52 protein-coding genes and 1 riboswitch (1 of these 53 running past the window's edge) are annotated in these 57,671 nt (G+C 47.9%); of the genes, 33 read left to right on the plus strand and 19 right to left on the minus strand.

Going from position 1 to position 57,671, the window contains the following annotated elements:
- Positions 1-47 precede the first annotated feature (47 nt).
- The 4 genes from V6668_RS03490 to V6668_RS03505 all read left to right on the plus strand — a co-directional run bounded on the left by V6668_RS03490 (position 48) and on the right by V6668_RS03505 (position 2,301).
- Positions 48-311, plus strand: a complete 264-nt coding sequence (locus V6668_RS03490; protein WP_017690778.1) for a YneF family protein — start codon at positions 48-50, stop codon at positions 309-311.
- A gap of 57 nt (positions 312-368) precedes the next feature.
- Positions 369-962, plus strand: coding sequence for a GTP cyclohydrolase I FolE (gene folE, locus V6668_RS03495; RefSeq protein ID WP_338707715.1), 594 nt, complete (start codon positions 369-371; stop codon positions 960-962).
- 189 nt (positions 963-1,151) lie between these two features.
- On the plus strand, positions 1,152-2,006 hold the full coding sequence (locus V6668_RS03500) for a lipoate--protein ligase family protein (RefSeq protein WP_338707716.1): 855 nt from the start codon (positions 1,152-1,154) through the stop codon (positions 2,004-2,006).
- 70 nt (positions 2,007-2,076) lie between these two features.
- The gene (locus tag V6668_RS03505) at positions 2,077-2,301 is read left to right on the plus strand and encodes a hypothetical protein (protein WP_036614132.1); all 225 of its coding nucleotides are present in this window, start codon (positions 2,077-2,079) and stop codon (positions 2,299-2,301) included.
- 147 nt (positions 2,302-2,448) lie between these two features.
- On the opposite strand, the gene V6668_RS03510 is transcribed toward V6668_RS03505, so the two are convergent.
- Together V6668_RS03510 and V6668_RS03515 are read right to left on the minus strand one after the other, a co-directional pair.
- Positions 2,449-3,729, minus strand: a complete 1,281-nt coding sequence (locus V6668_RS03510; protein WP_338707717.1) for a Fe-Mn family superoxide dismutase — start codon at positions 3,727-3,729, stop codon at positions 2,449-2,451.
- Between the two features lie 156 nt (positions 3,730-3,885).
- Complete coding sequence (locus tag V6668_RS03515) at positions 3,886-4,911, minus strand: alpha/beta hydrolase (protein WP_036614129.1); 1,026 nt, start codon at positions 4,909-4,911, stop codon at positions 3,886-3,888.
- 359 nt (positions 4,912-5,270) lie between these two features.
- Here V6668_RS03515 and V6668_RS03520 point away from each other — a divergent pair, with 359 nt between their 5' ends.
- Together V6668_RS03520 and thiC are read left to right on the plus strand one after the other, a co-directional pair.
- Positions 5,271-6,014, plus strand: a complete 744-nt coding sequence (locus V6668_RS03520) for an IclR family transcriptional regulator (RefSeq protein WP_017690772.1) — start codon at positions 5,271-5,273, stop codon at positions 6,012-6,014.
- A 149-nt stretch (positions 6,015-6,163) separates the two neighbouring features.
- Positions 6,164-6,277: riboswitch (TPP riboswitch) on the plus strand.
- A gap of 388 nt (positions 6,278-6,665) precedes the next feature.
- Positions 6,666-8,483, plus strand: a complete 1,818-nt coding sequence (gene thiC, locus V6668_RS03525) for a phosphomethylpyrimidine synthase ThiC (protein ID WP_338707718.1) — start codon at positions 6,666-6,668, stop codon at positions 8,481-8,483.
- A 381-nt stretch (positions 8,484-8,864) separates the two neighbouring features.
- On the opposite strand, the gene V6668_RS03530 is transcribed toward thiC, so the two are convergent.
- The 4 genes from V6668_RS03530 to V6668_RS03545 form a co-directional block, all read right to left on the minus strand.
- Positions 8,865-9,554: a hypothetical protein gene (locus tag V6668_RS03530; protein WP_036614127.1), complete on the minus strand. Its 690-nt coding sequence runs from the start codon at positions 9,552-9,554 to the stop codon at positions 8,865-8,867.
- Positions 9,555-9,736: 182 nt separating this feature from the next.
- Positions 9,737-9,904: a hypothetical protein gene (locus tag V6668_RS03535; RefSeq protein ID WP_155985120.1), complete on the minus strand. Its 168-nt coding sequence runs from the start codon at positions 9,902-9,904 to the stop codon at positions 9,737-9,739.
- Positions 9,905-10,369: 465 nt separating this feature from the next.
- Positions 10,370-11,188 (minus strand): zinc ribbon domain-containing protein, encoded by an 819-nt coding sequence (locus tag V6668_RS03540; RefSeq protein ID WP_036614125.1) that lies wholly within the window; start codon positions 11,186-11,188, stop codon positions 10,370-10,372.
- Between the two features lie 73 nt (positions 11,189-11,261).
- Positions 11,262-12,212, minus strand: a complete 951-nt coding sequence (locus V6668_RS03545; protein ID WP_036614123.1) for a helix-turn-helix transcriptional regulator — start codon at positions 12,210-12,212, stop codon at positions 11,262-11,264.
- An 84-nt stretch (positions 12,213-12,296) separates the two neighbouring features.
- On the opposite strand from V6668_RS03545, the gene V6668_RS03550 reads away from it, so the two are divergent.
- The 5 genes from V6668_RS03550 to V6668_RS03570 all read left to right on the plus strand — a co-directional run bounded on the left by V6668_RS03550 (position 12,297) and on the right by V6668_RS03570 (position 15,847).
- Positions 12,297-12,992 (plus strand): response regulator transcription factor, encoded by a 696-nt coding sequence (locus tag V6668_RS03550; protein ID WP_036614121.1) that lies wholly within the window; start codon positions 12,297-12,299, stop codon positions 12,990-12,992.
- Positions 12,985-14,073, plus strand: coding sequence for a HAMP domain-containing sensor histidine kinase (locus tag V6668_RS03555; protein WP_036614119.1), 1,089 nt, complete (start codon positions 12,985-12,987; stop codon positions 14,071-14,073). Before V6668_RS03550 ends, V6668_RS03555 begins: the two co-directional genes overlap by 8 nt.
- Before the next feature lie 98 nt (positions 14,074-14,171).
- Positions 14,172-15,035 (plus strand): D-Ala-D-Ala carboxypeptidase VanY, encoded by an 864-nt coding sequence (locus tag V6668_RS03560; protein ID WP_036614118.1) that lies wholly within the window; start codon positions 14,172-14,174, stop codon positions 15,033-15,035.
- A 28-nt stretch (positions 15,036-15,063) separates the two neighbouring features.
- Positions 15,064-15,624 carry a VanZ family protein gene (locus V6668_RS03565; protein WP_338707719.1) on the plus strand — a complete coding sequence of 187 codons (561 nt, stop codon included), beginning with the start codon at positions 15,064-15,066 and terminating at the stop codon, positions 15,622-15,624.
- A 13-nt stretch (positions 15,625-15,637) separates the two neighbouring features.
- Positions 15,638-15,847, plus strand: a complete 210-nt coding sequence (locus V6668_RS03570; RefSeq protein ID WP_338707720.1) for a hypothetical protein — start codon at positions 15,638-15,640, stop codon at positions 15,845-15,847.
- Positions 15,848-15,985: 138 nt separating this feature from the next.
- Here the strand turns inward: V6668_RS03570 and acnA are convergent, their stop codons facing one another.
- Positions 15,986-18,700 carry an aconitate hydratase AcnA gene (gene acnA, locus V6668_RS03575; RefSeq protein WP_338707721.1) on the minus strand — a complete coding sequence of 905 codons (2,715 nt, stop codon included), beginning with the start codon at positions 18,698-18,700 and terminating at the stop codon, positions 15,986-15,988.
- 362 nt (positions 18,701-19,062) lie between these two features.
- Between acnA and V6668_RS03580 the strand changes: the two genes are divergently transcribed.
- The 14 genes from V6668_RS03580 (at position 19,063) to V6668_RS03645 (ending at position 35,224) form a co-directional block, all read left to right on the plus strand.
- Positions 19,063-20,082, plus strand: coding sequence for an amidase domain-containing protein (locus V6668_RS03580; protein ID WP_197997991.1), 1,020 nt, complete (start codon positions 19,063-19,065; stop codon positions 20,080-20,082).
- Between the two features lie 137 nt (positions 20,083-20,219).
- Complete coding sequence (locus tag V6668_RS03585; RefSeq protein WP_338707722.1) at positions 20,220-21,320, plus strand: D-alanine--D-alanine ligase; 1,101 nt, start codon at positions 20,220-20,222, stop codon at positions 21,318-21,320.
- A gap of 30 nt (positions 21,321-21,350) precedes the next feature.
- Positions 21,351-21,674: a hypothetical protein gene (locus V6668_RS03590; protein ID WP_036614107.1), complete on the plus strand. Its 324-nt coding sequence runs from the start codon at positions 21,351-21,353 to the stop codon at positions 21,672-21,674.
- Between the two features lie 155 nt (positions 21,675-21,829).
- Entirely contained in the window at positions 21,830-22,831 is a 1,002-nt protein-coding gene (uvsE, locus tag V6668_RS03595; protein ID WP_036614105.1) for a UV DNA damage repair endonuclease UvsE, read from the plus strand.
- Between the two features lie 107 nt (positions 22,832-22,938).
- Positions 22,939-23,802: an inositol monophosphatase family protein gene (locus tag V6668_RS03600; protein WP_197997992.1), complete on the plus strand. Its 864-nt coding sequence runs from the start codon at positions 22,939-22,941 to the stop codon at positions 23,800-23,802.
- A gap of 230 nt (positions 23,803-24,032) precedes the next feature.
- On the plus strand, positions 24,033-24,323 hold the full coding sequence (locus tag V6668_RS03605) for a hypothetical protein (RefSeq protein ID WP_076216730.1): 291 nt from the start codon (positions 24,033-24,035) through the stop codon (positions 24,321-24,323).
- 336 nt (positions 24,324-24,659) lie between these two features.
- Positions 24,660-25,982, plus strand: a complete 1,323-nt coding sequence (locus tag V6668_RS03610; protein ID WP_076320200.1) for a stalk domain-containing protein — start codon at positions 24,660-24,662, stop codon at positions 25,980-25,982.
- A 250-nt stretch (positions 25,983-26,232) separates the two neighbouring features.
- The gene (locus V6668_RS03615) at positions 26,233-28,020 is read left to right on the plus strand and encodes a sensor histidine kinase (protein ID WP_338707723.1); all 1,788 of its coding nucleotides are present in this window, start codon (positions 26,233-26,235) and stop codon (positions 28,018-28,020) included.
- Positions 27,995-29,548, plus strand: a complete 1,554-nt coding sequence (locus V6668_RS03620) for a response regulator (protein ID WP_338707724.1) — start codon at positions 27,995-27,997, stop codon at positions 29,546-29,548. The genes V6668_RS03615 and V6668_RS03620 overlap by 26 nt, the downstream gene beginning before the upstream one ends.
- Positions 29,549-29,769: 221 nt before the next feature.
- Positions 29,770-31,053 carry a sugar ABC transporter substrate-binding protein gene (locus tag V6668_RS03625; RefSeq protein WP_338707725.1) on the plus strand — a complete coding sequence of 428 codons (1,284 nt, stop codon included), beginning with the start codon at positions 29,770-29,772 and terminating at the stop codon, positions 31,051-31,053.
- Between the two features lie 139 nt (positions 31,054-31,192).
- Positions 31,193-32,095, plus strand: coding sequence for a carbohydrate ABC transporter permease (locus V6668_RS03630; protein WP_036614094.1), 903 nt, complete (start codon positions 31,193-31,195; stop codon positions 32,093-32,095).
- Positions 32,096-32,097: 2 nt separating this feature from the next.
- Positions 32,098-32,937: a carbohydrate ABC transporter permease gene (locus V6668_RS03635; protein ID WP_017690747.1), complete on the plus strand. Its 840-nt coding sequence runs from the start codon at positions 32,098-32,100 to the stop codon at positions 32,935-32,937.
- 105 nt (positions 32,938-33,042) lie between these two features.
- A complete protein-coding gene (locus V6668_RS03640; protein ID WP_422395266.1) occupies positions 33,043-34,251 on the plus strand; it encodes a rhamnogalacturonan acetylesterase in 1,209 nt (402 codons plus the stop codon).
- Positions 34,252-34,807: 556 nt separating this feature from the next.
- Positions 34,808-35,224 (plus strand): sensory rhodopsin transducer, encoded by a 417-nt coding sequence (locus tag V6668_RS03645; protein WP_105602362.1) that lies wholly within the window; start codon positions 34,808-34,810, stop codon positions 35,222-35,224.
- A gap of 84 nt (positions 35,225-35,308) precedes the next feature.
- On the opposite strand, the gene V6668_RS03650 is transcribed toward V6668_RS03645, so the two are convergent.
- From V6668_RS03650 to V6668_RS03665, 4 genes are all read right to left on the minus strand, one after another.
- Positions 35,309-36,466, minus strand: coding sequence for a Ger(x)C family spore germination protein (locus V6668_RS03650; RefSeq protein WP_338707727.1), 1,158 nt, complete (start codon positions 36,464-36,466; stop codon positions 35,309-35,311).
- Positions 36,463-37,932 (minus strand): spore germination protein, encoded by a 1,470-nt coding sequence (locus V6668_RS03655; RefSeq protein ID WP_091018712.1) that lies wholly within the window; start codon positions 37,930-37,932, stop codon positions 36,463-36,465. Before V6668_RS03655 ends, V6668_RS03650 begins: the two co-directional genes overlap by 4 nt.
- Entirely contained in the window at positions 37,913-39,019 is a 1,107-nt protein-coding gene (locus V6668_RS03660) for an endospore germination permease (protein ID WP_338707728.1), read from the minus strand. The genes V6668_RS03655 and V6668_RS03660 overlap by 20 nt, the downstream gene beginning before the upstream one ends.
- Before the next feature lie 220 nt (positions 39,020-39,239).
- On the minus strand, positions 39,240-40,175 hold the full coding sequence (locus tag V6668_RS03665; protein WP_338707729.1) for a DMT family transporter: 936 nt from the start codon (positions 40,173-40,175) through the stop codon (positions 39,240-39,242).
- A 158-nt stretch (positions 40,176-40,333) separates the two neighbouring features.
- Between V6668_RS03665 and V6668_RS03670 the strand changes: the two genes are divergently transcribed.
- Positions 40,334-41,728 carry a PLP-dependent aminotransferase family protein gene (locus V6668_RS03670; RefSeq protein ID WP_338707730.1) on the plus strand — a complete coding sequence of 465 codons (1,395 nt, stop codon included), beginning with the start codon at positions 40,334-40,336 and terminating at the stop codon, positions 41,726-41,728.
- Between the two features lie 212 nt (positions 41,729-41,940).
- On the opposite strand, the gene V6668_RS03675 is transcribed toward V6668_RS03670, so the two are convergent.
- A complete protein-coding gene (locus tag V6668_RS03675; RefSeq protein WP_074093436.1) occupies positions 41,941-43,260 on the minus strand; it encodes a glutamate-1-semialdehyde 2,1-aminomutase in 1,320 nt (439 codons plus the stop codon).
- Positions 43,261-43,353: 93 nt separating this feature from the next.
- Positions 43,354-44,397: an LCP family protein gene (locus V6668_RS03680; protein ID WP_047841428.1), complete on the minus strand. Its 1,044-nt coding sequence runs from the start codon at positions 44,395-44,397 to the stop codon at positions 43,354-43,356.
- Between the two features lie 212 nt (positions 44,398-44,609).
- On the opposite strand from V6668_RS03680, the gene V6668_RS03685 reads away from it, so the two are divergent.
- The 4 genes from V6668_RS03685 to bcp are packed head-to-tail and all read left to right on the plus strand — an operon-like array spanning position 44,610 to position 47,753.
- Positions 44,610-45,656 (plus strand): ABC transporter ATP-binding protein, encoded by a 1,047-nt coding sequence (locus V6668_RS03685; RefSeq protein ID WP_127550908.1) that lies wholly within the window; start codon positions 44,610-44,612, stop codon positions 45,654-45,656.
- Between the two features lies 1 nt (position 45,657).
- Positions 45,658-46,452: an ABC transporter permease gene (locus V6668_RS03690; protein WP_036614077.1), complete on the plus strand. Its 795-nt coding sequence runs from the start codon at positions 45,658-45,660 to the stop codon at positions 46,450-46,452.
- A gap of 5 nt (positions 46,453-46,457) precedes the next feature.
- The gene (locus tag V6668_RS03695) at positions 46,458-47,243 is read left to right on the plus strand and encodes an ABC transporter permease (protein WP_036614076.1); all 786 of its coding nucleotides are present in this window, start codon (positions 46,458-46,460) and stop codon (positions 47,241-47,243) included.
- Positions 47,244-47,288: 45 nt separating this feature from the next.
- On the plus strand, positions 47,289-47,753 hold the full coding sequence (gene bcp, locus V6668_RS03700; protein ID WP_338707731.1) for a thioredoxin-dependent thiol peroxidase: 465 nt from the start codon (positions 47,289-47,291) through the stop codon (positions 47,751-47,753).
- Between the two features lie 91 nt (positions 47,754-47,844).
- Here bcp and V6668_RS03705 read toward each other — a convergent pair whose 3' ends face one another.
- The 6 genes from V6668_RS03705 to V6668_RS03730 all read right to left on the minus strand — a co-directional run bounded on the left by V6668_RS03705 (position 47,845) and on the right by V6668_RS03730 (position 53,974).
- The gene (locus tag V6668_RS03705) at positions 47,845-48,972 is read right to left on the minus strand and encodes a GerAB/ArcD/ProY family transporter (protein ID WP_036668207.1); all 1,128 of its coding nucleotides are present in this window, start codon (positions 48,970-48,972) and stop codon (positions 47,845-47,847) included.
- A gap of 97 nt (positions 48,973-49,069) precedes the next feature.
- Positions 49,070-50,194, minus strand: coding sequence for an endospore germination permease (locus V6668_RS03710; protein WP_338707732.1), 1,125 nt, complete (start codon positions 50,192-50,194; stop codon positions 49,070-49,072).
- Between the two features lie 18 nt (positions 50,195-50,212).
- Positions 50,213-50,449, minus strand: coding sequence for a hypothetical protein (locus V6668_RS03715; RefSeq protein ID WP_338707733.1), 237 nt, complete (start codon positions 50,447-50,449; stop codon positions 50,213-50,215).
- Between the two features lie 6 nt (positions 50,450-50,455).
- Positions 50,456-51,658 carry a Ger(x)C family spore germination protein gene (locus V6668_RS03720; protein WP_338707734.1) on the minus strand — a complete coding sequence of 401 codons (1,203 nt, stop codon included), beginning with the start codon at positions 51,656-51,658 and terminating at the stop codon, positions 50,456-50,458.
- 20 nt (positions 51,659-51,678) lie between these two features.
- On the minus strand, positions 51,679-53,193 hold the full coding sequence (locus tag V6668_RS03725) for a spore germination protein (RefSeq protein ID WP_051447346.1): 1,515 nt from the start codon (positions 53,191-53,193) through the stop codon (positions 51,679-51,681).
- A gap of 133 nt (positions 53,194-53,326) precedes the next feature.
- Positions 53,327-53,974, minus strand: coding sequence for a DedA family protein (locus tag V6668_RS03730; RefSeq protein WP_017690726.1), 648 nt, complete (start codon positions 53,972-53,974; stop codon positions 53,327-53,329).
- Between the two features lie 240 nt (positions 53,975-54,214).
- Here V6668_RS03730 and V6668_RS03735 point away from each other — a divergent pair, with 240 nt between their 5' ends.
- From V6668_RS03735 to V6668_RS03745, 3 genes are all read left to right on the plus strand, one after another.
- Positions 54,215-55,516: a polysaccharide deacetylase gene (locus tag V6668_RS03735; RefSeq protein ID WP_338707735.1), complete on the plus strand. Its 1,302-nt coding sequence runs from the start codon at positions 54,215-54,217 to the stop codon at positions 55,514-55,516.
- A 102-nt stretch (positions 55,517-55,618) separates the two neighbouring features.
- Positions 55,619-56,608, plus strand: coding sequence for a MoxR family ATPase (locus tag V6668_RS03740; protein ID WP_338707736.1), 990 nt, complete (start codon positions 55,619-55,621; stop codon positions 56,606-56,608).
- Positions 56,605-57,671: the 5' portion of a DUF58 domain-containing protein gene (locus V6668_RS03745; protein WP_338707737.1), read on the plus strand. It continues 205 nt past the right edge of the window; only the first 1,067 of its 1,272 coding nucleotides appear in the window; it begins with the start codon at positions 56,605-56,607; its stop codon lies off the right edge, out of view. Before V6668_RS03740 ends, V6668_RS03745 begins: the two co-directional genes overlap by 4 nt.

The following is a 57,671-nucleotide window of genomic DNA, read 5'->3' on the forward strand; positions in this document are numbered from 1 at the left end:
ACACGGATTATCAGGCTTTTTAGAATGCATACAGAGGTGTCTAAGAGATGGATATTGTTATACCGATTATTACATTGATTGTTGGTCTGGTCGGGGGATTTTTCATCGGGGTGTTCTACTTGCGTAAACAACTTGAGAAAATGCAAAGCAATCCGGACATGCTTCAGAAAATGGCGAAGCAAATGGGCTACAACCTGAATGGCAAGCAAATGCAGCGTGCCCAGCAGATGATGAAGAATCAGCAGCCAGGAGCGAAAATGCCTCAGCCGCAACAGCATCCTGCGCGTAAAAGTTCGGGCCGCCGAAAATAATAGCAGTGAAGTGAATAACTGCTTACCTTATTGTGGTTCGAAAGGAGGCGTTTGGCAGTGGCTGGCGTTAAAGATTATTTGAATTCAAAAGTATCCGACAATCGGGAGAAGATCGAGTATCATGTAGAGCAGATCCTGAAATTGATCGGAGAAGATAGTACACGTGAAGGGCTGCTTGAAACGCCTGCACGTGTGACCCGAATGTATGAAGAAATTTTTGGTGGATATGAAGTAGACCCGCGCGATGTGCTCGGTGTCACGTTTGACGAGAATCATGAAGAACTGGTTATCGTCAAGGATATTGTCTACTACAGTCAGTGTGAGCACCATATGGCGCCGTTCTTCGGCAAGGTACACATTGGGTATATACCAAGCGGCAAGATCGTTGGTTTGAGCAAGATGGCTCGTCTGGTCGAAGCGGTAACACGTCGCCTGCAGGTTCAGGAGCGTATTACTTCACAGATCGCTGATATTCTGACAGAGGCCGTTGAGCCTCATGGAGTTATGGTCGTTGTGGAAGGCGAGCACTTGTGCATGTGTTCCCGCGGCGTGAAGAAACCGGGAAGCAAGACGGTAACGTCTGCTGTACGTGGTTCTTTCCGTGAGAATCCGGCACAACGTGCAGAGTTCTTGTCTTTGGTGAAAGATTAAGATCAGGTATGTCCACTCATTGGACAAGCCGGATGAGTAAGTTCCTTTGGTTTTGGAAGCAGCAGTTTCTAAGCCATAGGATGTGATATAAATAAGCCGTGTTCCCTGGGAACCGGCTTATTTATATATGCGTTGTCATTCCTATATACTGGATACACATGAATTCGTTAAGCCGGAGGTAATGGAACGATGAGTGTACCTTCTCATTCAGATCAACCGGTTCAGCCGGAAAAGGGACTACAGGCAGATCAACAGGCTTCATTGCGTCTGCAAATCTGGGAGACACCACTCATGCGACAAGGTAGTAGTGTACTCGAAGCTTTTGCTTGGGAAGAAGTTATGTGCAGGCGGGTTGGGGCAGGGCATCTACCTGTTGCACATATATGGAGACACCCAGATGCCTTTGTAGCGGGTCTGCGTGACCGCAGGTTGCCACAGGCTGTAGAAGCGATGGAACAGATTAGAAGCCAAGGGACAGCGGTCTGTGTTCGGCCTTCCGGTGGAGCGGCAGTACCCTTGAACCCAGGGGTAGTTAATGTGTCGCTGATTCTGCCTAATCCCGGACATGCCATCAATATTCATGATGATTTCCGGGAGATGGCTTCGATTATTGCCGAGTCGCTAACGCCGTGGTCGAATCAGGCGCAGACAGGTGAGGTTCAGGGTGCTTTTTGCCCGGGAGATTATGATGTCAGTGTAGGTGGCCTAAAATTCTGTGGTATTGCCCAGCGCAGGCAGGCAAAGGCGTATATTATTACTGCTTTTATCATCGTGGACGGTCAGGGAGATCAACTGGCAGCGGACGTGCGACAATTCTATCAGCATGCAGCAGGCGGAGCGAGTGAAGGATATCCCGATGTTCAACCTGGCACGATGGCAAGTCTGAACGAATTGGCAGGTGTACCTTCAGCTGCGGCATATACTGGGGCTTTGGTTCGGACACTGCGCGATCGCTATCCGCAGGCGGAGACCAGCAGGGTGCTTAGCGTTGGCTCTGAAGAAGTACGCCTGACAGCTGAGCAGATGAAGCTGCGCTACGATTAACACTTTTTACTAGGGCTTGGAATTGGTTAATAGAGATGATATGATGTGATTTCGGAAGGAGAGTGTTAGGATGGACACATTGAGATATACGTATTTATATGAGGTTGTATCAACAGGCGAAAAATCCGAGTTCAGCCAAATGGCAACAAGCAAGGAAGAGGCTGCTGCACTGATCGTTGCACGTATAGCCGATCTGGAGTTTACAGATGAGTCTGATATCAAGCTGGGCGATCTGATCTCCATTAGCAAACAGGTTGGCGACAACTATGTGGCTTGCGAGGGCTGTGCTTCTTAAGTGAACATTTAGAAATAGGAAGTCTCTCAAAATACAAGCAAGTCTCTTTTTACAGGAGACTTGCTTTTTTGTATACACCAAAAGAGATATCGTTCAGTCATTCGGCTGGAGATATCTCTTTTTTCTCTAATCCATCTAACCCCAATATTAATAAGGCGGCCACAACAACTTGCGTGCTGTTTCGTAACGTTCGGCAACAGCGGGCCAGTAGACCACATTCCACCAATCCTCGATATACTTTTTGCGTTCGTTTTGATGTTTCAGATAGTAAGCGTGTTCCCACACATCCAGTGGCAGGAGCGGTACGATATCGGACTGGGACAGGTTCTGGTGTTTTTCCGCCTGCAAAATCTCCAAACGATGTGCTCTCGGGCTCCAGACAAGCATCGCCCAGCCACTGCCTTCCACCTTGTTCGCAGCTTCCGTGAATTGATTCTTAAACGCTTCATAACTTCCGAAATCTCGCTTGATCTGCTCTGCCAGCATACCGGAAGGTTTGCCGCCGCCAGCAGGGTTCATAATTGTCCAGAATATCGTATGCAGGTAGTGGCCTGCCCCGTTGAAGGCAAGTTCACGTTCCCAATGTTTGATGAGTTCAAAGTTATTCTTTTTTCGCGATTCCGCCAGCTTCTTCTCTGCTACATTTAGTCCGTCCACATAAGATTGATGGTGTTTGTCATGATGGATACGCATCGTCAGCTCATCAATATGTGGCTCCAGCGCATTGTACGCATAGGGGAGAGGCGGCAGTGTGTGTCCTCCAATGGGAACCGGCTTTTCTTTTACAGGAGGTGCTGTAGAGCTGGGTGTGGCTTGTGTTGTTCCGGTAGAAGGCGTTTGAATGGTTGCGGATTGGATCTGAGCTGAAGCCGCAGGTGCATTTATATTTCCCTCTGGAGAAGTTGGAGCTTCTGAAGCTTGGCGATGGACGCTTCCTGACTCTGACGTATGCAACGCATTTTTCAGAAAAAGTGATGGCTCCGAATCCGTTTCACGCAAGATGCCCGGTTGGCCAAGCGTATCCAAAACGCCCAGAAAATACTCCGATTCGCGGATAAAATGCAGAATGAGTACTTTGGCAAGCGGAACAGCTTGCACAGCAGCACTTTGCTCCAGAAGAACATACAGCTGTTTGATGAACTCCCTCGATTGCTTACGAGCTGCCGCCACAAGTTGATCGATACAACGAACGATGTAGGGGGCTGGTGGATGGGTTGCGGGCAATAGCTGTTTTAAAAGCTGATTGGCTACTCGCTCACTGTTTGCAAAGGTAACCTCCCATTCCTCCAGTAGCTTGACGTATGGGGGCTCCAGATCAGGAACCAGGGCACGAATGACGAGTGTATGTTCTTTCTCCTGCTCTTTCCAGAAACGGATTTCCTCCAATGTCCGCAGAGGCAGAAGGTGACCATATTCATACCAGTTCATCTATGTTGAACCTCCTTCAGATGAAATTCATTGCATGCAGACCCTCTGTTCATGCGTCCCAAGAGTATATTCTCCGAGCTTGTTGTCCTATGAGTGAAAAAAAAAGAGCCCCTGAGGGCTCTGGAATCAACGAAAAGTTCGGTGATTGAAATTTGGTTATTCTCCATTATTCGTGTTTTGCACATCGTCACTGCTTGTTTTCGTTACATGACTCAGGAAAGTTGAGACACGGCGCAGATATTCCTTTGGATGCTCCCGGAAGATCAACTCATGATGCGCATCCTGGACAATCCATACATCCGAGTACGGATTGGTCTGGTTGGCGGCGAGTTGCTCCGCAATTGGATAAGGCGCCTTCTCGTCCTCTGTACCATGGATGAAGAAAATCGGGAACGGATAATCTTCCTTTTTCACTTCCTGGTATGGAATCTGTTGTAATCCGGTACCATTCAGAACAGGGAACAACAGTTTCATGATCTCCAGTGTAGGCTGACGTGGCAGATCGATCTGGTTGTGAATGTTGTGGTACAGCGTATCTGGCTCCAGCAGGAACGCACTGTCCAGAATCATTGCATCCACTTCCTTCGTAATCAGTCCGGTTTGTAACGCTGTACCGGCACCCATCGAGAAGCCCCAGACAACCAGTTCCTGCGCACCACGTTGCTTGGCGAACTGGATCGCACCGAGCAGTTGCTGTGACTCAGCTTTGCCACCTGTGGCTACAGCTTTGTTCACCTGTGAGGCGAAGCCATAATCGAACATGACCACGTTAAACCCAAGTTGATGGGCATAATGTGCCAGGTCATACATGGGTACCCATGTTTCTTCACGATTAGCACCATAGCCGTGACTGAAAATAATCGTTTTGCTTGCAGCATTGTCAGCAGGTATATACCATCCCTGCATCGTGCGGCTGCCATCCGCTGCCGGGAACGTGATGTCTTCATACTTCATGTTCTTGGCTTGCATCGGATTGGAGAAGACAGGCGCTACCGTTGGATTGGATAATACCCATGCGATATAACCATGCAGTGCAATAAAACAAAACAGTAGAAAAAATACAACGGAGAGCAGCAACGCTACGATAATATGTTTGAACCGAATCAGCCTCGGTGATAGGGAAGAGGGCAGATCGGACACTTTTGTTTGCAGCGGGGCTTCGCTCTGGGATGATTGATACATGAATGCCCCTCCTTTGAAGTTCAGTTGAAGATAACAACGACATGTAAAGAGAATTGCGTCGATTTCAGAGCCTGCTTCAGAGCGATATCTTAATGTAATATATCATTATCGTATGTTCCAATATAGTCAAAGTCAATTGATTGAGGGCATTTGTTACGCAATTGTTATATAGTTCTTAAGATATATGGGTAACATTACCTTAGTGTGTAAATTACAGGGGATTAAGTCTTATAAAAAGGAAAAATTTTCAGGTTGGCCTATTTTGATTTTGGCTCTTTTTGGTTTACAGATGAGACCGTTTCTCATATAATTTATGTAACCAAGTTTCATGTGATGAAACATGAGGAGGGCATTATGCCATGGAAGATCGCAAGTTAACCGTCCGGGCTGTGGAACGGGCGCTGGATATATTATTATGTTTTACCACACGCAGTGATCTGGGACTCACCGAAATTGCCAGCCAGATCGGCCTGCACAAAAGTACAGTCCACCGTTTGATGGCTACGCTGGAGGATCGAGGGTTCGTGATCCGCGATGCAGCAACAGAGAAGTACCGACTTGGCATCCGAATCTGGGAGCTGTCAGCTCATATGTCCCGCAGTGATGATCCCGCTATTCTGCTGTTGCCTGCGATGGAGCGACTGAGAGATCGATTGGGGGAGACCGTGAGTCTGTACCTGCGTGATGGGAGTGAACGGATTCGTATTCAGGCGGTGCAAAGTGATCAGGCGATCCGCCGAGTTGCTCCCGTTGGTGTTAGACTCCCGCTATCTGTGGGGGCTTCCAGCAAAGTCCTGATGGCGTTTGCCACGGACGAGGATCGTGAAGAACTGATGAACGGGCCGGAATGGCCGGTGTTTATTGATCCCGCGGTGTATTTAGCGCAGATGGGAGATATCCGGGATAACGGATATGCCACAAGTTACGAGGAACGTGAGCCGGGAGCTGCCGCGGTATCTGTACCGATTATGGATCGCAGAGGCAATATTGCAGCTGCCCTCTCGGTCTCAGGACCTGTCAGCCGACTTTCGCAGGAGACATTGCATGAATACGCACCTGTGTTGAAGGATGCTGCTACGCAAATGGGGCTCATGTTATCCTGATGTTGATGTAAGTTTTTTCTCCAATAGAGTTTGATCATTTGGAATATAAAGGTTGTTTTTATGTTCCGGTTGCGCTACTCTGTAATGGACGGCCCAGCGGGGCCAGCTTCATTGAATATGAACGGCGGCTTATGTAAGCTGCAACTAATTAACGTTACTGGGGGAGTCCGAATTGTCCGGACTGAGACGGAATCGCATGAGATTCCGGACCCTTTGCACCTGATCTGGATCATACCAGCGTAGGGAAGTAATCGGCGATATGACCACAAACCACCACATGATGTGACCCTTGTAGGGCTCTGTTAAGGAGCTGCGTAAAGGTGCATTATTGGTGATGGACATAAAAGTCGGTTCCTTCGGGGGCCGGCTTTTTTATATACAGGGAACGGGCGATATAGTGCGGACTCTATGGGCTTCTTTTTCACTAACCTGCAAAAGTGGGCTTGGATGATGAGAGAGAAGTCACCATAGATCCATGATCTGTGGCAGCCTCCGTCTGTTGTTAACTGTACATGAAAAGTGTCTCCCCTGGTCTGGTGTAGGATCGCTCTTTCTTCTCTGCATTGCGCATGATTTGGGACAGGTACGTAAGCGAGCTAATGATCAAACCAACCAAACAAGCGACGAACACTGAGGAGGAGACAAGCGAACATGAGTACAGGAAATCAAACGGGACAACAAGCGACGGAGCAGGGACATAACGATCAGCAGGTGGAAAAAGAAACAGGAGCGGCCGGACGGGTCCAGCCCTTTCCGGGCAGCCGCAAAGTCTACATTCAGGGCTCACGGCCGGACATTGCTGTACCGGAGCGTGAGATAGCCCTTCATGACACGAATACTCCCCAAGGGGTGGAGCATAACGAACCGCTGCGTGTCTACGATACGAGCGGCCCGATGACCGATCCCGAATTTCATGCGGATATCCGCGCAGGTCTGCCATCCCTGCGCACACGTTGGATCACAGAGCGCGGCGATGTTGAAGCTTATCAGGGCCGTACAGTTAAACCGGAGGATAACGGACTGAAACCCGGAGGGAAGAGAGCCGGCGCTGAAGAGTACCCCGGATTACGTGGCAAACCGCTGCGGGCACAGCCAGAACGCTGCGTGACTCAGATGCACTACGCGAGACAGGGAGTCATTACGGCTGAGATGGAATTCGCCGCCATTCGTGAAGGCGTGGAGCCGGAATTTGTGAGACAGGAGCTGGCGAGTGGACGGGCCATTCTGCCATCCAACATCAATCACCCGGAGAGTGAGCCGATGTTGATCGGTCGTCATTTTCACGTGAAGATCAATGCCAACATAGGTAACTCTGCTGTATCTTCTTCCATTGAGGAAGAGGTGGAGAAGATGACCTGGGCGGTACGATGGGGATCGGATACGGTGATGGATCTGTCCACAGGCAAAAACATTCATACCACCCGGGAATGGATTATCCGCAATTCACCTGTGCCGATTGGTACGGTGCCGCTGTATCAGGCGCTGGAGAAGGTGAATGGCGAAGCGGAAGCGCTGACCTGGGAGTTGTACCGTGACACACTCATTGAGCAGGCAGAGCAGGGCGTGGACTACTTTACGATTCATGCAGGTGTACTGCTGCGTTATATCCCCATGACCGCCAAGCGAATGACAGGTATTGTGTCTAGGGGTGGTTCCATTATGGCAGCATGGTGCCTTGCGCATCATCAGGAGAATTTTTTGTACACCCATTTTGAAGAAATCTGCGAGATTATGAAAAGGTATGATGTGGCGTTCTCACTGGGAGATGGACTTCGTCCAGGCAGTATCTACGATGCGAATGACGAAGCTCAGATGGCGGAACTGGCCACGCTTGGGGAACTGACGCAGATCGCATGGAAGCATGATGTGCAGGTGATGATCGAAGGCCCGGGTCATGTGCCGATGCATAAGATCAAGGAGAATGTGGACTTGCAGATGGAGATCTGTAAAGAAGCACCGTTCTACACACTTGGGCCGCTAACGACCGACATTGCGCCAGGATATGATCACATCACATCCGCCATTGGGGCAGCCATGATTGGCTGGTTCGGCACGTCCATGCTCTGTTATGTTACGCCAAAAGAACATTTGGGCCTGCCCAACAAGGATGATGTGCGGGAAGGGGTCATCGCCTACAAGATCGCAGCTCATGCCGCCGATCTGGCGAAAGGCCATCCGCGTGCTCAACGCCGCGATGACGCATTGTCCAAGGCACGTTTTGAGTTCCGCTGGCGGGACCAGTTCAACCTGTCACTGGACCCGGAACGGGCATTATCCTACCATGACGAGACGCTGCCAGCAGAAGGGGCCAAGGAAGCTCATTTCTGCTCCATGTGCGGACCAAAGTTCTGTAGCATGCGCATTACGCAGGACATTCGTGCCTTTGCCGCAGACAAAGGGTTGTCCGAGAATGGGGCTGTAGCTGCCGGGATGCAGGAAAAGGCCGAGGAATATCGGACACGCTCCTAGGCGCCGGTACAGCGCAAGCTGGGCAGTCTGAAATAGAGATAAAGCCGTTTCTCTCTGTCATTGCAGAGAAGAACGGCTTTTTTTAGTTTTATGTCATGTATGTATTCTTAACCATACTCAGCCTTTATCAGAATTAGCTTTGTGATTAAGTGTGGTCCATATCTTATACAGAATTCCTGCGATAACGAATAAAAGAGCATCACTGAGTTTTGGTGCTCCTCCGTATAGAAATGCGGAACAGGAAAAACCTACTATAAACAGTAAAACAATATAGAGGAATCGCATATTAGTTCACCTCGTTAATTTGTGGTGTTACTAAGTAAGTGAGTTCATAGTTGCATAGTTTCAGATAGAACTTGTTACTTCACTCCAAATCAGCAGCTACTGTCGAGCCAAGCCCAAATCCTTCTCCAAATACGTTGCAAGCAATGCCAGCGGGCTATGGATCTGAATACCACGATTCGTTGTAACTTGTGCAGCAGCGGGAGCCATAGACAGCTGGGCTGCCACTACCGTTTTACCCGGATGCTGCTCAGCAATCTGCTGTAAGCCTTCACGTACCGCTTCGAGATACCCTTGCTGATCTCCACGCATAATCAACTCAAATGTCCCAGGGATGCACACCGCTTCCGTCTGAGATGTCTTGGCAACGTGTAGTTGCCCATTCTCATCCTCTTGCTGTAATACCCGATTCAACCGTGCCATCGTTCCTTCAACGGTTGCCGGATTGGTGAATGCTATTATGTAATCTCCTGGTACTCGCCGCATCTCCTGCAATAACGGATCATCTATGCCGATCACAGGCACAGGGACCTGTATGGCTTCCTGCTCCAATGCTGTCGCAAACAGGGTACACGTGACCAGAATGGCATCGGCATGACACTCAGCGATCCATTGGAGCGTCTGGGCTACCTTCTCGTGAATGACGACCGCGGAAAAGTCAGCGTCATGTTTAAGACGGTCCAGACCTGGATCGACGTAATGGACCAATTCAACTTCATAAGGAGCAAGCGTCTCTTCAATTAAGGCGATGTTAGAATAATGAGCGTGAAAACAACCAATGGTGATCATGTGCTAAGTCCCCTTTTACAGTTCGTATATGTCATGGATCTTTTAGATATTTAAACCATTATAGAAACATGCCTGAGAACTGTACAGTCGTTTATTGCTCAACGCCAATAACCGCCCTTCCGCCAAGCTGCGGAAAGACGGTTGATAACCTGACTCGACTAGGGTCGGTCCGGTGTCCATTTTTATCTAAGGGAAGGAGAAGTATTTTTCTTCGCCATTTTTTGTTGCAGAATTTCATGAAAGGATAGACCTTGAGTGTTCTCATTCTCCTTTTTAGGAGCAGTGGTCGCCGTGTTGCGCGGATATTGGTGATGGTACGGGATCATTTGCTGAATAGGCATGCGGATCATCTTGGTTCCTCCTTTGATGCGTTTTTTTGGATTATGTATTTCGACTGGTTACCATGCCAGGTGCGCATATAGGTACATGTGACTTGTTAGACGAAATAAAAGAGTTTAAAGCGTAATTCCAATTGGATTGTAGTGATTTTACCCGGTTTTAAGGAGATGTAAACGTTTTTAGGGAAATTCAGGAGTAAAGGACCTGATTTGAAAGGTTTGATATGGGAGGATCGAATCGGTTGTTATGTGAATAGTCCCAATTTTAAGGAAGTCAATGGTACCCGCTTATGAGGCATATTATCTGGTTAAATGATGCAAAGCATGCTAACTAACTTGGTACCATGGTCGGGTTGTTTAGGGGGTAATGTAGTTCCGGATATAACAAAAAACTGCCGAGCGAACCCGGCAGCTTGCGTGATATGAAGAAGGATGCGATGAAACTTTGATTCTGTCTGAGGTGGTATCGTGTTGGCTTTATCTACTTTGGCGAACAGCGATGTATATATCCACTTGTACACTTTCGGGATTCAGGCTGCGTTCATCATACAATTCAAAATCCCCGGTGAACGTACGATCGCTTTGTTTGTCCCATGCCCACACGGCTCCCCAGGCTTCGCCAACAACCTCTGCCATGGGTCCTTTTCTGGAAGTGAATACGGCGTAAGTTGCAGGAGGGAGTAAAATGTCGTCCAATCCTTCAGGCAATGATTCGTTCGGACTGACCTCATGCCCTACCAGTATGGTGTATTCTCCGGTTATCCCATCGGTGTAATCCGTGTAACAACCATAGCGAGCACTTTCAGGTGCAGGGAGGTGCTCTGAGGCAAAATAATTGTTCCAGAGTCCCTGAATACAACCTTTGCCACTGATTTCAATGGCGTTGGTTGTGCGGGCGGATACGCCGGCAATACGTTTTCCAGGGAGAGTGACATAACGAACGGGCTGGGCAGAGAACGAATGATCTGTTGTTACCTGATCAGGATTAGCGGAAACAGTAGGGTTTTCGGCCAGAGATTCTGCATGTTGATCCGTTGTATTTGTGCGCCAACGTTTCAAAAAAGGAAGCTGGTTACGCAGCATCGAACGAGCGGATTCCTCATCCATGCCTTCGTCCTTCAGAATGGCAGTGCACATCTCCGTCATGCCTTCTAGTGACATACCGGGCTGCTCAAACTTGCCCTCTTTGTAACAATAAATACAGTACTCACGGGTTGTGCTTCCATCTGCTTCCGTTCCGAATTGGGCAGGGGTTGTGAGCGGCATGCCGCAGCTTTGACATACAGTGACGTTCATGATTAATTCCTCCTCATATATGTACAGATTGAATATATCTGAAGTATACGGGTAGGAACTGGACAGCTGTCTGTCAGGTTTGAGTCGGAGGTATATAATTTTGTACAATTTGCTCCGCGATACGGCAGATTTCATCCCGAATATGCTGAGGTTCCAATACTTCAACGTCCGCGCCGAAGCCCAGAATGAATCCATATAACCAGCCATCCTCGGGAAAAGCAACCTGGCTGATATAATACCCAGTCCCATCAGGCATGACGTTCTCGATCCCAAACCATTCTTCCGCAATATGACGGACGCGAGCATGGAATTTCAAGGTTAACCTAGCTTGATTGTCCGGACGGCTCCATTCCTGTTGCCAGGGTCTGTCCTGTGGGTTGATGACTTTACGCTCGAAGTGCTCATTAGCAAGTGTGACATCTTGCATGCGCACAAGCTTGAACATGCGAAATTGATTCCGCTCGTGACAAAAAGCATACAGATACCAGGAATGCTTCTTGAGTACGATGGTATGAGGGTCGGCAGTTCGGTGAGTATGGATACCTTCCGCACTGCAGTAGGTAAAGGTTACGGGACGTAATTGATCCATACCCTGTTCGATAAGTTCAAGCTTGATTTTCAGCGCTTCGGGATGCGTCCAGGTTGAATAATCCACGATGAATCGATTGGTATTAGCCTGAAAATCGTCATTTTTGGATTCAGGGACGATACTGCTGAGTTTTTCGACCAGAAGCTCACGCGCCGCATTAGCATGGGAAGTGGATACACTGCGTAGTGCAGTGACGATGGAAGCGAGGTCCTTGTCTGTTAATACGTTTCGATCCAGACGGTAACCCTCTGCTAGACCAATCCCGCCGCTTGCCCCCTGATACGTCACTACAGGGATACCTGCTTGACCCAATGTATCAATGTCCCGATAGATGGTCCGGATCGATACTTCGAACATATCTGCCAAGTCTTTGGCTTGTACCCGTCCACGATTGATTAGCAGCACCACGATGGCTAATAAACGCTCCAGTTTCATATGTATGGATTCCTTTCATTGGTTTATCTGTTGGATTCAAATATGTTATATTGTTGAGCATCACACATAGGAGTGGAATAAGCAATGAAGCGAATTACGATTCTGATCGCAGACGATGAAGTTGAGATCGCTGATCTGGTTGCTTTACATTTACAAAAAGAAGGATATCACACCATCAAGGCCTTTGATGGGAAGGCGGCGGTTCAAGCTGTTCAGACCCAAGCGATAGATTTGGCGATTCTGGACATTATGATGCCTGGCATGGACGGGTATGAGGTGACCCGTAAAATTCGGGAACAGCATCATTTACCGATCATTTTCCTAAGTGCCAAAACGTCAGATATGGACAAAATTACGGGACTTGTGATGGGCGCGGACGATTATATGACCAAACCGTTCAATCCGATGGAGCTTGTTGCCCGGGTTAACTCCCAGTTGCGTCGTTCTCTGCAATTCAGCCAGTCTGCACCTGTTCAGAGGTCCATTCTGGAGAAGGGTGGGCTCATTATCACGCCAGATCAACATCGCGTTACACTCTACGGCAAACCAGTGGAACTAACACCGAAGGAGTTTGACATTTTGTATCTGCTCGCGAGCCACCCCAAGCAGGTGTTCAGTGCAGAAAACATTTTTGAACAGGTCTGGGGAGAAGCCTATTACGAGAGTGGGAATACCGTGATGGTCCACATTCGGACCCTGCGCAAAAAGCTGGGGGAAGATGTGAACAAGAACAAGTTTATCAAAACCATCTGGGGTGTGGGGTACACGTTTAATGACTAAACGAAGAAGTTTTCGTACAACCATGATTATGTTGCTAGGGTTAAGCATGCTTGCCTCTGGTGCAATTACCTATGGGATTTATAAGCTTATGCAAGCCTATTATTCGGGTGTCCGTGCAGAAGATCAGCTCGCTGAATATCGTCATTTTATGAGAAGTATCGGGGATATCTATTTCTTCCTGATCTTATTTATCCCACTTGCCATTCTATTTTTCTTCTGGTTTACCAAACCCTACGCGACGTATTTCAAGGACATTTCTACAGGGATCAGGCATTTGGCCAACGGTGACTTTCAGCATCGTGTGCAGATCTCCTCGAAGGACGAGTTAGGTACGATTGCGGAGGATGTGAATTTGGCAAGTGAGAAGCTAAGGGAAGCGGTAGAACGAGGGGATTTTGCTGAAAATAGTAAGGACCAGCTTGTTGTCAATCTGGCGCATGACCTGCGAACACCGCTGACGTCTGTGCTTGGATATTTGGATCTGCTCATGAAGGATGATCAGTTAACGGAGGAGCAGGTACGGCACTTTACGTCGATTGCATTCACCAAATCACAGCGCCTGGAGAAGCTGATTGATGATTTGTTCGAAATTACCCGTATGAATTATGGCATGTTGCCTATAAACAAGACACAGCTGGATCTTAGCGAACTGCTGAAGCAGATGAACGAAGAACTCTATCCTGTATTTGAAAAGAACCAACTAGTCGCCCGACTAAAAATAGACACTGACCTTACGGTCTCCGGTGATGGCGAGCTGCTGGCTCGTGTGTTCGAGAATCTGCTAATTAACGCTGCACGGCATGGCAAGGATGGCATGTACGTAGATATTAATGGATATCGGGATGCAGAACAGGTCATCATTCAGGTGATTAACTATGGTGGACATATTCGTCCGGAGGAATTGCCACATATCTTCGATATGTATTACACCGGAGATCGTGCCAGGACCCCTCAGGAGGGTGGGACAGGCCTCGGCCTGTTTATCGCTCGCAATATTGTGGAGCAGCATGACGGTACAATCTCGGCCCAGAGCGACGTGGTACGGACGTTATTCGAAGTTCGTTTACCCGTCTTCCAATAAGATTGACGTCAAATTTAAGAAAAACTTTAAAATTGCCCTGCTTTTTCTTTAACTTGTGTTGTCTATCCTTGATGTATGAGGTAAAAGGAGGAACAAGCATGAAAAAGTGGGGCTTTTTGATAAGTATTATTTTGATCGGATATATTGTTACGCAATCACCGGGATGGATTCAGCAGAAGGATGAGTTGCCCATCGAGATTCAGAATACGCGTGAAAATCCCGCAGGTTATACCGTATCCGTCACCGGAAACATTCAGGATCAGGTACATAAGGGCAACTTGTTACTAATTGATAAGCAATACCCCGTTTACCCGGAAGGAGTTAAATCCGATATTGTATATGTGGCACATGAGGATGATCTGCTTCGTGGATATGGGATACTGGATCAGAAAATCATGTTATCACGACAGGTGGCGCAGGAGTTTCAGAGGATGGTTGAAGCAGCAGGCGAAGAGGGAGTCCGATATTTTCTCGTCAGCAGTGGGTACAGGGACTTTGAAAAGCAGGACGAGTTATATCGGGAAAAGGGTTCAGATTATGCGCTTCCTGCGGGACACAGTGAGCACAATCTTGGTTTATCACTGGATATCGGCTCGAGCTTGGCTGCGATGAATGAAGCACCAGAGGGTGCCTGGCTGGAAAAGAATGCATGGAAATACGGATTTATTTTACGTTACCCAAAGGATAAAGTGCGCATCACCGGTATTCAGTATGAACCATGGCACTTTCGATATGTAGGGCTGCCGCACAGCGCTGTCATGTATAAGAATAATCTGGTGCTGGAAGAGTATCTCGATATGCTTAAAGAGAAAGAGAACATTACTGTGGAAGTAGAGGAAGAGCAGTATCATATCCGCTATTATCGGGCCACCCGAGATACAACTGTTTACATACCTGAGCAAGGCCAAACTGAAATATCGGGTGATAACATGGATGGCGTCATCGTCACCGTAAAGAAATAACAGGGCAACACAAAGGAGGCGAAACAACATGAAGCACAACAACCAGAAGAAAAGCAAACATTACATCCTTTGGATTGCCGTTTTCATTATCTATGTATATCTACTTACGAAGCTGATCCTGTTTAAAGGAAGCCCGGTCGATTTTGGCATCGTGAAGGATCGACTGATGGCGTTCTTGCAACAACCGGATCTGGTCCATAACCGAACCGTCAACCTGACACCATTTCAGGAAATATCACGAGACTGGAACAGTCTGTCGTTACATCGTCCTGGCACCGCAATCCATCTGGTAGGCAATATACTGGCCTTTATCCCTCTGGGCATCTTCATCCCTGTGTTGACGGGCAACAAGTTATTCTCTGGAGTAAAGGTAATCTTGCTGTCTCTGCTGCTCAGTCTGGGCTATGAAGTGACACAGTTAGTGACTGGTATGGGCATATTTGATGTGGATGATTTGATGCTTAATACACTCGGCGGCTTGATTGGATATATTGTTTTCACTATGGCTATGGGTCTGAAAAAGGTGTTGGTGGGAGGAGAATCCCGCGTGACGACGAAAAAGTTAAATTCTAAGGAAAGTCACGTGTAAGGAGGGGAAGAACTTGATTATAATGGCTGTACTGTTCATTAGCGCAGGGCTAATGTTTATCGTGTATCCACACAAGGTAACGGATGCTTCGGAAAAACAGATTACGGAGCGAGTGATCATGTCTAGATGGGTTGGAGGCTCGTTAATTGCTCTGTCGTGTCTGTTTCTGATCATGGGTACGATTCAACTGTTAGATCAAGCCTCACATCACATTGGGCATTAGAAGGAAGTTAGGCTGAGGAATGATTTTTAAATATATCCCGAGTATAAAAAACAAAGCCAAAAAGCTCCCCGCCACGTGCTGATTGCACGTAATGGGGAGCTTTTTTGTATAACTTCATCACATTAATGATTTATATCATTAAGCTTTTTTCATCATTTGACGCAATACAGTTTGCAGGATACCGCCGTTATGGTAGTAATCCACGTCAACCATGCTGTCCAGACGAGCGATAACAGGGAAGTCGAACTGTGTACCGTCTTCACGAGTTACGGTTACTTTCAACTCTTGTCCTGGTTTCACATCATTGCTGAGGCCAGTAATGTCATACGTTTCACGTCCGTTCAGACCAAGGCTGGACCAGCCGTGACCTTCCTGGAATTGCAATGGCATTACGCCCATGCCGACCAGGTTACTGCGGTGAATCCGCTCGAAGCTTTCTGCGATAACGGCTTTGACGCCGAGCAAGAATGTTCCTTTTGCTGCCCAGTCACGGGAGCTTCCTGTACCATACTCTTTACCTGCGATAACGATCAGGTTCTGTCCTTCATCCTGATACTTCATGGAAGCATCGTAGATGGACATTTCCTCGTCCGTTGGCAGGTACTTCGTGATACCGCCTTCTGTACCAGGAGCTACCTGGTTACGAATACGAATGTTGGCAAACGTACCACGCATCATGACTTCATGGTTACCACGGCGTGAACCGTAGGAGTTGAAGTCTTTGCGCTCTACGCCATGTTCTTTCAGGTACAGTCCAGCCGGGCTGGATGGTGCAATATTACCTGCTGGCGAGATGTGATCCGTTGTTACGGAATCCGCAAGCAATGCCATGACACGTGCAGAACGGATATCTGCGATATCGTTCAACTTGTCGCCAAGCTCTTGGAAGAACGGAGGATTCTGAATGTACGTGGAGTTCGGATCCCACTCGTACAATTCACCTTCCGGTACAGAAATTGAATTCCAACGCTCATTGGCTGTAAATACATTCTCGTACTTGTTGCGGAACATCTGAGCGTTCAGGGAACTTGCGATGGTATCCTTGATTTCCTCGGAAGTAGGCCAGAGGTCTTTCAGGAATACAGGCTCATTGTTCGTATCATAACCGATTGGATCGGTTTCAAAGTCAATATTCACTGTACCCGCAAGTGCATATGCCACAACGAGTGGTGGTGATGCCAGGTAGTTGGCTTTAACCTGTGCATGCACACGGCCTTCGAAGTTACGGTTACCGGACAATACAGCCGCTACGGTCATATCGTTCTCAGCAATAGCTTCGCTCACTTCGTCCGGCAGTGGGCCGGAGTTACCGATGCATGTTGCACAACCGTAGCCGGCAACGTTGAATCCGAGTTTGTCGAGATACGTGATCAGGCCTGCTTTTTCCAGGTACTCGGTAACCACAAGGGAACCTGGTGTCAGACTGCTTTTCACATATCCTGGTTTGGTCAGGCCGCGTTCAACTGCTTTTTTCGCCAGTAGTCCCGCTCCAACCATAACACTTGGATTCGAAGTGTTCGTACAACTTGTGATCGCCGCGATCACAACAGCGCCTGCCTTCAGTTCACTGTTGGAACCGTCCGAATGCTTCACAGGTACGGATTGTTCGATTTTCTCATCGCTCAGACCGTAGCCGCCTTTATCTACAGGTGTGCGAATGATGCTGTTGAAGCTTTCTTTCATTTGTGTCAGCTCGATGCGATCCTGTGGACGTTTTGGTCCTGCAAGACTTGGTACAACAGAGCCGAGATCCAGTTCAATCACATCTGTGAATTCAGGATCAACGGTGCTTGAAGTACGGAACATGCCTTGAGCTTTGTAATAAGCTTCAACCAATTCTACCTGTTCGTCAGGACGGCCAGTGTTACGCAGATAGTTCAATGTTTCACTATCAACAGGGAAGAAACCGATCGTTGCTCCATATTCTGGTGCCATGTTGGCTACTGTTGCACGGTCAGCCAGACCGATGTTGGCAAGACCTGGGCCGTAGAACTCAACGAATTTACCAACAACGCCTTTTTTACGAAGCAATTGGGTAACGGTTAGTGCCAGATCCGTTGCTGTTGCGCCTTCGCTCAGGCTGCCTGTCAGTTTGAAACCGATAACGTCTGGTGTTACAAAATAAAGCGGTTGGCCCAGCATACCTGCTTCAGCCTCAATACCACCAACACCCCAACCAACAACACCAAGTCCGTTGATCATGGTGGTGTGGGAGTCTGTACCTACGAGGGAATCCGGGAATACAACGGTCTCGCCGTCCACGGTTTTTGTTGCTGCCACGGAAGCCAGATACTCCAGGTTAACCTGGTGAACGATCCCTGTGGATGGTGGAACTGCACGGAAGTTGTTGAATGCCGTTTGCGCCCAACGCAAGAAGCGGTAACGCTCTTCATTACGCTCAAACTCAACTTTGATATTGTAATCAAGTGCATCGTTGGTACCAAAAGCATCAACCATAACGGAGTGGTCGATAACGAGATCGACGGGTACGAGCGGGTTGATCTGTTTTGGATCGCCGCCTGCTTTTTTCACGGTATCACGCATTGCAGCGAGGTCAACGACAACCGGTACACCGGTGAAATCCTGCAGAACGATACGTGCAGGGATGAATGGAATTTCCTTGTTATTGTCACGGCCATCTGCCCAGCCGGTCAGTTGTTTTACGTGTTCTTCGGTGATGGCACGTCCGTCGAATTGACGAATTGCTGCTTCAAGCAACACTTTAATGGAGAAAGGGAGCCTGGAAAGATCGCCGTGGCCGTTTTCCTGAAGAGCATCGAGACTGTAGTAGCGGTAAGACTTGCCTCCAACCTCAAGACTGCGAGCGGCGGAGAAATGATTCTTTGCTGACATACATGTACCTCCTTGGGATGTGTCGGTGAGATGAAGAAAACGTTCATTTAGGTGAAGAACAGGCCTTCATCGTTCCGTGTTCTTGTTCGTTAGTTTCATCAGATGAAACGTAATTTCATAATCATAACTTTAGTTTTAAGTATACCGTTTTCACCTCCGTACGTAAAGGTCTTTTTGCCTGATCAAGCAAGCTTTTGGACCGATGAAGGCGTTTTCGTGAAGCGAGCAGGAATAAGATATCTCGTGTACCTGTATTTGCTGAATTACGGATCTCCTTCCTGAGCCGTGTACATACAACCGAAGACCCTTTCATATGAATAGTAGGAGTTTATATACGCAATGAAATATTCCAGACAGAACTCATGCCAAAGGGGGACATAGGCTTGGAACGGGAATGGAAGAGTGCCTTATATACTTACGTGAACCAGTACAATCGCTGTGAGATCGACTACCGTCCACAGACCAGCGAACGGATCGTTACCGATCCTGACTTCGTGGTGGAACGGGGAGAGCGTATGGCAAGGCTGGACGAATGGTATCGTAAGCGGCGCGCCGTGCCTCTTCGCAGCGAGACCAGCGCCAAGCTTGTGCGCACGCTTATGGATGGCCAGGAAGAAGCGGTGGTGGATGTACAATTGTACAGCAGACTGTTCTACGAGAAGAGCGGGATCACCCACCGGGAGGACCGGATTGAGCGGGAGCGGTTAACCTTTCTTCGGCAGAGTGGTGGATGGATCATTGGACGGGTCGAGCGAGAAGTGCCGGAGCGTCGCCCTGCTGGGGAAGGACGTCCGTTTCAACAAGCTGATTTTGTACAGGCGATGAATCGGCCGTTGCTGAATCGGGAAGTGTTGGGTCAAGGAAGAAGCTCACGGCAACAGTCATATCGCAGAGATCTGGCGGTTGCCTATGCAGACCGGTGGTGGAATGCGGGGAATCCGGCATTTGAGGAATTTGATGTGGATTGTACCAATTACGTGTCCCAATGTCTCTTTGCAGGGGGCGCACCCATCCACTATACTGGTAGAAGAGAAGCCGGCTGGTGGTATAAAGGGTATGTGAACGGCTCCGAAATGTGGAGTTACAGTTGGGCAGTTTCCAACAGTCTGGAGCGTTATTTGTCAGGCAGCAGCTGGGGTCTGACCGCGACAGAAGTGGAGCGTCCTGAGCAGCTGATGCTCGGCGATGTTATTCTCTACGATTGGGATGGAGATGGACGATTTCAGCACAGCACCGTTGTGACCGCGTTTGATGCAGGCGGTATGCCGCTTGTTAACGCACATACGGTTAGCAGCCGTCACCGCTTTTGGGATTACCGGGATTCTTACGCTTGGACGGAGCGGACGGTATACCGGCTTTTTCATATTGCAGATGAGTTTTGATGATGAAAGATTTTCGGGATGCGGTGACGCAGACATCCAGTTCCGTGTAAAATAAGACCAGATAATGCAAGCAGAATAACAAGGGTGCTGAGCATGCAAGCATGACAGCATCAGGCACAGATAATCGGAGGGTACACATGAGTATGGATAAATTAAAAGTAGGCGTCGTGTACGGCGGAAAATCAGGCGAGCATGAGGTGTCGCTGCAAACGGCGTTTGCTGTAACAAACGCATTTGATTATGAAAAGTATGAACTGGTTCCTTTTTATATCTCCAAGCAGGGGACGTGGAAAAAAGGACCTGTCATGCATGCGCCGTTCGCGCAGATTGAAGACTTGAAGCTGGAGCAATCGGCAGGCGGAACGCAGGATGCGCTGAACGCACTGTTTGGCCGTTTGTATGGCGGAGCAGAAGCGCTGGACGTGATGTTCCCTCTGCTGCATGGTACGTTTGGAGAGGATGGCACCATTCAGGGCATGTTTGAGATGGCGGATATGCCATATGTAGGTGCAGGTGTACTGGCTTCGGCTGGCGGCATGGACAAAGTGGTCATGAAAAAGCTGTTTGCACAGGCTGGCATTGACCAATGTGCCTTTACGTATTTTAACGCGACACAATGGAAGCAGACAGAGCACGAAATGATCGTACAGGTCGAAGATCAGCTCGGGTATCCTTGTTTTATCAAACCGGCAAATCTGGGCTCCAGTGTAGGCATCTCCAAAGCACGTAACCGCGATGAGCTGAAAACAGCTGTCGAGTTCGCACTTCGGTATGATACTAAGGTTGTCATTGAGGAGTTCGTTGAAGCACGCGAGGTTGAAGTCAGCGTCCTCGGCAATGACGAGCCCATGGCTTCCGTTCCAGGTGAGATCGTATCCTCCGGTGAGTATTATGACTATGCAGCCAAGTATATTGATGGTCAATCACAGATGCTGATTCCAGCTCCACTGGACCCAGAGGCCGCAGATCGCATTCGCGAGGCAGCTTTGCAGGCGTTCCGTGCGATTGAAGGTAACGGTATTTCACGTGCGGATTTCTTCATTCGGAAAAAAGACGGCGCTTTGCTTATTAATGAAGTCAACACCATGCCTGGTTTCACACCATACAGCATGTATCCACTTCTTTGGCGTGAGACAGGTGTATCGTATGCCGAACTGCTGGATCGCATGATTGAGCTGGCACTGGAGCGTTACAACCGCAAGCAGGCACTGAATTACGAGAACGGCGTACAGGCGTAGCCTGCGACCACAAGATCAGGAGGGATATGCATGGGATTTCAGACTGAATTCAATTCCGTATGCAAGTTCAAGAATGAGCAGGAGCTGTTCGAACTGCTTGAATACGGACGCGGCAAAATGGTCAAACAGGGCTTCCGGGTATTTCCTACCGGCCAGAAAGTGATTGCATACACACCGGATAACGTGGCTGTAGCCATCGTCAAGATCGTGGTTTCCATTGCAGAGATCAACTTCCAGGGGCAAGAGGTAACCGAGGTAGAGATGCAACTCATCCGCAAATTGACTGAGGAAGAATCACGCATTCAGACTGCCCTTGCAGATGAGATGTTCTTTGGAGAGCAAGCACAGGAGTAGTTGTTGACTGTAAGTGCGGGTCGGAAGGACGGATTTGCCAGAATACGATTATGGTCACTCTTTTAGGGTAAAACTTGGTTATATACAGTGACGGTACATCCTGACGGCTGAATATGCCGTGCGGGTTCTCCGCCCTAATAGAGAGGAAGAGATTCATGCTCGTACGCTTTGGTTACGTGGCAATGTCCGTGCTTATAGAGAACGCCTCGCCTTCCCGGACCATGACCATGTCGAGTTTTAACAAAATCGATGACAGGGAAGCGGCGATCCGCAAGCTCGAACGGATTGCAGCCGAGAACCTGCACAATACATTACGTTTGCTCAGGCACAACAAGGGTAGCCATATTCATGTATATCGCTTCTCTTCCAAATTGATTCCACTGGCAACACACGAGGACCTGAATGACTGGGACCCGTTCCCGGCGCTGAAGCAGGACTTTGCGGCCATTGGTGATTTTGTGAAGGAAAATCATATGCGCGTGTCCTTTCATCCGGATCATTTTACCGTACTTAGTACCCCCCGCGAGCAAGTTCTGCGCAACTCGATTCGCGACCTTCGTCATCATGTTCGGATGCTGGATGCCATGGGTCTGAATGCCACTGCCAAGAACAATATACATATTGGTGGTGCATACGGGGACAAGCCTTCGGCGGCGCTTCGTTTTGAAGAAAACTTTTTGAAGCTGGATCGGGACATTCAGGAGCGGCTCACACTCGAAAATGATGACAAAACGTTCAATGCGCCTGAGACACTTGCCGTGTGCCAGCGCTTGGGATTGCCCATGGTACTGGATATCCATCACCATTGGGTGAACAACGAAGGAGAACAGGCATGGGATCTGTGGCCTGATATTCTAAAGACCTGGCAGTCACCGCTTGCCCAGGCAGATTCACCGGCTGATCAGCCATTGCCACCCAAAATCCATGTCTCCAGTCCAAAGAGTGAGAAGGATCTGCGAGGTCATGCCGATGGTGTGGAGGTAGAGCCTGTGCTCGATTTCTTGCGTCATATCGCAGCAGACACCCCAAGACTTGACGTGATGATTGAGGCCAAACGCAAGGATGAGGCTCTTGTGCAACTGATGCAGAAGCTGGCATTCTATCACGAAGAGGGTGTGGAGTGGGTGGACGAGTCTACCGTCATCATTCATCCGTAGTGCCAAAAGGGGCCTGGGCAACGAGAAACTTTACGACCTGTGGGGCGTATACTTTTAACAAGTATTTCAACTTTTCGTAGATTGATATAGAAAGTAGAGTGAACGCTTTGAATGAGAAGGAAAAGACACCTTATGTCGTGACAAGCAAAAGCTATACTGCCGTTGCCATTAATGCAGCTTCCAAAGCTGGCGAATGGATCAAAAGCCGTCTTGGGACGGTAGCTGAACTTGGCACCAAATATTCACCCCAAGATCTGGTGACCGAAGTGGATAAAGGAGCGGAGCAGATGATCCGCCGCCTGATTCTTACGCATTTTCCCCACCATGCCATTCTGGGTGAAGAGGGCGTTGAACCGGGACCGGAAGCTTCGGCAAAAGCACTGAAAGAGGCTGAGGAAGAAGAGTTCCTGTGGATTGTTGATCCTGTGGATGGAACGACGAACTTTGTACACGGATTTCCGTTTTATTCGGTGTCCATCGCATTGGCTCACAATGGTGAAGTCATTGTCGGCGTGATCTACGACCCTTCCCGTGATGAAATGTTTGTTGCGGAAAAAGGGAAAGGAGCATATGTTCACGGAAACCGGATGCTTGTATCTGGTGAACAAGAACTGGCTCAGAGCCTGATTGCGGTTGGATTCCCGGCAGACACAACCTTTGCGTTGCCACTGAATATGGCCGCTGTGCAGGCGCTTGCTCCGCAAGTTCGTAACTTGCGTGCAGGCGGATCTGCCGCCCTTCATCTGGCGTATGTTGCCGCAGGACGTCTCAGCGCCTACACCGAAGTTGGATTGAAACCGTGGGATATTGCCGCAGGTGCGCTGCTGGTTGAAGAATCAGGCGGCAAGGTGACCGATACCATCGGAACGCCTTACCAACTGTCTGTAAACCATGTTGTTGCTAGCAATGGCAAAATCCATGATGCACTGACGGATGTGCTGAAGGAAGCGAAAGCAACCGGTCTGGAGTGAGTTTATTCAACTCATCCATGCTTTAATTACTTTTAATTGTACATTAACGGAGGGGACAGAAAGCATCTGAAGAAGCGGAGCGCTCGCCTTTATCACCGGATTTCTACCTTGGAAAAGGGAATCAAAGAAATCTGGGGATAACAGCGATCGGAAGATGGTTCTGTACACGAAGTGAAAGTACAATAGTAATGATTAACGCATGTATGACTCTAATTAAAGGAGCGAAAACAATGGATGAATCCAAAGAACTGGAACGACGGCTCAGTGATATGCTGACGGAAGGGGACATGGAAGAGTCCGGCGACACCGATCAGCGTGAACGCCAGCTGATTCCTCCCAAGTATGAAGTGCGAATCCAGACAGAACGTGATCCAATTGTCGAGGAAACGTTAAAGTACCGGAAGATGGCACGTGAAGTGGATGATCGTTATGATCGATATCTGGAGCGAGCTACCGGGAACAAACCGGAGAGCGACAAGGGTCATTTGATTGCTGAAGACTCAAATAAGCCGCAATCTTAACTAATCACTGAACGTCATAGCTGAGCTTAACCAGTAACAGACTCCCCTTCAGGGAGTCTGTTATTTCATGTGTGCTCTCAGTGGAGAGGACAACGCCTACTTTAAAATGATAGAATAGAGTAACACCAACCTATGTCATTGGAATTCAGCCGAAATAAGCGGGAGGCTTACGGAGTATGTTTCCGAAGGAAACATTTTGGTTGCTCACGTAGTTTTCCTACGCTCCGCTACTCCATTTCTAGCTTCATCCCATCTTCTCGGTACTGAAAACCGACCTTTTTGAACACGTATATTAGTGTAAATTATTATAGATTTGCGAGAAGGAGTGTTACCTGAATGAAGCGTAAACGTATATGGGAAAATACAGCTGCCGGTTTAACGGTAAGCATGTTGGCAGGAATGCTGCTCTTTACATCATCTGCATTGCCTGCACACGCGGCTGACACCAAAACCGGTGTATTGCCAGCGGGTACAAACGAGACTTCGCTGACAGCGAAGAAAGATGCAGTAGCCGTAACTAAGGAGTTCCGCATCCTCACATTGGGAGATTCCATAACGGTAGGTTATGAGCCTAACACAAAAGAATTGCCTTATGGTTATGTAGAACGTCTCCAGGAGCAAGGTTTGCTGCATGGACGTACACAGGTGGACAACTACGGGATTGCCGGATTGAAAACCAGTGGTCTGAAAAACTTTACTACTGCAATTAAGGATGGCAAAACGCTGACTTCTGAAGCCATTCAACCAAGTCTTCCTGATCCAAGAGCGGGACAGATCGGAGCCAATACTGCTGCAATCCGTGAGAGTGTAGCACAGGCCAATCTGGTTGCAATTACCATTGGGGGAAATGATGTATCTGAGCTTCTCGGTACAGCAGACAAACTGAGTGATCAGGATCTGCAAGCGAAGGTAAAAGAATTACTCGCAACATATACAGCCAATGTAAGTGCAACGATTAATGATATCCATGAAATTAATCCGACAGCTACAATTGTCATAGCTGACCAGTATCAACCGATGCCAGAAGTAGCAGGCAAGGCACTCTATGCCAAACTTATGGAGGCGTCCCAAGGCTTCACACAGACCATTGATGGCATTGCAGCACAATTCACTGCTCAGGGTACCGATGTCAAAGTCGCACACGTGGCCAAGGAGTTTGTTGGTGGTGAAGGCACGATGACACATATGATCAAAGATCGTGATTTCCACCCGAACCAATTTGGATATGCGGCCATTGCCGAAGTGTTTGCCAAAACGATCTGGGGCGACTACACGAAGCTGACTACACCTGCGACAGGTGAGCCGATGAACATTATTGTGAGTGGCAAAACATTAAATACTCCGTACAAACCGATTATCCGTAACGGCAAAAACTTTGTGGCGATTCAAGACATCGTGAATGCGGTCGGTGCTACTACGGTGTGGGATAACAAAACTTCAACCGCAACCATTACATATGGAGACCGGAAAGTTGCTGTGAAGATTGGTGCCAATGCTGTGAAGGTAAATGGAGCATCGGTTACTGTGGATACACCTGCATTCCTGAATAAGGTAGGCAAAGAGTCCAAAACATATGTACCACTTGCCATGGTGGCTGAGGGTCTTGGCTTTGATGTGCAGTATGTAGCGAAGCTGAAAACTGTTTTTGTTAATCCGTAAATTGTATTTCATGCTTTAACATGATGTTATTCAACAGCCAGAATACCTTGATTTGTTCAAGGTATTCTGGCTGTTTTGTGTTCTTTTTACGTTGCTGACACAGATGTATACCTTCTCTAATGACCTAAAACGTTGCATAAATATATCTTGTCAGATGACCAATGGATGTGTAAATATGAAAATAACTTACAATAAAACCACTAATGCATAGTATGACAGGCACCCCTCGCAAGCCAAAGGAGCGCTTAGGATGAACAAAATTAAGAACGCTTTCACAACACTGCCGATTCATCACAAAACGATTCTCCTCATCGGATTGTTGATGTTAATCAGCTTTACGTTTTATGCATCCGTACTCCGATATGTGTTCAGTATCTATGACCGTCAGATCTATGAGAAATCCTCGCAGGTCCTCAATATGTCTTCAGTAGGCATTGAGAATCAACTACGGGAAGTTTCCAATCTCTCCTTCAAGGTGATGTCAGACGAGCCGCTTCAACAATATTTGCTTCAACTTGAAAAGGCCGAGACGGGATATGAGAGAAATGGTCTGCGCAAGAAAATTACCAACCGATTGGTTGCTTATGCGGGTTCTGAGAAATACGTCTATTCCATGCTATTTATCGATAATGATAATAACGTTATGGCCGCAGGCAATCGGGAGGGGATTTCGGAGTCGAAGCAAAAGGAACTGGTTGCACTGGGACAGCAATACTCGGGCTCCAATGCCTGGCATACCAGTGGGGATAAACAGTCCCGACTCTTGTCGGTCCGACAGGTGAAATCCTTTATTGGCGGAGCATTTACATTGGAGGACCTCGGCACACTGATCATCCGCGTACGGCTGGACCGAATTGTACAGGACCAGATGCAAGAACCGGCTGAGGACTCCCAATTACTCATTACGGATGGAAAAGAAGTGATCTATCCAACAGAATCGTCAGTCAGTGAAGCCGAGATTGAGTCTGAACTGAAGCGTACCCAGCCCTATGGAATTGCCATGTTGGAGCAGGGGAGACACTTTGTAGCTCGTGCTCATTCTTCCTATACGGATTGGACCTATCTGTACACAACCCCGTTTGACCAGATGTTTAAAAAGATCCAGTTTGTCAAACAGTTGGTTACGGTGATCTTCATCATGATCTTTCTGGCGGCGCTTATCATTGGAGCGAGATTCTCTCGCAGTATTACCCATCCGATTGCGCAGTTGATCAAAAAGATGCGTAATATCGAAAAAGGTGATCTGGATAAGCTGGAGGAGGCAGCCCTTGGCAATGTTCCGATATCTCCACAGAATGAGGTTGGGCTGCTGCATCGCACATTCAAGATGATGCTTCAACGAATACGTGAATTGATTGATGAGAATTATGCGAAGCAACTGGTGATTCGTGAGACGGAGTTGAAAGCGCTTCAGGCGCAGATTAATCCACATTTTCTATACAACACGTTGGAATCGATTAACTGGCTGGCTAAAGTACAGAAGCAACGACAGATCTCGGAAATGGTTGAGGCCCTCGGATTTCTGCTGCGTAGCTCTGTGAACATGTCCGAGAAGTGGATTACGCTGGAAAGAGAGCTGGACATTGTCCGCAGTTACGTGACGATTCAGCGCACGCGTTTTGAGGAAAGACTGGATTTCGATATGGAGATTGCCCCAGAGGTAGGAACAGCGCGGATACCGAAGTTAACATTACAGCCGTTGGTGGAGAACGCGATACATTATGCACTCGAACCAAGCATTGACCCTTGCCGGATTCGTATCCGGGCGAGAGCAGATGGAGATAAGGTGATTATTGAAGTTGAGGACGACGGTCCGGGGATGACACCGGAATTCCTGGAACAGCTACACGAAGGACGTATTCAGACAAGAGGACAGGGCATTGGGTTATCTAACATCCAGGAACGAATCAGACTGACCTTCGGCGATGAAGGTGGAATGGTGATGAGCAGCAAGCCCGGATCAGGAACTGTAGTATCGATCAGCATACCTTGGATCAGAGAGGACGATGACGATGTACAAAGTGATGCTCGTAGATGATGAACGTGTCATTCTGGAGGGGATTTCCCAAGTGGTCGATTGGGCCGCAGCAGGTACGGAATTGGTGGGTACGGCGAGGAACGGGATTGAAGCATTGGACAAAATTGGGCAGTCGAGACCGGATATTATTATTACGGATATTTCCATGCCGGGTCTGGATGGTCTCGGACTCATAGAGAAGGCATCTGAAGCATACCCGGGAGTACGTTTCATTATGTTATCCGGCTACAAGGAGTTCGAATATGCCCGCAGAGCGATGCAATATGGTGTGAAGCATTATTTGCTCAAGCCCTGCAACGAGAATCAGATCCATGATGCGTTAACTGAACTGTTGCAGGAACATCAGGATGCCCAGGTGAAGGAGCATGTTGCCGGTGAGATGAAACAGCGATTGCAGCGTGTCCTTCCACATGTGAAGGAGCAATTTCTGCTGGAGTTCATGACCAACCGCACCTATGGGCCGGTTGATCTGGAGTATTATCAGGAGCTGTTTGATCTGGAGCTTGAAGAGAACGCAGTTCGGTTACTGCTGTTCCGAATTGTGGATGAACATGATTACAGCCACTTATTTGCGATCAAAAACATTGCCAATGACCTGCTCCCACATGTCCTGTTAAGCACAACCATTGAAGGCAAACTCCTCATTCTGCTCGCGGATTCAGCTGATCCGGCCGGACTGAAAGAAAGTATTGAAGAGGTTAGGGCTGCATTCACCAGACTATATAAATTGGAAGTGACCGCTGCGCTGAGTGAAGCAGATCGAATGATTCAGTCGCGGCGGTTGTTTCGTGAGGCGTTGCAGTATCTGAACCATCGCTTCTTTATCGGTGAAGGCAAGCTGATTACGAAGAATGATCTGTTACTGGCCGGAGAATGCGACGGATTGCATGTAGAACAGGATGCCGAGCAACTGTGTCAGTTGATCAAATCGGGCAATACCGAGGAAACAGCGGTAGAGGTGGAGCGTCTGTTTGATCTATTATCACGTCAGCAGCTGGAAATTGAAGTGACTCGCTCTTACGTAGTGCAGCTATATTCTGCGATGGTTCATGTCTGTCCGCCAGAGGAGGCAACGGAGTTCACCCAGCGTATGGCAGAACTGCCGCATATCGATACGTTATCTGGTTTGAAGTCTTTTGTTGCAAGCAGTGCGGCCCGATTAACTTCCGGTTATTACAAAAACCATATCAGCCGCCAGTCTTCAGCCGTGGAGAAGATGATGGATATCGTGGATCGTCATTTTGGAGAGGCGGATCTCTCGCTCAATGGAGTCGCTCATCAGATGCTCTATATGAATCCAGATTACCTGGGCAAGATTTTCAAAAAAGTCACAGGCGAGAATTTCTCCAATTACGTGAATCGTCTGCGCATTGAACGCGCATGTGACCATATTCGCAGAGGCGGGGATGTGAAAGTATTTGAGCTTGCTGAATTATTCGGATTTGGCGGGAATTCACAATATTTCAGTCAGGTGTTCAAAAAGTGGACCGGGATGACACCTACGGAATTCCGCAGGATCGGCATATAACAATGAGCTACCAATCATGTGATTCATGTCTGGGGAGGACGAACAGCGCCGAGAGGGGGACTGTTGTCCTCCTCTGTTTTTTGAACCAACAAGACGGTTTTGTGTATTCAACTATGGTCGTACATTTGCGAAAATGACATTAACAAGTTTGTGAAAGCGTTATCAGAAACGAGAAGATAACTCGTTCACACAACCATATCAACATAAAAGGGGAGATTGGCATGGTGAAAAAGGCAATATTCCTGATGATGGCTGCTTTGCTCGTGTTTACAGCGGCATGTAGCTCAGGTGGAGGAAATGAAGGAGCATCTGGAGATGACTCAGTTACCCTGCGGATCGCTTGGTGGGGCTCGGATGCAAGGCATGAATATACACAGAAGGTCATCGACCTGTACAAATCGAAAAACCCGAATGTCAAAATCGACGTGGAATATGCTTCATTTGATGACTACTGGAAAAAGCTCGCACCACAAGCAGCGGCAAATCAGTTGCCTGACATCGTTCAGATGGATATTTCCTACATCAGCCAATATGCACAGAATGGTCAGCTTGAGGATCTAGCGCCTTATCTGGGCAACCAGATCAAAGTGGACGATGTGTCCGAGAATGTTATCAGCACAGGTGTAATTAACGGTAAACAATACGGTGTACCTGCCGGTGTTAACGTTCTGGGCTTCCAATATGATCCGGCATTGCTTAAAAAAGCAGGCGTGGATGCAATCCCTGACAATATGACTTGGGAATCGTACGAAGCACTGGGTAAACAAACCGCAGAGAAAGGCCTGTATTTGGATGGAGGGATAGCTCCGGATATTTTCTTCCACTACTTCCTGCGTACCAAAGGATTGTCGCTTTACAATGCGGAAGGAACAGGTCTTGGTTATGATGATGACCAATTGTTTGTGGAGTTCTTCGGACTTATGCGCCGCATGATCGAGCAAGGTGCAGCACCTACGCCGGATGTAGCCAACCAAACCAAAGGCATTATTGAGGAATCGGATCTCGTGAAGGAAAAAGGAATTGGCGTATGGCAATGGTCCAACCAGTTCGTAGCCTTGCAACAGGTAGCGAACCGTCCGCTCGAAATCGCTCCAATGCCAGGACCAGATATGGAAAAAGGACTATATATGCAGCCAAGTATGTACTGGGGTGTGACGTCCAACTCCAAAGTGAAGGAAGAAGCGGCTAAATTCATTGATTTCTGGGTGAATGACGTGGAAGCGAACAAACTGATCAAAGGTGAGCGCGGTGTGCCAATTTCAGGAGCAATCAAAGAAGCTATCGCACCTGAGCTGAGTGACGCAACAAAACAGGTCTTTGAATTCGTAGCAGCCATGGAGCCTAAGGCTTCACCAATGAGTTCTCCGCCACCGGTTGGTTCACCTGAAGTAATCTCTTCCCTGGCAGATGTGGTTGAAGAGTTGAACTTTGGCAAAATTACACCTGAACAAGCAGCAGAGACATTCCGCAAGAACGCCGAATCTGTACTTGCGAACAATAAATAACAGTTGAATGATGGCTTGCTCGTCCCACTTCAGGGATGGTCGGGAATGGGGCTACTCGCAAATGCGAGGGCCTTTCCCCGTCCAGATGACCGAAGCCAGGATGAGGGAGCAAGCTGATCCATGAAGGAGGTTCGTTCCATTGAGGCAGTATTCATCGTTACGTAGAAACTTAACTGGATATGCGTTCATAAGCCCGTTTATTATTGGTTTCCTGGGCTTCACACTCATCCCCATGTTTGTGTCCTTATATATGTCGTTCACGAGTTATAACTTATTCACTTCTCCGCGGTGGATTGGGCTTGATAACTACACCAAAATGTTTTTTGATGACCCGAAATATTGGAACTCGGTCAAAGTGACGTTTCTGTATGTATTCATTGGGGTACCGTTAAGGTTGATCTTTGCCCTCTTCGTAGCGATGGTCCTAAACACTGGCTCTCGTATGATTGGAACGTACCGGACACTGTATTACCTGCCATCCATTATCGGTGGTAGCGTGGCTGTATCCATCATGTGGCGTAACCTCTTCAGTAATGAAGGTGTTATCAACAGTGCTCTAACGGCAATTGGGATCGGGCCTATCAGTTGGTTTGGTGACCCGAATGCGTCCCTCGTTATGCTCATCTCACTGTCTGTGTGGCAGTTTGGTTCGTCCATGCTGATCTTCCTGGCTGGTCTCAAAAATATCCCTACTGAGATGTACGAGGCAGCAGGTGTGGATGGCGCGAATCCTATACGGAAATTTTTCAGCATCACCTTGCCACTGCTTAGCCCAATCGTCCTGTTCAATATGATTATGCAGACGATTGGAGCATTCATGACGTTTGTACCTGCCTATATTATCTCCAAAGGCGAAGGCGGTCCAATGGATGGTACGATGCTGTACTCCCTGTATCTGTTCCGTCAGGCATTTATGTTTAACAACATGGGTTATGCTTCGGCGATGGCCTGGATCATGCTTCTTATGATTGGTGGACTTACAGTAGCAGTATTCTTAACATCCAAGTACTGGGTGTTTTACGAATCTGAAGGAGGGAAGTAACGATGGTTTGGAGAAATGTGAAATGGCCCATTTATCACCTGTTCGTTGCAGCTCTTGCCCTCCTGATGCTCTATCCCGTCCTATGGATGCTCTTCAGTTCATTCAAGGAAAGCCGTACGATTTTCGTCACAGCGGATACCCTGTTTCCTGCGGAGTGGATCTGGAGCAACTATGTGGATGGCTGGAAAGGCACAGCTGGAAGACCGTTTATGGATTACATCACCAACTCACTTGTAATCGTGGTTATTTCCACGATCGGTGCCGTAATATCGTCATCGCTGATCGCTTTTGGTTTTGCCAGACTGAATTTCAAGGGACGCACGTTCTGGTTTTCCTTGATGATGTTAACACTGATGTTGCCACATGACGTGGTATTAGTTCCTCAGTACATCATTTTCACGAAGCTCGGCTGGCTGAATACAATCTTGCCAATCGTTGTCCCTACATTCTTCGGAATGCCGTTCTTCATCTTCCTGATGGTACAGTTCATTCGAACGATTCCGAAGGAGCTGGATGAGGCTGCAACCATCGATGGATGTAACAAATTCAGACTGTATATTCAGATTATTATGCCGCTGATCAAGTCTTCTCTGGCGACTGCAGCCATCTTCTCCTTCTACTGGAGATGGGAGGATCTGCTCGGTCCGGTATTGTACCTGAACTCGCCTGATAAATACACTGTGTCGATGGCACTGAAAATGTTCCTCGATAGCGAATCTGCTTCCAACTGGGGCGCAATGTTCGCGATGTCCATCGTCAGTCTGGTTCCGGTTGTAGCTGTGTTCTTCATCTTCCAAAAACAAATTGTTCAAGGGATGAGCACAAGCGGATTGAAAGGATAAGCCAGATTACTGTATCCTCGTATCTTCGCCCGAATGAACGTTTACGAAAGTTAACCAAGGAGGTTATCGCTTTTGAATAAAGCTCAGGGTAGTCAGGCCGTTGCCATGGAGGCAGCGGCAGAGGGCCAGGCAGTGTCCGTGACCAGCTGGAAGTTTAACTTTGGACCAGACTCGGGAAGAGCAGATGAGACAGGGGATTATCTGAAAGTAACTGCAACAACCGCATATGAGGAACGCGGAGGATACGGATTCGAGGCAGGATCTCTGGTGTATGAGAAACATCGCATTAGTGATGACGATGTGTCGAATCCCACGAAACAACATCATAACAATTCGGGGCAGACAACCATGTCTGCCCGATTGCGTTCAGGCTTCTGTATTCCGCTCAAAGCATCGTTCATCGTGGATGTTCCCGACGGAACCTACCAAGTATTACTTGTTGCAGGGGATGAATTGGCTGAGACAGTGACACGCGTGAAAGCTGGTGAAGGCAGGCTTGTACTGCCAACCATTCGCACACTTCCCGGACAATACGCAGAGGTTAGATTTTCGGTTGTTGTTCGCGGTGGCAGACTTCGTCTGTCATTCTCCGGTCCTGCACCGAGAATTAATGCTTTGGAGATTACTCTTGCGGATCAGACCATGACCGTATTTCTTGCCGGGGATTCAACCGTAACGGATCAGCTAGAAAGTGGATATCCGTATTGCGGTTGGGGCCAGTTATTGCCAGCACAGTTCAAACATGATGTGGCAGTGGATAATCACGCCCAGTCAGGGCGAAGTTCCCGCAGCTTTATTAATGAAGGCAGATTAAGCGCCATTCTGGAGCGAATCAAGCCTGAAGATTTTCTGTTTATTCAATTTGGACATAACGATGAGAAGCCGGACCCTGAACGTGGGACGGACCCATTCACAACATATAAGGAATATTTGAAAAAGTATATCGATGCTGCACGCGAAGCCAAGGCTCGTCCGGTGCTCATCACCCCGGTGCATCGTCGCTATTTTGCGGATGATGGCACATTGACCGATACGCACGGCGATTATATCATCGCCGTGCGTGAGCTGGCGGAAGAGGAAGATGTTCCGCTGATCGATCTGGCTGAGCGCAGCCGTCTTCTGTTCGAGCAAGCGGGTGTTGAAGGCACTAAGGAAGACTTTATGTGGGTACTGCCAGGCGAGTATGTGAACTTCCCATCAGGCGTGGAGGATAACACGCATTTTCAGGAACGAGGCGCCCGTCGCCTTGCCCAGCAGGTAGCAGAAGCCATCCGCGAGTTGCAATTGCAACCGTTGCAGATGTATCTGCGGTAGGTTCATGCCCTTAATAATTAAGCGAGTTAATTAAATAACGAGCCAGCAAAAGTTGCCCAGCGAATAGCGAAGGCAATAATCTTTTAAAAAACAGCGAGCGTAGCAGCGGAGGAGGGCGGAATCGGGTAGAGGGAGCGAAGCATCCGCCTTTGGGGCGGGATTTCCCCTGCTGAGGGGGAATTGAATAGAAATCCCGAGCCAACAGCGGCCCACAGCCCGATCCGCCCGCCAAAGCGGCTGCCTTGCGAGCTATTCAGGGTTTAAAAGCTGTAGCGAGTTAAACGAAGTAACGAGCCAGCAAAAGTTGCCCAGCGAATAGCGAAGGCAATAAACTTTTAAAAAATAGGCGAGCGTAGCAGCGGAGGAGGGCGGAATCGGGTAGAGGGAGCGAAGCGTCCGCCTTTGGAGCGGGATTTCCCCTGCTGAGGGGGAATTGAATAGAGTTCCCGAGCCAACAGCGGCCCACAGCCCGATCCGCCCGCCGAAGCTACCGCCCCGCGAGCCCACGCATTTTTAACCTATATTGCACTCGCAAAAAAAAGGAGGAGGTATTTCAATGACACCTGACCAGACAGAATCAGGCACATCTGCCCGTAAGAACGTTTCAGTAGCTACAGGTCACACCTACTGGGTCATTCCGGATGGTTACATTCCCCCGGAGAGCCGGGGCACATTGGAGAGTCATGAGAGCATCTGTGTACTGAACACCAGTGCCACGGATGCGGAGCTGCACATCACGATTTACTTTGAAGACAGAGAACCACTCGAAGGTATGGTCGCTGAAGTGCCAGCGAGAAGGACGAAGCATATTCGCACTGCATCGCTACGATCCGGGGAGCAGTCTATTCCGCCGGGCGTGCCTTATGCGATTACGGTTTCCAGCAATATCCCCGTTATCGTCCAGTACAGTCGTTTGGATACGACCCAGCCTGAATTGGCTTTGATGAGTGTCATGGCGTATCCATTAGGATAACTTCCCCAATCGACAGCAGTTGGAGATGGTAAGAAGCCCCGTAACCTTGCATCCAATGCAGGCACGGGGCTTCTTTTGCTTCATTTATTCGCTGTATTTATACGTGCTCGCATTAAGGATATCCACGTGAACCTCCACTTTTCCAAGCTTAAAACGTTGGAGTGGGTCCGCCCGGTTGTAGACTTCCTGTTTCCATAAGGGAAGGTTGTGGCGATATAAGTGTTCCACAAGACCGTATGAATCAATCTTGTGTGACTTGGTTTTTTCAAACGTATCTCGGATTTGGGATTCGATTTGTTTCTCCGCTTCTTGTTCCATGGCCTGAGGCGTGCGCGGGGCTCCATGGTCTTCGGTGATGGAACTTTTGACCGAGGTAACTAGATCAAATGTGACGCCATCTCCTTGTTTCCTTGCCTTGATTCTAGTCTTGGGATCACGAAGCATCAGGGTTAAATCAGGAGTCTTTCGACCATTCCCATATACGTATAGTGGGTACTGATGTACGCGCTCATAATTTACGTATCGTGTACCGTCCGCGTCTGCTCCTGCAACTCTACCCTGACTTGTTCCTTTGGAAATAACATAAAATCCATCCATTCTAACAAGGGGGGGAGTTTTATCCCCGTTGAACCAAGTCTCGTTCCTTGTTGAAACAGAGGGTAAAAGAACAACGGAAGCTGGCTCCCGTAGTCCATCAAGAAGCTGATGGAGCCGGATTGGTTCGTAACCGGAATGCTGTTTGTATAGCCTCATGGGCTCAAATAACTCAATGGTCTGGGCGGATTGGTTCAGCAGCGCAGAAGGGGAGAGCACGTCCGGAATGTTATGTTCTGTCGCGTAAATCCAGGGTGTATATCTCAGTTGACCTGAATGCAGCAACGTGTTAAATATATCCTCCAGCTTCCCGTCGACAGCATTTTTCGATAAAACAATGGCTTTAACATGAGTCCAGAGCGTTTGCTGCTGTGACGTTTCATACAAGTCGTTAATAGCCATGCTCAGTGTTGTACCCTCGCCCCGTCCAATCCAGATATCCCTTGTCTCCCGGGAAGTTGGTGTTTCCTGTTTTGCAATACTGGAGAAGTCAATCAGTTGGGCATACGCAATATACTGGTTGTCTACATAATCAATTCCTATCGCCGTAATGAAGTTTATACTTTGCACCTCTTTGGAATCCCAGCACCCCGTTAGCAGGATCAAGCAGCATATAAGAAGGCCGCTTATGGATACCCATCGTTTCACGGACGTTTCCTCCGGCGGGTAGAATCCTGTGTATGAAGTGCTTCTGGGCGCTTGGTTCTTTTCATGGAAGGTGGCATGGATACGGCCTGAGTGAAGTCTCCGGGAATGTAAGGAGATACAGGTGACAGATAGGATACGCCATAACACTCCAACGATACGAGATGCACCAACAGGGCGAATAGTCCGATCATAAAACCGAACAATCCAAGAATGGAAGAGACGAGTAACATCCCGATCCGAACATGGGCAGTAGCCCCGCTTAGCACAGTATTCACGAGAATATAACTAGAGATGACCGAGATCGCAACCGTGACTATTATGGTGGGAGAAGTAATCCCTGCACGAATAGCGGCATCCCCAATAATAAGCCCGCCAACAACGCTGACCGTTTGCCCCAACGCACGTGGTAATCTACGCCCTGCTTCGTTGAATAGCTCAAACATAAAGATCATCAGGAACGCTTCCAGCGTCACCGGCATGGGCAGGCCCATTCGAGTACCAGCAATTGTAGCCAAGAGAGGTAGTGGGATCTGTTCCACATTGAAACTGGTCAGGCCGATATAGAAGGCTGGGAAGAAACAGGCAATCAGCAGTCCGGATATACGCAAAATTCGTTCGAAAGTAACGATGAAAAAGGGTGTACTTTCGTCTTCAGGAGATTTCAATTGATTGAAAAGTGTAGTTGGCGCGATGACCGCTACAGGAGAGCCTTCAATAAGAACGGCAAAACGTCCATTTAACAGGGAATCGACAACAAAATCAGGACGTTCAGTGTTATCCGTGAGCGGAAAGATGCTCCGAACCCCTCCCATTACAGCCCGCTCCATGATCGAGGTACCCAGAATGCCATCGATCTCAATCTGATCCAGATTGTGTCGTGCTTCTTTTAGAATGTCTGGATTAATAATATCTTTTACATATAGAAGTCCAATGGCAGTTTGAGTACGTCCGCCTTTGACATATTTCTCATAACACATCGAAGATGTTTTCATTCGTTTGCGTATAAGGCCCACGTTGGTAGTGAGTTCTTCGGTGAATCCATCGCGCGGGCCTTTAACTGATGTTTCAATGGCTGATTCTTCGGGACTGCGTCCCGGGATATCAGCAATATCTACACTGCAGGACTGTACACCATTACCGAAAATGATCAATAGTTGTCCACTAAATATCAACATATTAAGCTTGTTAGTATCTTTGAGGTCATCCAACGGATTCAATGTTAATCCGAGTTCTTTGGGATGTGATTCCTCAATGATCAGGGAGTGCTGTTCCAGACGGGGAATGATAAATTGGTTAATTTGTTTACCGTCGACGAGACCGTCACAATAAAGCAGAATTACGGGCTGATCAGATTCGTCTTTAACAGGAAAGGTCTGAATAACGACATCTGCACATGGATTGAATTGCTCTTTCAAAGAGGCAAGCAGTGTTTCATGGGACGTGGTGTCAATCGCTTGATGCTCCATGATGTTTCCTCCTCTGATGGCGTGAATGGATAAAGGCAACCGTCGTCGCGATAATCGCAAGTCCGCTCAGATACACGAGATTGAACGGAAATATGTATTCGACCAGAAGCTTTTCGAAGGTCATATCATCCATAGGATACAACATGGTCAGGATAAAGAAGACACCCAACGAGATACAACTGATAAGCCTTTTGGTAGAGCTCTTAATATTCCATATTTCAACTACAATATACATGGCAAGACTAATTCGGGTGAATGCACCTGCCAGCCATTGGTAGATGGAAAAGAAGTCGGTCTGGGCAATGTATTTGCCCAGAGAGGCAATTCGCCATTCTTCAAAGGCGGGATATCTCATTTTGGCAGCCTCAAAAGGATCGAATTCCACAATCGCCCCAATGAGTGGGCCGACAGTCAGTCCTACGAGAATGAGTGCGAGCATCAGATACTGCCATACACGTATACGTTTGGTGAGATGAGGCTGGATGTACCAGATGAACAGCAGTTCAAACATGCCTGCAAGACTGTAGACCATGCCATTAAGAATAGGATGCCATCCATGTTCAAGAACGGGCAACAGACGACTGTAGTCCTTGTATTGGGTATTTACGATAGCAACATAGAAACCTAACAAGACAACTAGTGGCAGGACTAACCCTGCGGTAAAGGCCAGCGAGCGAATACCTTTATACGCAGCGTAGGCACAGAGAGACATCAGGGCAATACTGGTTACCAACACGGGCGTTTCGGTCAGATAGTTCGTTTTAGCCCAAGCCGTGGTATCATGCAGTGTGAAAAAGATTACGCTTAGAAAAAAGAGACTGTTACCAACTCGAAATAACATGCCAATGGGCTTCCCGAGACGGGAGGTTAACCAATCATGCAGGTTTTGATGTTGGAGGAAACGAGAGACATAGGCGAGCATTAGCGCAAATATCAGAAATGGTCCGGCTGATAACAGGACGGAAATCCAAGAATCCCTTTTGGCCGCAGCCAAAAGGGCAGGAATAATCAGAACATGGCTGATCAAGCCAACGGACAACATGATCAACATCATAGCTTGTAAAAAAGAAGGTTGTGTTCGTTTCATGCTGAGGGGTCCCCTTTTCCCAGTAGACTGTCCTCAGCAGTGTTAACGTGATTGGAGCGCTTCATACCGTCAGTCGAAATAACGAATACCCATGGCTTCTTTTACCTCTAAGATCGTTTCCCGAGCCGCTCTCCAGTCAAAATGCGGGGGTTGGGGAGGATGGGAGCGTATAACTCGTTGAACCGGCGAACCAACTTCCGCGCTGTCTCAATATGGGGAATCATGCTTTTATCCCACTGACCAGCCTATGTTTGCGACCGCTCATATTGGTGCCAAACACACCGGCGATAATCAACAATGCACCAATATAGTGATGGCTACCCACTGGTTCATGCAATATCCATGCACCTCCTACGATGGAGATGAGCGTGGACAGATTACTGAATACACTCATTTGCGAAGCCTCCAGATGGGTCAGGGCATAGCTCGCGAGCAGGGTGGAGATCATGGTGGAGAGGATCGCCAGATAAGCGAGTGCACCCAGGTAGGATGTATCTCCAAGCGGTTTGATATAGTCCATCATGGAGCCGTTGGACGCATGTCGGATCAGGGAAGCGGCGTTAAATACAATACAGCCAACCATCAGTGTGACCCAAGTTAATTCCATTGGTTTATACTTCTGGGTTAATGGTCTTGCAAGCACACCATACCCTGCAAAACATACCGTGGATAGTAGCAATAATGCAATGCCCTTCAGGTTACTCATAGATACGCCGCTTCCTTGCATCATGAAAATAAAAACCACTCCAGCGACAGACAGAAGCAGGAACAACTTCTGCATCGTGGATGTGCGTTCCTTCAGGAAAACTGAAGCCAGAACGAGTGTGAATACAGGGGCCATAGCCTGAATAATACCGGCTTCCGATGAGTTGGAAGATACGAGTCCAAAGGCTTGAAAGGCAAAAAATAGGACGGGAGATAACAGCCCCAGTGGAATGATTCGCCACAGATCACGAAGGCTCAGTCGGATCTTGATCCAACCAAAAATGACAGGAATGCTGACAACGATCAGCGATAGGGCGAATCGGTGGGCAAGCACATCAATCGGATGTGCAACAGTGACAGTCATTTTAACAAATAAAAAAGATAGACCGATAATAGCCGCGTACAATACAGCAGCGATATAAGCGTATCCCCGAGTTTGTGCTGTGTTCATATATGCTCCTCCAATACAGTAGTCATAGTGCTTTATCTTTCATTATCCCGAATTATGTCAGGTTCGAGGTATGTGCTGGCCTTATTCAATATACTGCCAGGTGCATCGTGCTACAATAGATAAAAGGTTTAACTGTATCGGTACAGTTATTGGAGAGGATGGGTGCATTGAGAAAATACGAAGTGATTGCGGGAGCATTAAAGCAATGGATTCAAGAACAGATGCAGCAGCAGGATCGTCGCCAGTGGGCAGATAAGGGCATTCGATTGCCAGCCGTTCGAGTTGTAGCTGAACAGTATCAATGCAGTGTAAGCACAGCAATTCGTGCATATGAGTGGTTGGAACAGCGGCATTTGGTGTACGCCATACCTCAATCCGGTTATTATGCCGTACAGAATGGGACAGGTGCTCAGGATATGGACTGGCAGGGATCGTTGGACTTCGCTTCGGCTGCCCCTGATCCAAGGGTGTTCCCTTATGCAGACTTTCGTCACTGTGTGGATCTGGCGATGGATAAGAAGCAGGCAGAGTTATTTATGTATGGCACGGATCAGGGATTACCTTCGCTAATTCTGCTGTTGCAGAAGCAGTTTGCGGATTATCAGGTGTTTGCGAGAACAGAGCAGTTCTTTATTACATCAGGTGTGCAACAGGCGCTGGCTGTACTTGCATTAATGCCTTTTCCCAATGGAAAGAGAAAAGTATTGCTTGAACTACCGACCTATCACAATATGCCCTCGCTACTGAGTGGATTAAATGTGCCGATTGCCGGTGTGAGACGTGCCCTGGATGGGCTGGACTGGGCATCGCTTGAACGTCAGTTCGCTGAGGAAGATATTAAGTTTTTCTATGTCATGCCGCGCTTTCACAATCCGATTGGCACATCGTTGACTGTTGCTGACAAGAAGAGACTGATCCGGCTTGCTCAGCGGTACGATGTCTATCTGGTGGAGGACGATTATCTGGCTGATCTGGAGGACAATACGAAACAGGACCCGCTATGGTCCTATGATACCGAAGGTCGGGTCATCTATCTGAAGAGTTACTCCAAAATTTTGTTTCCAGGTCTGCGCATTGGTGTAGCTGTTCTGCCCTCACCACTAATTCAATCTTTTGGGGCTTACAAAAAAATGCTCGATATCGACACTTCTGTTCTGTCTCAAGCTGCTCTGGAGATCTATGTCCACAGCGGAATGTTTGCTCATCACAGGAAAGTGATTCGTAACCGCTATGCTGCCCGGATGCACACGGTGCATGAGCAACTGGACTCATATCCAGACTTTGCTCCATTTATGGACGCTCCTCGAACAGGAGGGGAGCATACCGTATTACCTTTAGCGGGTGATATGCCGCTTCGTGTTCTGCTGTCCCGGCTTCAAAAGCGCGGAGTCATCGCTGATACGACAGAACGGTATTATCCGGAGGGAACATATCAGGTGCATCAGGATCAGATGCTGCGCTTGAACATCTCCAATGTGCCGAAGCAGCGAATCGAAGAAGGGATACAGAAGATCCGGGAGGAAATTTTGAAACTTCAGATCAGGCAGAGATAAAGACAAAGCTATAACAGCAAGGCCATTACAATAATACGCATATAGTTGTTACACTCAGCATCTATCTAGTCGTATTGGCCACTCACCACTGTCTGTATATAATAACAAAAGGCGTCCACACAAGTTGATCACTTGTTGGACGCCTTTTCCTTGAGTTGCTATCTATCAACGATGCAGCTTGTACGCTACATTGTGAGTGGAAATAATCTAATTTATTCTTGAGCCATCGCTTTGAAGGAAGCTTCTGCGGCTTCCAATGTAGCCTGAACATCCTCGTCTGTATGAGCCGTGGTCAGGAACCAGGCCTCATATTTGGATGGAGCCAGGTTAATGCCACGGTTCAGCATGTGACGGAAGAAGGAAGCAAACAGCTCTCCATCCGTGTCTTGAGCATGATCATAATTCGTAACCGGATGGTCACAGAAATGAGTGGAGAACGCACCGCGGATCCGGTTGATCGTCAGTGCAATGCCATGACGGTCAGCGGAAGCTTGCAGACCTGCCGTTAGGTCGATAGCAAGACGTTCCATCTCTTCGTATACACCCGCGCCTTGCAGGACCTCCAGACATGCGATACCAGCCGAGATGGATGCAGGGTTACCAGCCATCGTTCCCGCCTGATAAGCCGGCCCAAGCGGAGCAACCTGCTCCATAACGTGTTTGCGTCCGCCGTAAGCACCGATTGGCAGGCCGCCACCAATAATTTTACCAAGAGCCGTCAGATCCGGTTCAATCTCCGCATGGTTATCGAGTCCGGCATATGTCTGTGTAGAACCGTAATGGAAACGGAAAGCCGTAATGACTTCGTCATAGATAACCAGGGAGCCGTTGGCCCGTGTCATGGCACAGAGACCTTCCAGGAAGCCAGGCTCCGGCATAACCATACCGAAGTTCCCAACGATCGGCTCAACCATGACCGCGGCAACATCATCACCCCAGCGCTCCAAAGCATCCTTCAGGGCTTCCAGATCATTGTAGGGAACAGTAATGACTTCTTGTGCAATACTGGCTGGAACTCCCGCGCTGTCGGGAATTCCGAGCGTGGACGGGCCTGAACCGGCAGCGACAAGCACCAGATCGGAGTGACCATGGTAACATCCGGCGAATTTTACGATCTTGTTGCGTTTGGTGTAGGCACGAGCGACCCGAATCGTAGTCATGACCGCCTCCGTACCGGAGTTTACAAAACGAACTTTATCCATGGAAGGGATAGCTTCCTTCAACATTTTGGCGAGCTTGATCTCAAGTTCAGTCGGGGTACCGTACAGCACGCCATTTGCCGCTGCTTCCGTAATGGCCTGTGTAATATGCGGATGAGCATGTCCTGTAACAATTGGACCGTAAGCGGCCAGATAGTCAATATAACGGTTGTCATCAACATCCCAGAAGTGGGCCCCTTGAGCTTTTTTCATAAATACAGGTGCACCCCCACCAACGGCTTTAAAAGAGCGTGAAGGGCTGTTAACACCCCCAACAATATGTTCAAGTGCTTCTGCGTATAGAAGTTCGGAACGGGAACGTGATGTATTCATAAGATAACTTCCTTTCGATATGATGATTTTCTCATAATAGTATAGCCGGGCACAACGAGAGGGCAGCGAATGGCTGCCCTCTGCATGTGTAGATTACTGAGCCGGTTGCTCTGACTTCTGATCGTCACCACTGGCTGTTTTATCTTCGGTGCTGGTTGTACTATCATCCGTTGTAGCAGGCGGGTGAATAATATCCTGAATATGCTGCTTCAATTTCTCTTCATTGGTAACCGTCAATACTTGCGCACCGCCTGCTGTACGTTCTTCTTTCAGCAGGTTCATTGGCGGAATCTGCTCACTGCCGTTCATGCTGCTCTGGTATCCGAGTCCACCCAGCTTCCACATGTCGGAGAGTGTTAGATTTGTATCTACGTAAGGATTAACCTGTTCCAGAATGGCAGGCAGTTTGGCAATGGTAGTTGTTGACTGCATTTTCGCTGTTACAGCTTTCAGCAATTCACGCTGACGTTCGGACCGAGCGAAATCCGACATCGCATCATGACGGAAACGAACGTACATGAGCGCTGTCTCGCCATCCAGATGCTGATATCCTTTTTTGAGATCAATATCGTATTCGTTATTGTCTGCTTTACTTGTATAGTGCATGTCTTTCTCCACATCAAAATCAACACCGCCAACGGCATCCACCAATTTGATGAATCCCTGGAAATCCGTATACACATAATACTGTACAGGAATGCCGAGCAGGTCGCCGGCAGCTTGCATCGCTGCATTAGGGCCATGGGTGATAGCGGTGTTGATCCGCTCCTTGCCATATCCGTCAATATTGACGTAAGTGTCGCGCAGAATGGAGAACAGATTGATTTTTTTGGTCAGTGGGTCGAGCGATACAACCATCATGCTGTCGGAGCGAGGAACTTCACCTTTTTTCAATCCACGTGCATCGACACCCATAACGAGAATATTTACCGTTTCTGTGCCTTCCCATTTGGGTGGGTCAGGCGTATTTACTTTCTCCACATTTTCGATGCCTGCAAATGGTGAATCGTCGCCGTCCTTTGCCAAACCGTCCAACTGATTGAGAATAGAACCGAAATAATATGCCGCTGCTCCTCCAATAATTAACACGAAGGCGGCAAGAGAAATCCATATGGTTCTCTTCGTCTTTCTGGTCATGCTAGCTCTCCTTTGTATTTGAGATGAAATAAAAAAACGAGTTCGAGTATTCAAGTAAGATCTAGTCGGAGCTTTCCGTACACGTCTTTTCCCAACATAAGGGCAGGACGCGGCTCCAGACTATTTTAAAGCTTGCTGAATTTTGACTGATACCATTATAATTTCTTTTTGGGCTACAAGCAATTTCAACAAAATCCAAGTGAGGTATAATCATGCTGGCGATTGATGTCAAAGATTTGCGCAAGTCGTTTAGCGTCCAGAAAAGCCGAGGTGGGCTGAAGGGCGCGTTCCAGGACCTGTTTGCACGTCAATACCAAGAGGTATTGGCTGTAAATGATATTTCATTTCAGATTCCGCAGGGCGAAATATGCGGATATATTGGGGAGAACGGTGCCGGTAAATCAACAACGATCAAGATGTTGACCGGCATTTTGGTGCCTACTTCAGGGCAAATATCGGTTGGTGGATATGTTCCGTATCAGGAACGGGAGAAGTTTGTACAGAATATTGGTGTTGTTTTTGGTCAGCGCAGTCAATTGTGGTGGGATATTGGCGTTATCGAATCCTTCCATTTATTGCGCAAAGTATATCGTGTCGGAGAGGTCGATTTCCGCAAACGGCTGGATGAACTGGTTGAGCGGTTGCAGCTTCAGGACCTGCTAAGCCGTCCGGTACGGAAGCTCAGTCTCGGTCAGCGCATGCGCTGTGAGTTAGTTGCAGCATTATTGCATAACCCGAGTATTGTTTTTCTGGACGAGCCAACTATTGGTTTGGATATTGTGGTGAAGTCGGAAATTCGGGATTTCTTGAAAGACATGAACAAGGAGTATGGAACGACCATTCTGCTCACAACCCACGATTTGCAGGACATTGAGGCACTGTGTTCCCGGGTCATCATGCTTGATGCAGGCAACATCATTTATGATGGAGGTCTGGATCATCTCAAATCCCAGTGGGGTAAGGAGCGGGAGATCCGTTTCAAATTTGGTTCAGCTCACAACATCAGTCAGATGCAGGAATGGACTGCTGCGTTGCCTGTACGTTGGACGGTTGAGAATGAATTGTCCGCATCCGTATGGATTCCGCTTGAACTGAATGTTTCGGATGTACTCGGACGTGTCGTTGGACAAGCTGATATTACCGATATTCAGATTATTGAGATTAACACGGATGAGATTGTGCGCAGTATTTACCAATCCGGTTCCGCCGAGCGTCCCGAGATTGTGGGAGCAGGGAAAGAAGCGGTGGGTGTATCCTGAGATGAATAGTGCATTTATTGATTTTATGCGCATCCGTTTTCTAACGATGCTGGCATACCGGGTGAATTATTACTCCGGCATTTTGATATATACGCTGAATATCGGCGTGTATTACTTTACCTGGCAAGCTATTTACGGTAGCAGTGGTGAACTCGGCGGCTTCACGGCAGCGCAGATGACCACTTACATCGCTGTATCCTGGATGGCACGTGCCTTTTACTTTAACAACCTGGACCGGGAGATTGCCGCAGATATACGGGATGGCTCCATTGCGATTCAATTCATCAGGCCGATCAATTACGTTATGGTCAAAATGATGCAGGGTCTTGGGGAAGGTATTTTCCGCTTCCTGCTGCTCATGATTCCGGGGATGCTCATTGCCATTCTGCTGTTCCCGGTTGAATTGCCTACGGCGCCATCGGCGTGGATTGGCTTTCTCGTCATGCTGTTCTTCAGTTTCCTCATTAATTCCCAGATTAATGTGATAACGGGACTGGCGGCATTCTTTGTGGAAAACAATGAAGGCATGATGCGTATGAAACGCGTCGTGGTTGATTTGTTCTCCGGTCTAATCATCCCGATCAGCCTGTATCCAGGCTGGATGTCTGCGGTGATGAAAGTATTGCCTTTTCAGGCCATTACGTATCTGCCCGGTTCTGTGTTCACTGGAAGAGTGGAAGGTACCGCCATCTGGAGTGTACTCGGTATTCAGGTGTTCTGGTTTGCCGTACTGCTGCTTCCGATGGTATTGATCTGGCGTAAGGCGCGCAAGCGTCTGTTCGTGCAAGGGGGATAACAGATATGTACTATATGGGTCTGATCTGGGAATATTTGAAAAATTACATGAAAACACGACTCACGTACCGTGCTGATTTCTGGGTGGAGATCCTATCGGATCTGCTGTTCCAGGCAACCAACCTGATCTTTATCTTTGTGGTCTTTCGCCATACGGATAACCTTGGCGGCTGGAGTGAGAGTGAAGTGCTCTTTGTTTATGGATATTTTATGGTGCCCTATGGCATCTTCAGTTGTTTTATCAATCTGTGGGGATTCAGTGAGCGATACATCGTCAAAGGTGAGATGGATCGGATCCTGACACGTCCTGCACATAACCTGTTCCAGATATTGCTTGAAAATGTAGATCCGCCTGCACTCGTGGGTTCGTTTATCGGCCTGATCATCATGATCTTCAGTGGCGCAGAGATGGGTCTGATGCTGGAGTGGTGGCATATCCCTGCCTTGATTATTTTGGCACTCAGCTCAGTCATGATCTATGCGGGCATCTACACCACATTGACTTCACTATCCTTTTATTCAGACGCGCCAACAGGTATCCTGCCGTTGATGTATAACATTCAAGGATATGGACGCTACCCGGTAACGATTTATAACCGTGCCATTCAGGTACTGTTAACCTGGATCATTCCGTTTGCCTTCGTGGGGATATATCCCGCAGCGTTGTTCCTGGAGAGGTCTGAGATGCATCGCATGGCGCTGCTTACACCTGTGATGGGATTGGTGTTTGGCTCCATGGGCTTGCTGTTGTGGAATTTTGGCGTGAAGCGGTATCGCGGAGCAGGTTCATAATAACGCCCTATAGCATTTCATGGGGGAGATTAGGGAGGAACTGACATGACGTTAGTTGTAGGCGAATTGGCACCGGATTTTGAACTTCCGTCCAGTACGGGAGAATCGGTAAAGCTTTCGGATTACCGCGGACAGCGGGTACTGCTTTATTTTTACCCCAAGGATATGACTTCGTCCTGTACGCAACAGGCTTGTGATTTCCGGGATCGACATGCTGAATTTGAAGGGCTGAACACGGTCATTCTCGGAATCAGCACCGATCCGATGAAACAACATGACAAGTTTATTGCCAAATATGGACTTCCGTTCACTTTGTTATCGGATGAAGAGCACGTTGTAGCCGAGCAATACGGGGTATGGCAGCTGAAGAAAATGTATGGCAAAGAGTACATGGGTATGGTTCGCTCCACTTTTCTGATTGATGAAGAAGGGAAATTGATCAAGGACTGGTCCAAGGTTCGGGTCAAAGGACATATCGAGGCTGCGCTTGAGGCTTTGAAGACATTGTAATTAATGAACTAGACATGTGTGAATAAATACATCTTAACCGTTTCATCATTAAAGGCTGTGCTTCGCGGAATTTACCGTGAACACAGCCTTTTTAGGTGGGCAATCGTTTATGATTGGTTGAATTGTTCTTGCTCTTGCCCGAACGAAGTCGATGCACAAGCAGTAGGAATAGCGGAATAATAAAGCTTACCGTGATATCCCAATCCACCCAAGCGGGCATGATCGTATTGGTGTAGAAAATGACATTGGGAGAAATCAGTACAGCTAACGCGAATAATAACATCGCTGATGGCAGGATGAGAGGTTTATATGTCTTTAACCGAAATAGCTGAGCTGTTCCAACGACAAAGGAGAACATATACAGCAGACTCTTGAAATAGGTAGCAATTAACCAAGCAGTCGCCATGAACGCCTCAATTCGCTCGAAAAAGTTGCCGATATTAATTTTTTGGGACAGGGTGTAGGAGATGTAGATGTCGTGTTGGGTCAGAAAGGGGCCAAATATCATCAGTGAAATGACCAACAATGTGGTTAGTAACAGCCCTCCACATAAAGTAGCGAGTAACATGTCACGTTTGATGTGAGGCCCGGCCATCACATAAGGAAGAACCATGGTGATCACGATGAGTTCACCAAAGGAAGTGAATGCCCCTCTAATGACAGACTGCATCAGATGAAGCCAAGGGGTGTCCAAGTAAGGCTGTAGATTTGAACTGTTTACTTTGGGCATCAGCCCCAGAAATAATAGAATCATAAATGCAACAACGATTGGAGTCAGCATTTCACTGCTTCCTCCTATTGTATGCAAACCATGCATAAGCCCCCAGACCAGAGCGCACATAAGGATAATTAGAATGACCCGGATGGGGGTCTGAAGGTAGATCTGTGTGGTCATGAAGTCACCGACTTCACGGATACATATGACAGCGCCTATGGCGAAATAAAATAGATATGCAGCTGCTAAAACAGACCCTGCCCACCGGCCAAGTATTTTTTGGCAGATTTCAATAAGGGAAAGATCAGGGTGTGTCTGATGAAGTTTGTATAGCACCCACATGATAAGTATGCCGATCGGTTGACCGATAAGAGAACAGATCCATGCATCCTGTTTACCGGAAGCAGTAACCACGGAGGGATAGAGTAGAATCATGTCCCCAATCATGACGAGAAAGGTAAGGACTGCAAATTGCCTAATGGTGATTTTCTCCTTAATTAACATAGACACCGTTCTCCTTCTCTATATTCAGCATGGATGATATTCATGGATGAAATCCATCTTTCCATCCACACCAGGCTCCTTCCCTCAAAAAAAGCACTCATTCCTGTGAGGAATTGTTTGGAGTAACAGATGATTTTCTGTAAGACTTGAGCAATTGTATCAGCAGAAGACAGCCCGGCAGAATGATCCCCAGTGTGGTATCCCAGTCTACCCAATATGGAACAATGGTGATCACGATAAAAGTAATGCTTGGTGAGATCAGATTGGCTAATCCGAACACAAGTAAGGACGCAGGGAGTACCAGCATCTGATACTGCTTAAGCTTGAACAGTTCCGCACAACCAACAATAAAGGCGTATAAGTATATCATCGCTTTGAAGTACGTAGAGATCAGCCAGGAAGAAGCCATAATGGCTTCAATACGTTCAAAAAAGCTCCCAATACTAATTTTCTGGGACAAAACAAAAGAAGCATATATGTTATGTTGCGTAAGAAAGGCACCCAAGACCAGCAGAGATATGGTAACGAGCGTTGCCAATACCAAGCTGCCTAAACCAGCTGCAATAATTACGTCCCGTGTTCGATGAGCCTGCTTGGCAACATAGGGTAGTATCATCATGATGGGAACGACTTCACCGATCGGATATATAATGCTTACCAGAATGCCTTGCGAGATAGAGACAACACCCGTATCACTTACTGGCTTCAAATTTCTAGTATCAATCTGAGGAAGCAGGCAGACTGCAAGGACGACAATAAACACAATAACGACGGGCATCAGTAGTTCACTGCTTCGCCCCATCGTCTCTAATCCGTGAGACACTCCCCAGGCGATCACGATGACAAACATCAGAATGATGATGCGAATGGGAGTGTACGGGAAGATTTGAGTGGTCATGAAATCGCCGACTTCTCTCGTATGCGTGGAAGCACCAATAATGAAAAAGAACAGGTAGAGGCAGGAAAAGAAAGTACCTGGCCAGAACCCTAGAATGCTTCGTGCCATCTGCACCAGATTTTTTTCTGGGTGCATGCTACATAGCTTCAGGAACATGGCCATCAGTGCCATCCCCAGAGGAACGCCTATAAAAGCACAAATCCAGGAGTCTTGTTTGGCATAGGACGTGATGACCGAGGGGTAGATCAGCATCATATCCCCGACCACCATCATAAAGATGAGCGTGGTCAATTGTCTTGTTCCAAGGCGCCCCTGTTCCAGCATAATGGTCCTCTCCTTTTTCTAGGTTCCCGTCAGATGTGCCAGGAATTGATTAACAGGTTCATAGATCCACATGATGATATAGAGCGGACTGGGGAAATCCCACAGGTTAGCTGCAATCACACTGAACCCCGTGGCTATGACGAGCATTCCGCTGTACACAGCTGTTTCCCTCCATTCCTTGCGACGGATGAGACCTGGAAGATCAAACAAGCCTACGAGGCCCCCTATGACAATGACAGTAATTGTAATCAACATCCGGTCTCACTCCTTCAAATCCTCCTTGAATGAATCATCCAGTGTACCTACACGTTTGATCTGTACATTGGCTTCATACTTAACATCCAAATTTTCAAAATATTGATCCCAATCCTTCTCAATCTTTTTGAAAAATTTAGGATCGGCATGATACACTTCCTGACCGAATCCAAAAATGTCAATATGGAACTTTCGCCGCACTGAATTCACGGATTTTTCCATCAGGTCTATCAGTCCATCCTCACTGTCCTTTTCCAACTCTTTGAGTGTTTTCATCGAACCAATTCTGACTCCACACTCTACTGCACCTATGGAAGACACATTTTTTATTTTGATGTGGATCACAGGTTGGTCATCAATGACCTTTGCTTTTCGTTGAGTCTTGGTGCGAAGGGTTTTAAAAGTCACATTTCCTCCTTTTCGGCAAGGCAAGTGACCTATGGTAGATACGACATTGTCGCGGATATAGTTGTACCCTTTGGATTCATCTTCCGTTAACCAGCCAATCAGTTTGTCCTTTTTGAAGACACTCAATCCCGTTGAAACTAGACGAGCTGTGGACTTGATCGTCGCAATATTGTCTTTGCTTCCGCTTCTCTCTGAATTGCCAAAAACCTCTACACCGGTGATTACGGGTTGTATCCCGGGAGCCAGCATATATTCCATTAACTGATCACCAGTTACAGTCGTTGTAGGTGACCAGGTTTTGGCAGATACGTCCAGAGAATTAAACAACTTTTCTGCAGGTAAATTCTCCAGTGGAGTAAGTGTGTCCAGTACTTTGGAAGCCGTTGTTTTCCGAGCGACCATGACGTAATAATCGGGCCGGGCAGTAGGTTCTCGCATTAACGCTTCTATGACATCGTAGATTCCCTCTTTGCGTGCATATTCTTCTCCGAACACCAGTACACGGATATGTGCCATGAATATGCGGCGTGGGCTTGTCTCGGTCAGCTTTTGAATTGCTTCAAACAGCGTGGACGCGGACGCTTCGTACAGCGTGACAGGAGTGCCATTACCTCCCCCTGACTTGGAGGAAACTTCATTTGGCACAACGACCTGAGCGCTCACTTTAATCAAATCGCCATCCTTGTCTACACCAAGACCCAGCATAATGCCAAGTTCATTCAGCTCCTGGCGATCCCAGCATCCGGTAAGGAGAGGGAGTAGGAATGCAATGCATACAATTAATCGGAAGCACTTGTTCATACGTTGTTCTCCTTACCGAATTAACGCTTCGTTTTTTTTGTGGTTTGTCTGGTTTTGTTCGGTGTACCCGTAGAGAGTGGCCGTGTTTTCATACGGGACCAGGGCACACGAAACAGCGTATCCTTCAGATCTTTCTGAATTAGAGGTGCAAAGGGGGACATATATGGTACGCCAAAAGAACGCAAGCTGCACAGGTGTGTAACCGTAATGAGCAGAACAATTAGAATACCGTAGAATCCAAAAGCTGCTGCGAGTATCATCAATACAAATCGCAAAATTCGGACAGAGATAGACAGTCCATTCTCTGGAATGACATAACTGGATATGGCCGTTATGGAGACGATAATAACCATTGCTGCGGAGACAACTCCTGCATCTACGGCGGCTTGGCCAATGACCAGTGTTCCGACAATGGAAACGGCCTGACCGACCGTTTTCGGAATACGTATACCTGCTTCTCGCAAAATTTCATAGGTCAGTTCCATCAGTATGGCTTCAATGAAGGCGGGGAAAGGAACGCCTTCACGCTGGGCTGCCAGACTGATGAGCAGGTTGGTCGGCAGCATTTCCTGGTGAAAGGTGGAAATGGCAATATAGAAGGATGGAGCTAGTAAAGCGATAAAAAAGGACAGATAACGAATCAAGCGAATCAATGTGCTGATATCGGCCCGTTGATAGTAATCCTCCGGCGATTGGAAGAAATGCACGAACAAGGCGGGAACCAGCAGCACAAAAGGCGTACCGTCCACGATGATGGCTACTCTACCCTCAAGCAAAGCAGCACAAACCGTATCTGGACGTTCACTATTGTAAACTGTGGGGAATAAAGTTCTGGTTTCGTCTTGTACAAGTTCCTCGATATATCCACTCTCAAGGATACTGTCGATATCGATCTCATCGAGTCTTCGACGCAGTTCTTTTACAATCTCCTGATCCACGATATGTTCCAGATAGAGCACAGCCACTCGGGTTTTGGTAACCTGACCTATTTCTCTTTCTTCGATCCAAAGATGAGGATTACGGATTCGTTTGCGGATCAATGATGTGTTGGTACGCAGGTTTTCGTTGAAGCCTTCCATAGGCCCCCTAACGACGGTTTGGGAGACAGGTTCTCCAACGGATCGATCTTCCCAGCCTGCTGCACCAATCTTCAATCCTCGTACAGATCCTTCAAGCAGTAAGATAGCTGATCCCGAAAGAAGTGCATTCATTACTTCATCCATATCATCGACCAGCAATACATCACTGGCGATCAAGATATCATTCTGGAGGTAGCTGAGATGTTCATCGTCTGCAGAGAATTCAGGGAGATCACGCTTTTGCAATAATGATTCCATAATGGAGTGATTCAGGATCTGCACATCCACTAATCCATCAATGTACAACATGACTGCAGGCCATTTATGTAAACACTGGAGAGGGCGCATCATCAAGTCGTTGCTGTTCCCCATCACTTGCTTGCAGTATTCCATATTTTCGCTTAGATCCGGAGAGATTTGCCTCTGATCTTGGCGTTCCAGCGACGATTCACTCATACCTTCACCTCCCTATACACCCTATATTTTCAAGTTAGTATGACCTGGATGAATTCGGATTATCACAAAAAAAAGGAGCCGCGATTATTCGCAACTCCTTGCCTGCTTATTATAGATGGACTTTTGTCCGAATTTACTTTTGTCTTTGTCGAACAGGGGCTGGCTTGGATACGGTGGATCTTGCTGTCCATGCTTTGCGGTAACGATAGAGTACGGCTACGATGAGCAATAGGCCGATTCCTCCCACGATATATGCTGCATATTGATGAGCCAGATGGAATACGGCGTTCCACTGAGGGCCAAATATTTTGCCAATGCCCAGAAACAATACAACCCAGAACAGTGCGCCTGAATAGGCGTAGAGAGCGAATTTGCGAAAGGGAACAGCGGCTATGCCTGCGAAATATCCAGTGAAATGTCTTACTCCCGGAATGAAATAACCGATGAAGATTAAGGCATTACCATACTTGGCAAACCACTTTTGCGTTTTATCGAGCTTGTCCTGCTTCAGCAGAAACCATTTTCCGTATCGTGTTATAAAGGGCAGACCTGCTTTGGCTCCAATAAAATAAGTGATGGTCATGCCAATCGTTGTCCCTAGAAAAGCCAGTATGGTGAGGATTCCAAAGTCGAGATGCCCCTTGTAGGAGAGAAACCCTGCGTAAGCCATCGTTGTTTCACCAGGAAAGGGAAGTGCGATGAATTCAAGCAACAAGCCAAAAAACAAAACGCTGTATCCGTAGGACCCAAACAGATGTTGGATCTTCTCAAGCAATTCCAATAGATTTCACTCTCCTGAATACGGGGTGGGAGCATGAATACTCTCCAAGGTGTTTTAATGTGTTCTGCCTGTTCATTATGCTACCTAATCTGAAGCGAAGAATCAATCAGGCTACATAGCAAATTGTGAAAAAATATTAAACAAAATCACGTCTTTTTTCAATGTAGCCTCCATATAATTCTAACAAATCTGCTGAAATCTATCAGCAAATTACTAGAGACGGTGGAGGTCGATTCGTAAATGGTACAGAGACCGGAATTCAGAATCAAGGAAATAGGGGGAAACTCTGCAACATCCATACATACGTTTTTAGCTGGACAATGGTCTGTCATTCTCGTGCGGATTGCGATATTGTTATGTGCATTTGCTGTATATGCAGGCACGGCTTATGCATCTTCTGTTTCCGGCTCAGGTGATCCAATCTCGGAAGATAAGAATACTCAAGACAAGGTAGTTTATCTGAGTTTTGACGACGGACCGGGTAAGCATACCCGTGAAGTATTGGATATTTTGCGTAAGGAGAAGGTTTTGGCCACATTTTTTGTGCTGGGTGAGCAGGCAGAGCGTTATCCGGAGTTAATCCGGGGGCTTGTGGAGGATGGACATGCTTTGGGCAATCATACGTTTAATCATCAATATGAACAGCTGTACAGTGATTTTAAAGTGTTCTGGAAACAGATCAAGCAGACAGAGGAAGTGCTGGAGCGTATAACCGGTTTCCGTCCGAATTTGGTGCGAGCACCAGGAGGTACCTACGGGCATTTTGACCAGAGTTATTTTGATTTGCTGCAATTGGGTGGGTACACCGTCATGGACTGGAACGTCGATAGTGGGGATTCCAAGCGTAAAGGTGTTCCGGCCAAAGAGATCCTCAGCAATTCGACCAAAGTACCTGCGGGAGCACGTTCGGTCATTGTCCTGATGCATGACGGTGGTGCACATGCTGAAACGGTAAAAGCACTTCCGGGTATTATCAAATATTATCGGGATCATGGATATCGTTTTGACACCATAAAGAGTACGGATCAACCAGTTCAATTCCGTGTACATCCAGATGGTAAGTATAAGGCCCGCAAGGCGCCGGGAAAGGCCTGGATCGCAGAGCATGTAGAAGCGAACGCGACGTTATGGCTTGCAAGCAAGAAGCTGAAGGTAGAGGTGGGATTGGCTGCGGCTACCTTGCAACCGGGCGAGTTCCGCATGGAGGGTCAGCGAATCATGGTGCCTTTACGTACTTTCATGAAAAAATTCGGGGGCAGCACTCGCTGGGACTCTGAAACAAGGACAGCCATAGCAGTATGGAAGGAAAGAACGATTCATGCAGACAGTGTGAGCGGAACACTGACAACAACAGGGGCAATTGAAACGGGAGCAGTACAGAGTCAAGGTGGAACCATCTGGGTTCCGTTACGTGAGCTACTGGAGCAGATGGGGTTGAGGGTGAATTCCTTAACCAGTAATGAAGCAGAGTGGACGGTAAAGGCGGGCACTTCCAGATCCATTTCGGCAATGAACAACATATTTAAGTATAAAATGATCTGAAGAAAGTCATTCTTGCAGGACTATTCTCTCTACTTCCGGGCAACACTGAATCATAGATTACTATGGTTCAGGAATGCTGATGAACGGAAGGAGATCAGAGAAATGTCTTATATCCGAATGGAACATGAACATGCTGTTGAATTGTTAAACAGGGTCATGAAGCGTGTTGAGAGTGTGATTATTGGCAAAAAAACAGAGATTCGTTATGTCCTTACCGCAATGCTCAGTGGAGGTCATGTACTTCTGGAAGATGTGCCGGGTACCGGGAAAACGATGCTGGTTCGTGCCGTTGCTTCTGCACTGGACTGCTCCATGGGCCGGATTCAATTCACGTCCGATGTCATGCCGGCAGATGTTACGGGCACTTCAATCTATCATCCACATACAGCTGAATTCAAGTTTCGGCCCGGACCCGTCATGTCCAACGTTGTCCTGGCTGATGAAATAAATCGCGCTTCACCACGCACTCAGTCTGCCCTGCTGGAGGCAATGGAGGAACGACGTATTACGGTTGATGGCACAACCTATGCCTTGCCACGCCCGTTCTTTCTGCTGGCGACACAGAACCCGTTACAGTTCGAAGGTACGTACCGTCTGCCTGAAGCGCAGCTGGATCGATTTATCATGAGAATTGGACTGGGGTATCCTGATCCGGAACAGGAATTGGAATTGTTAATCCGCATGCAAGGTAGAGAAGCGATTGATGAACTTCGCCCTGTCCTGCTTGCTGAAGAGGTCGTAGCCATGCAGCGTGAAGTCAAACAGGTACATGTTGATCCGGTCGTCAAACAGTATCTGGTGGCTGTTGCTGTAGCCTCTCGCAGCCTTCCGGCGGTCAGACTGGGCATCAGTCCGCGTGGAACACTGGCCTGGATGGCTGCGGCGCAGTCATTTGCCTATCTTCAAGGGCGCAGTTATGTCATTCCGGATGATGTGAAAGAGGTAGCTGTGCCTGTCCTTTCCCACCGTATTCAATTGAAGGCCCAGAACAGAGCGGAGGTTTGGGGGCAAGTACAAGTCATTGAAGAAGCATTGTCATCGGTCCCGGTACCTGTACAGATGGCATCACAGGGAAGGGGACGGAGGCAATGACTGCGCTGGGACAACGGATTGTGAGTGCTGTCTTGGTGGTGGCTTTTGCTTCCTTGTATCAATGGCATGGGGGCAAAGCGGCGTTGTTTCTATCCGTTATAGCTTTCTTGATGTTCACAGGAGGTCTGCTTCTCCATTGGTTCGGACCCCGGCGTATTCACATCCGTCGGAAAATACACACGAACCGGATTGAGGCAGGCGAGCAGGTACGGGTTCTAGTCGAACTGGAATTCAATTGCCGTATTCCATTGTTATGGATCGTTCTGTGTGAGAACACACCTGCAGGTGTTCATCGCAAATTGATTTTCCCGGGAACACGGCGACAATTTTCCTATCAATATGAATGTTCCGGGTTACGCAGAGGAGTTTACAGATGGGATACGGGCAGATTGTACTGGGGTGATATGTTTGGCTGGAATACCCTCTCCGCAGAGACCGCGGGAGGTACCCCCTTGATTGTTGTTCCTCAAGCAACAGCTTGGGGGAAGGGTGATTCGGTAGAATTCGCAGCGATGATCGAAGGGACTCTGTCAGAGCGAAGAAATAGCCAGGGTAACCGTAGCCCTGAGTTCCGTGAATATCAGCAGGGTGACCCACTGGGACGAGTTCATTGGAAAAGTACAGCCAAAACGGGAAAACTTCAGACCTTTCTGCCTGATACCACGGATCTGGCTTCGCTCGGCATCCTTGTGTATGAAGGCGCGTCGGGTTATGACGTAAAACAACGGGAGAACATGGATGCACCTGCTTTTGAACGAGTGGTTCGTGCAGCTGCCCGCTGGATTCATACCGCTGAACGGGATGACATTCCTTATCATCTGTGGATGGAAGGCGGCGATAAGAACTATGATGCACAAGATCAATGGAAACATGGGCCGTTCCATGCAGATGATGAGAATCATGGACTGGACAAGTTAGCGGGGGCACGAATATCCAAAGCACAATCAGGCTCTGTTTCGCTTCGAACGGAGATGCTGGATGGACTAACGAGCGGGTCGCGAATTGTGGTACTCACAGGTAAGATGGATCAGGTTCTGGCCGAATGGATCATAACTGCAATCGG

The organism is Paenibacillus amylolyticus (genome assembly GCF_036894225.1).
Classification (GTDB): domain Bacteria; phylum Bacillota; class Bacilli; order Paenibacillales; family Paenibacillaceae; genus Paenibacillus; species Paenibacillus amylolyticus.

Bases quoted from the DNA above. Each gene is read 5' to 3' on its own strand.
- V6668_RS03490 (WP_017690778.1), top strand. From the start codon at position 48: ATGGATATTGTTATACCGATTATTACATTGATTGTTGGTCTGGTCGGG.
- V6668_RS03500 (WP_338707716.1), top strand. From the start codon at position 1,152: ATGAGTGTACCTTCTCATTCAGATCAACCGGTTCAGCCGGAAAAGGGA.
- V6668_RS03505 (WP_036614132.1), top strand. From the start codon at position 2,077: ATGGACACATTGAGATATACGTATTTATATGAGGTTGTATCAACAGGC.
- V6668_RS03510 (WP_338707717.1), bottom strand. From the start codon at position 3,729: ATGAACTGGTATGAATATGGTCACCTTCTGCCTCTGCGGACATTGGAG.
- V6668_RS03515 (WP_036614129.1), bottom strand. From the start codon at position 4,911: ATGTATCAATCATCCCAGAGCGAAGCCCCGCTGCAAACAAAAGTGTCC.
- V6668_RS03520 (WP_017690772.1), top strand. From the start codon at position 5,271: ATGGAAGATCGCAAGTTAACCGTCCGGGCTGTGGAACGGGCGCTGGAT.
- thiC (WP_338707718.1), top strand. From the start codon at position 6,666: ATGAGTACAGGAAATCAAACGGGACAACAAGCGACGGAGCAGGGACAT.
- V6668_RS03530 (WP_036614127.1), bottom strand. From the start codon at position 9,554: ATGATCACCATTGGTTGTTTTCACGCTCATTATTCTAACATCGCCTTA.
- V6668_RS03535 (WP_155985120.1), bottom strand. From the start codon at position 9,904: ATGATCCGCATGCCTATTCAGCAAATGATCCCGTACCATCACCAATAT.
- V6668_RS03540 (WP_036614125.1), bottom strand. From the start codon at position 11,188: ATGAACGTCACTGTATGTCAAAGCTGCGGCATGCCGCTCACAACCCCT.
- V6668_RS03545 (WP_036614123.1), bottom strand. From the start codon at position 12,212: ATGAAACTGGAGCGTTTATTAGCCATCGTGGTGCTGCTAATCAATCGT.
- V6668_RS03550 (WP_036614121.1), top strand. From the start codon at position 12,297: ATGAAGCGAATTACGATTCTGATCGCAGACGATGAAGTTGAGATCGCT.
- V6668_RS03555 (WP_036614119.1), top strand. From the start codon at position 12,985: ATGACTAAACGAAGAAGTTTTCGTACAACCATGATTATGTTGCTAGGG.
- V6668_RS03560 (WP_036614118.1), top strand. From the start codon at position 14,172: ATGAAAAAGTGGGGCTTTTTGATAAGTATTATTTTGATCGGATATATT.
- V6668_RS03565 (WP_338707719.1), top strand. From the start codon at position 15,064: ATGAAGCACAACAACCAGAAGAAAAGCAAACATTACATCCTTTGGATT.
- acnA (WP_338707721.1), bottom strand. From the start codon at position 18,700: ATGTCAGCAAAGAATCATTTCTCCGCCGCTCGCAGTCTTGAGGTTGGA.
- V6668_RS03580 (WP_197997991.1), top strand. From the start codon at position 19,063: ATGCCAAAGGGGGACATAGGCTTGGAACGGGAATGGAAGAGTGCCTTA.
- V6668_RS03585 (WP_338707722.1), top strand. From the start codon at position 20,220: ATGAGTATGGATAAATTAAAAGTAGGCGTCGTGTACGGCGGAAAATCA.
- V6668_RS03590 (WP_036614107.1), top strand. From the start codon at position 21,351: ATGGGATTTCAGACTGAATTCAATTCCGTATGCAAGTTCAAGAATGAG.
- uvsE (WP_036614105.1), top strand. From the start codon at position 21,830: ATGCTCGTACGCTTTGGTTACGTGGCAATGTCCGTGCTTATAGAGAAC.
- V6668_RS03605 (WP_076216730.1), top strand. From the start codon at position 24,033: ATGGATGAATCCAAAGAACTGGAACGACGGCTCAGTGATATGCTGACG.
- V6668_RS03610 (WP_076320200.1), top strand. From the start codon at position 24,660: ATGAAGCGTAAACGTATATGGGAAAATACAGCTGCCGGTTTAACGGTA.
- V6668_RS03615 (WP_338707723.1), top strand. From the start codon at position 26,233: ATGAACAAAATTAAGAACGCTTTCACAACACTGCCGATTCATCACAAA.
- V6668_RS03620 (WP_338707724.1), top strand. From the start codon at position 27,995: ATGTACAAAGTGATGCTCGTAGATGATGAACGTGTCATTCTGGAGGGG.
- V6668_RS03625 (WP_338707725.1), top strand. From the start codon at position 29,770: ATGGTGAAAAAGGCAATATTCCTGATGATGGCTGCTTTGCTCGTGTTT.
- V6668_RS03635 (WP_017690747.1), top strand. From the start codon at position 32,098: ATGGTTTGGAGAAATGTGAAATGGCCCATTTATCACCTGTTCGTTGCA.
- V6668_RS03640 (WP_422395266.1), top strand. From the start codon at position 33,043: ATGGAGGCAGCGGCAGAGGGCCAGGCAGTGTCCGTGACCAGCTGGAAG.
- V6668_RS03645 (WP_105602362.1), top strand. From the start codon at position 34,808: ATGACACCTGACCAGACAGAATCAGGCACATCTGCCCGTAAGAACGTT.
- V6668_RS03655 (WP_091018712.1), bottom strand. From the start codon at position 37,932: ATGGAGCATCAAGCGATTGACACCACGTCCCATGAAACACTGCTTGCC.
- V6668_RS03660 (WP_338707728.1), bottom strand. From the start codon at position 39,019: ATGAAACGAACACAACCTTCTTTTTTACAAGCTATGATGTTGATCATG.
- V6668_RS03665 (WP_338707729.1), bottom strand. From the start codon at position 40,175: ATGAACACAGCACAAACTCGGGGATACGCTTATATCGCTGCTGTATTG.
- V6668_RS03670 (WP_338707730.1), top strand. From the start codon at position 40,334: ATGGGTGCATTGAGAAAATACGAAGTGATTGCGGGAGCATTAAAGCAA.
- V6668_RS03675 (WP_074093436.1), bottom strand. From the start codon at position 43,260: ATGAATACATCACGTTCCCGTTCCGAACTTCTATACGCAGAAGCACTT.
- V6668_RS03680 (WP_047841428.1), bottom strand. From the start codon at position 44,397: ATGACCAGAAAGACGAAGAGAACCATATGGATTTCTCTTGCCGCCTTC.
- V6668_RS03685 (WP_127550908.1), top strand. From the start codon at position 44,610: ATGCTGGCGATTGATGTCAAAGATTTGCGCAAGTCGTTTAGCGTCCAG.
- V6668_RS03690 (WP_036614077.1), top strand. From the start codon at position 45,658: ATGAATAGTGCATTTATTGATTTTATGCGCATCCGTTTTCTAACGATG.
- V6668_RS03695 (WP_036614076.1), top strand. From the start codon at position 46,458: ATGTACTATATGGGTCTGATCTGGGAATATTTGAAAAATTACATGAAA.
- bcp (WP_338707731.1), top strand. From the start codon at position 47,289: ATGACGTTAGTTGTAGGCGAATTGGCACCGGATTTTGAACTTCCGTCC.
- V6668_RS03705 (WP_036668207.1), bottom strand. From the start codon at position 48,972: ATGTTAATTAAGGAGAAAATCACCATTAGGCAATTTGCAGTCCTTACC.
- V6668_RS03710 (WP_338707732.1), bottom strand. From the start codon at position 50,194: ATGCTGGAACAGGGGCGCCTTGGAACAAGACAATTGACCACGCTCATC.
- V6668_RS03715 (WP_338707733.1), bottom strand. From the start codon at position 50,449: ATGTTGATTACAATTACTGTCATTGTCATAGGGGGCCTCGTAGGCTTG.
- V6668_RS03720 (WP_338707734.1), bottom strand. From the start codon at position 51,658: ATGAACAAGTGCTTCCGATTAATTGTATGCATTGCATTCCTACTCCCT.
- V6668_RS03725 (WP_051447346.1), bottom strand. From the start codon at position 53,193: ATGAGTGAATCGTCGCTGGAACGCCAAGATCAGAGGCAAATCTCTCCG.
- V6668_RS03735 (WP_338707735.1), top strand. From the start codon at position 54,215: ATGGTACAGAGACCGGAATTCAGAATCAAGGAAATAGGGGGAAACTCT.
- V6668_RS03740 (WP_338707736.1), top strand. From the start codon at position 55,619: ATGTCTTATATCCGAATGGAACATGAACATGCTGTTGAATTGTTAAAC.